Source organism: Holtiella tumoricola, assembly GCF_027857615.1.
Taxonomy (GTDB): domain Bacteria; phylum Bacillota; class Clostridia; order Lachnospirales; family Cellulosilyticaceae; genus Holtiella; species Holtiella tumoricola.
In genome coordinates, this window is record NZ_JAQIFT010000014.1 from 1 (window position 1) to 57,671 (window position 57,671).

56 protein-coding genes (1 of these 56 running past the window's edge) are annotated in these 57,671 nt (G+C 33.3%); 7 read left to right on the forward strand and 49 right to left on the reverse strand.

The genetic code is table 11. From position 1 onward, the window contains the following. Nucleotides 1-423 precede the first annotated feature (423 nt). The 7 genes from PBV87_RS02965 to PBV87_RS02995 all read right to left on the reverse strand — a co-directional run bounded on the left by PBV87_RS02965 (nt 424) and on the right by PBV87_RS02995 (nt 8,108). Nucleotides 424-1,437, reverse strand: coding sequence for an ABC transporter substrate-binding protein (locus tag PBV87_RS02965; RefSeq protein ID WP_271011096.1), 1,014 nt, complete (start codon nt 1,435-1,437; stop codon nt 424-426). A gap of 71 nt (nt 1,438-1,508) precedes the next feature. After that, nucleotides 1,509-2,324 carry an ABC transporter permease gene (locus tag PBV87_RS02970; protein ID WP_053982487.1) on the reverse strand — a complete coding sequence of 272 codons (816 nt, stop codon included), beginning with the start codon at nt 2,322-2,324 and terminating at the stop codon, nt 1,509-1,511. Continuing rightward, the gene (locus PBV87_RS02975) at nt 2,311-3,066 is read right to left on the reverse strand and encodes an ABC transporter ATP-binding protein (protein WP_271011097.1); all 756 of its coding nucleotides are present in this window, start codon (nt 3,064-3,066) and stop codon (nt 2,311-2,313) included. Before PBV87_RS02975 ends, PBV87_RS02970 begins: the two co-directional genes overlap by 14 nt. A 147-nt stretch (nt 3,067-3,213) precedes the next feature. Then, nucleotides 3,214-3,894, reverse strand: coding sequence for a CvpA family protein (locus tag PBV87_RS02980; protein WP_271011098.1), 681 nt, complete (start codon nt 3,892-3,894; stop codon nt 3,214-3,216). Then, nucleotides 3,894-5,066, reverse strand: a complete 1,173-nt coding sequence (locus PBV87_RS02985; RefSeq protein WP_271011099.1) for a DUF5711 family protein — start codon at nt 5,064-5,066, stop codon at nt 3,894-3,896. Before PBV87_RS02985 ends, PBV87_RS02980 begins: the two co-directional genes overlap by 1 nt. Before the next feature lie 122 nt (nt 5,067-5,188). Beyond that, a complete protein-coding gene (gene glgA, locus PBV87_RS02990) occupies nt 5,189-6,655 on the reverse strand; it encodes a glycogen synthase GlgA (RefSeq protein ID WP_271011100.1) in 1,467 nt (488 codons plus the stop codon). A gap of 64 nt (nt 6,656-6,719) precedes the next feature. After that, the gene (locus PBV87_RS02995) at nt 6,720-8,108 is read right to left on the reverse strand and encodes a LysM peptidoglycan-binding domain-containing protein (protein WP_053982483.1); all 1,389 of its coding nucleotides are present in this window, start codon (nt 8,106-8,108) and stop codon (nt 6,720-6,722) included. 227 nt (nt 8,109-8,335) lie between these two features. Here PBV87_RS02995 and yyaC point away from each other — a divergent pair, with 227 nt between their 5' ends. Continuing rightward, nucleotides 8,336-8,911, forward strand: coding sequence for a spore protease YyaC (gene yyaC / locus PBV87_RS03000; RefSeq protein WP_053982482.1), 576 nt, complete (start codon nt 8,336-8,338; stop codon nt 8,909-8,911). A gap of 46 nt (nt 8,912-8,957) precedes the next feature. Here the strand turns inward: yyaC and PBV87_RS03005 are convergent, their stop codons facing one another. From PBV87_RS03005 to PBV87_RS03100, 20 genes are all read right to left on the reverse strand, one after another. Next, nucleotides 8,958-9,596, reverse strand: a complete 639-nt coding sequence (locus PBV87_RS03005) for a hypothetical protein (protein ID WP_271011101.1) — start codon at nt 9,594-9,596, stop codon at nt 8,958-8,960. A 110-nt stretch (nt 9,597-9,706) separates the two neighbouring features. Beyond that, entirely contained in the window at nt 9,707-10,765 is a 1,059-nt protein-coding gene (locus tag PBV87_RS03010) for a PTS sugar transporter subunit IIC (protein WP_271011102.1), read from the reverse strand. A gap of 66 nt (nt 10,766-10,831) precedes the next feature. Then, nucleotides 10,832-11,341, reverse strand: a complete 510-nt coding sequence (locus PBV87_RS03015) for a transcription repressor NadR (RefSeq protein ID WP_271011103.1) — start codon at nt 11,339-11,341, stop codon at nt 10,832-10,834. A gap of 127 nt (nt 11,342-11,468) precedes the next feature. Then, nucleotides 11,469-12,815, reverse strand: coding sequence for a glucose-6-phosphate isomerase (locus PBV87_RS03020; RefSeq protein WP_271011104.1), 1,347 nt, complete (start codon nt 12,813-12,815; stop codon nt 11,469-11,471). A gap of 267 nt (nt 12,816-13,082) precedes the next feature. Next, nucleotides 13,083-13,766: a hypothetical protein gene (locus tag PBV87_RS03025; RefSeq protein ID WP_271011105.1), complete on the reverse strand. Its 684-nt coding sequence runs from the start codon at nt 13,764-13,766 to the stop codon at nt 13,083-13,085. Between the two features lie 77 nt (nt 13,767-13,843). Continuing rightward, complete coding sequence (locus PBV87_RS03030) at nt 13,844-14,545, reverse strand: 5'-methylthioadenosine/adenosylhomocysteine nucleosidase (protein ID WP_271011106.1); 702 nt, start codon at nt 14,543-14,545, stop codon at nt 13,844-13,846. 149 nt (nt 14,546-14,694) lie between these two features. Continuing rightward, complete coding sequence (locus tag PBV87_RS03035; RefSeq protein ID WP_271011107.1) at nt 14,695-15,066, reverse strand: hypothetical protein; 372 nt, start codon at nt 15,064-15,066, stop codon at nt 14,695-14,697. Between the two features lie 50 nt (nt 15,067-15,116). After that, on the reverse strand, nt 15,117-16,037 hold the full coding sequence (locus PBV87_RS22815) for a tocopherol cyclase family protein (protein ID WP_053982475.1): 921 nt from the start codon (nt 16,035-16,037) through the stop codon (nt 15,117-15,119). 152 nt (nt 16,038-16,189) lie between these two features. Continuing rightward, nucleotides 16,190-17,125, reverse strand: coding sequence for an acetyl-CoA carboxylase carboxyltransferase subunit alpha (locus tag PBV87_RS03045; protein WP_271011108.1), 936 nt, complete (start codon nt 17,123-17,125; stop codon nt 16,190-16,192). Then, nucleotides 17,112-17,978, reverse strand: a complete 867-nt coding sequence (gene accD / locus PBV87_RS03050) for an acetyl-CoA carboxylase, carboxyltransferase subunit beta (RefSeq protein ID WP_271011109.1) — start codon at nt 17,976-17,978, stop codon at nt 17,112-17,114. Before accD ends, PBV87_RS03045 begins: the two co-directional genes overlap by 14 nt. Nucleotides 17,979-17,982: 4 nt before the next feature. Next, nucleotides 17,983-19,341 (reverse strand): acetyl-CoA carboxylase biotin carboxylase subunit, encoded by a 1,359-nt coding sequence (locus PBV87_RS03055; RefSeq protein WP_271011110.1) that lies wholly within the window; start codon nt 19,339-19,341, stop codon nt 17,983-17,985. Between the two features lie 13 nt (nt 19,342-19,354). Then, the gene (fabZ, locus tag PBV87_RS03060) at nt 19,355-19,777 is read right to left on the reverse strand and encodes a 3-hydroxyacyl-ACP dehydratase FabZ (protein ID WP_271011111.1); all 423 of its coding nucleotides are present in this window, start codon (nt 19,775-19,777) and stop codon (nt 19,355-19,357) included. Between the two features lie 11 nt (nt 19,778-19,788). Continuing rightward, entirely contained in the window at nt 19,789-20,229 is a 441-nt protein-coding gene (gene accB, locus PBV87_RS03065; protein WP_271011112.1) for an acetyl-CoA carboxylase biotin carboxyl carrier protein, read from the reverse strand. After that, nucleotides 20,229-21,473, reverse strand: coding sequence for a beta-ketoacyl-ACP synthase II (gene fabF / locus PBV87_RS03070; RefSeq protein ID WP_271011113.1), 1,245 nt, complete (start codon nt 21,471-21,473; stop codon nt 20,229-20,231). Before fabF ends, accB begins: the two co-directional genes overlap by 1 nt. A gap of 21 nt (nt 21,474-21,494) precedes the next feature. Further along, nucleotides 21,495-22,238, reverse strand: a complete 744-nt coding sequence (fabG, locus tag PBV87_RS03075; protein WP_271011114.1) for a 3-oxoacyl-[acyl-carrier-protein] reductase — start codon at nt 22,236-22,238, stop codon at nt 21,495-21,497. Continuing rightward, the gene (gene fabD / locus PBV87_RS03080) at nt 22,238-23,176 is read right to left on the reverse strand and encodes an ACP S-malonyltransferase (protein ID WP_271011115.1); all 939 of its coding nucleotides are present in this window, start codon (nt 23,174-23,176) and stop codon (nt 22,238-22,240) included. Before fabD ends, fabG begins: the two co-directional genes overlap by 1 nt. 77 nt (nt 23,177-23,253) lie before the next feature. After that, the gene (gene fabK / locus PBV87_RS03085; RefSeq protein ID WP_053982466.1) at nt 23,254-24,183 is read right to left on the reverse strand and encodes an enoyl-[acyl-carrier-protein] reductase FabK; all 930 of its coding nucleotides are present in this window, start codon (nt 24,181-24,183) and stop codon (nt 23,254-23,256) included. Nucleotides 24,184-24,228: 45 nt separating this feature from the next. After that, a complete protein-coding gene (gene acpP / locus PBV87_RS03090; protein ID WP_053982495.1) occupies nt 24,229-24,453 on the reverse strand; it encodes an acyl carrier protein in 225 nt (74 codons plus the stop codon). A gap of 76 nt (nt 24,454-24,529) precedes the next feature. Continuing rightward, nucleotides 24,530-25,495, reverse strand: coding sequence for a beta-ketoacyl-ACP synthase III (locus PBV87_RS03095; protein WP_053982465.1), 966 nt, complete (start codon nt 25,493-25,495; stop codon nt 24,530-24,532). Between the two features lie 16 nt (nt 25,496-25,511). Further along, nucleotides 25,512-25,964, reverse strand: a complete 453-nt coding sequence (locus PBV87_RS03100) for a MarR family winged helix-turn-helix transcriptional regulator (protein WP_053982464.1) — start codon at nt 25,962-25,964, stop codon at nt 25,512-25,514. A gap of 156 nt (nt 25,965-26,120) precedes the next feature. Between PBV87_RS03100 and PBV87_RS03105 the strand changes: the two genes are divergently transcribed. Both PBV87_RS03105 and PBV87_RS03110 read left to right on the forward strand, forming a co-directional pair. Next, nucleotides 26,121-26,471, forward strand: a complete 351-nt coding sequence (locus PBV87_RS03105) for a DUF5658 family protein (protein WP_053982463.1) — start codon at nt 26,121-26,123, stop codon at nt 26,469-26,471. Nucleotides 26,472-26,551: 80 nt separating this feature from the next. Beyond that, a complete protein-coding gene (locus tag PBV87_RS03110) occupies nt 26,552-28,108 on the forward strand; it encodes an ABC-F family ATP-binding cassette domain-containing protein (protein WP_053982462.1) in 1,557 nt (518 codons plus the stop codon). 49 nt (nt 28,109-28,157) lie between these two features. Here the strand turns inward: PBV87_RS03110 and PBV87_RS03115 are convergent, their stop codons facing one another. The 5 genes from PBV87_RS03115 to PBV87_RS03135 form a co-directional block, all read right to left on the reverse strand. Then, the gene (locus tag PBV87_RS03115; protein WP_271011116.1) at nt 28,158-30,863 is read right to left on the reverse strand and encodes a bifunctional diguanylate cyclase/phosphodiesterase; all 2,706 of its coding nucleotides are present in this window, start codon (nt 30,861-30,863) and stop codon (nt 28,158-28,160) included. Between the two features lie 96 nt (nt 30,864-30,959). After that, nucleotides 30,960-32,567, reverse strand: a complete 1,608-nt coding sequence (locus PBV87_RS03120; RefSeq protein ID WP_271011117.1) for a CTP synthase — start codon at nt 32,565-32,567, stop codon at nt 30,960-30,962. Between the two features lie 122 nt (nt 32,568-32,689). Then, on the reverse strand, nt 32,690-33,754 hold the full coding sequence (locus PBV87_RS03125) for a methyl-accepting chemotaxis protein (RefSeq protein WP_271011118.1): 1,065 nt from the start codon (nt 33,752-33,754) through the stop codon (nt 32,690-32,692). 33 nt (nt 33,755-33,787) lie between these two features. Then, complete coding sequence (locus PBV87_RS03130; RefSeq protein ID WP_271011119.1) at nt 33,788-34,846, reverse strand: undecaprenyldiphospho-muramoylpentapeptide beta-N-acetylglucosaminyltransferase; 1,059 nt, start codon at nt 34,844-34,846, stop codon at nt 33,788-33,790. 4 nt (nt 34,847-34,850) lie between these two features. After that, nucleotides 34,851-36,014, reverse strand: coding sequence for an NAD(P)-dependent malic enzyme (locus PBV87_RS03135; protein WP_271011120.1), 1,164 nt, complete (start codon nt 36,012-36,014; stop codon nt 34,851-34,853). A gap of 242 nt (nt 36,015-36,256) precedes the next feature. Between PBV87_RS03135 and asnB the strand changes: the two genes are divergently transcribed. Then, the gene (gene asnB, locus PBV87_RS03140) at nt 36,257-38,092 is read left to right on the forward strand and encodes an asparagine synthase (glutamine-hydrolyzing) (RefSeq protein WP_053982457.1); all 1,836 of its coding nucleotides are present in this window, start codon (nt 36,257-36,259) and stop codon (nt 38,090-38,092) included. Between the two features lie 65 nt (nt 38,093-38,157). On the opposite strand, the gene PBV87_RS03145 is transcribed toward asnB, so the two are convergent. The 8 genes from PBV87_RS03145 to PBV87_RS03180 all read right to left on the reverse strand — a co-directional run bounded on the left by PBV87_RS03145 (nt 38,158) and on the right by PBV87_RS03180 (nt 44,396). After that, nucleotides 38,158-38,574 (reverse strand): HIT family protein, encoded by a 417-nt coding sequence (locus PBV87_RS03145; RefSeq protein WP_053982456.1) that lies wholly within the window; start codon nt 38,572-38,574, stop codon nt 38,158-38,160. A 31-nt stretch (nt 38,575-38,605) separates the two neighbouring features. After that, nucleotides 38,606-39,070, reverse strand: coding sequence for a hypothetical protein (locus tag PBV87_RS03150; protein ID WP_271011121.1), 465 nt, complete (start codon nt 39,068-39,070; stop codon nt 38,606-38,608). Nucleotides 39,071-39,099: 29 nt separating this feature from the next. Then, entirely contained in the window at nt 39,100-40,197 is a 1,098-nt protein-coding gene (locus tag PBV87_RS03155) for an SCP2 sterol-binding domain-containing protein (protein WP_271011122.1), read from the reverse strand. A 67-nt stretch (nt 40,198-40,264) separates the two neighbouring features. Continuing rightward, nucleotides 40,265-40,954, reverse strand: a complete 690-nt coding sequence (locus PBV87_RS03160) for a hypothetical protein (RefSeq protein ID WP_053982453.1) — start codon at nt 40,952-40,954, stop codon at nt 40,265-40,267. A gap of 414 nt (nt 40,955-41,368) precedes the next feature. Next, a complete protein-coding gene (locus tag PBV87_RS03165; protein ID WP_053982452.1) occupies nt 41,369-42,298 on the reverse strand; it encodes a thiamine pyrophosphate-dependent enzyme in 930 nt (309 codons plus the stop codon). 13 nt (nt 42,299-42,311) lie between these two features. Continuing rightward, entirely contained in the window at nt 42,312-43,502 is a 1,191-nt protein-coding gene (gene porA, locus PBV87_RS03170) for a pyruvate ferredoxin oxidoreductase (RefSeq protein ID WP_271011123.1), read from the reverse strand. Between the two features lie 16 nt (nt 43,503-43,518). Continuing rightward, nucleotides 43,519-43,821: a 4Fe-4S binding protein gene (locus PBV87_RS03175; protein ID WP_053982450.1), complete on the reverse strand. Its 303-nt coding sequence runs from the start codon at nt 43,819-43,821 to the stop codon at nt 43,519-43,521. Next, on the reverse strand, nt 43,821-44,396 hold the full coding sequence (locus PBV87_RS03180; protein WP_271011124.1) for a 2-oxoacid:acceptor oxidoreductase family protein: 576 nt from the start codon (nt 44,394-44,396) through the stop codon (nt 43,821-43,823). Before PBV87_RS03180 ends, PBV87_RS03175 begins: the two co-directional genes overlap by 1 nt. Nucleotides 44,397-44,762: 366 nt before the next feature. Here PBV87_RS03180 and PBV87_RS03185 point away from each other — a divergent pair, with 366 nt between their 5' ends. Further along, complete coding sequence (locus tag PBV87_RS03185) at nt 44,763-45,392, forward strand: hypothetical protein (RefSeq protein WP_271011125.1); 630 nt, start codon at nt 44,763-44,765, stop codon at nt 45,390-45,392. A gap of 18 nt (nt 45,393-45,410) precedes the next feature. On the opposite strand, the gene PBV87_RS03190 is transcribed toward PBV87_RS03185, so the two are convergent. From PBV87_RS03190 to PBV87_RS03215, 6 genes are all read right to left on the reverse strand, one after another. Continuing rightward, nucleotides 45,411-45,668 carry a pro-sigmaK processing inhibitor BofA family protein gene (locus PBV87_RS03190; RefSeq protein WP_271011126.1) on the reverse strand — a complete coding sequence of 86 codons (258 nt, stop codon included), beginning with the start codon at nt 45,666-45,668 and terminating at the stop codon, nt 45,411-45,413. 69 nt (nt 45,669-45,737) lie between these two features. After that, a complete protein-coding gene (locus PBV87_RS03195; protein WP_053982446.1) occupies nt 45,738-45,986 on the reverse strand; it encodes a DUF2508 family protein in 249 nt (82 codons plus the stop codon). 54 nt (nt 45,987-46,040) lie between these two features. Continuing rightward, nucleotides 46,041-47,351 carry a flagellin N-terminal helical domain-containing protein gene (locus tag PBV87_RS03200; RefSeq protein ID WP_271011127.1) on the reverse strand — a complete coding sequence of 437 codons (1,311 nt, stop codon included), beginning with the start codon at nt 47,349-47,351 and terminating at the stop codon, nt 46,041-46,043. Between the two features lie 127 nt (nt 47,352-47,478). Beyond that, nucleotides 47,479-47,919, reverse strand: a complete 441-nt coding sequence (locus tag PBV87_RS03205) for a flagellar export chaperone FliS (protein ID WP_271011128.1) — start codon at nt 47,917-47,919, stop codon at nt 47,479-47,481. Then, nucleotides 47,919-48,071, reverse strand: a complete 153-nt coding sequence (locus PBV87_RS03210) for a hypothetical protein (protein WP_271011129.1) — start codon at nt 48,069-48,071, stop codon at nt 47,919-47,921. Before PBV87_RS03210 ends, PBV87_RS03205 begins: the two co-directional genes overlap by 1 nt. Then, nucleotides 48,055-50,844 (reverse strand): DUF6240 domain-containing protein, encoded by a 2,790-nt coding sequence (locus PBV87_RS03215; RefSeq protein ID WP_271011130.1) that lies wholly within the window; start codon nt 50,842-50,844, stop codon nt 48,055-48,057. Before PBV87_RS03215 ends, PBV87_RS03210 begins: the two co-directional genes overlap by 17 nt. A gap of 269 nt (nt 50,845-51,113) precedes the next feature. Here PBV87_RS03215 and PBV87_RS03220 point away from each other — a divergent pair, with 269 nt between their 5' ends. Then, the gene (locus tag PBV87_RS03220; protein ID WP_271011131.1) at nt 51,114-52,403 is read left to right on the forward strand and encodes an HlyC/CorC family transporter; all 1,290 of its coding nucleotides are present in this window, start codon (nt 51,114-51,116) and stop codon (nt 52,401-52,403) included. 43 nt (nt 52,404-52,446) lie between these two features. Here PBV87_RS03220 and PBV87_RS03225 read toward each other — a convergent pair whose 3' ends face one another. From PBV87_RS03225 to PBV87_RS03235, 3 genes are all read right to left on the reverse strand, one after another. Next, nucleotides 52,447-52,839: a DUF3892 domain-containing protein gene (locus tag PBV87_RS03225; protein WP_242847629.1), complete on the reverse strand. Its 393-nt coding sequence runs from the start codon at nt 52,837-52,839 to the stop codon at nt 52,447-52,449. Nucleotides 52,840-52,884: 45 nt separating this feature from the next. Further along, complete coding sequence (locus PBV87_RS03230; protein ID WP_271011132.1) at nt 52,885-54,180, reverse strand: Na+/H+ antiporter NhaC family protein; 1,296 nt, start codon at nt 54,178-54,180, stop codon at nt 52,885-52,887. Between the two features lie 213 nt (nt 54,181-54,393). Continuing rightward, on the reverse strand, nt 54,394-56,493 hold the full coding sequence (locus tag PBV87_RS03235) for a sodium-translocating pyrophosphatase (RefSeq protein ID WP_271011133.1): 2,100 nt from the start codon (nt 56,491-56,493) through the stop codon (nt 54,394-54,396). Between the two features lie 161 nt (nt 56,494-56,654). On the opposite strand from PBV87_RS03235, the gene mprF reads away from it, so the two are divergent. After that, on the forward strand, nt 56,655-57,671 hold the 5' end (the start) of the coding sequence (mprF, locus tag PBV87_RS03240; RefSeq protein WP_053982439.1) for a bifunctional lysylphosphatidylglycerol flippase/synthetase MprF. It continues 1,350 nt past the right edge of the window; 1,017 of the gene's 2,367 nt are visible here — the first part of the coding sequence; the start codon lies at nt 56,655-56,657; the stop codon falls past the right edge of the window.

The following is a 57,671-nucleotide window of genomic DNA, read 5'->3' on the forward strand; positions in this document are numbered from 1 at the left end:
AAGTGACTTTTGAATCGACTGGTTTAATGGTTACTATTTTATTTTCAATGTTCAAATTCTTTTCGCTGTGGCGTTTGCCCCTCAGCGACATTGACTATGTTATCATACTGCTTAACCATTGTCAACAAGTTAAATACTTTTTTTCTTAGTTTTTTTTCTTTTTATTGTAAACCTACTCTTTTTCATCTTTTTTCCTCTGATAGTTTGGCTACCTATCTCCTTTTTTATACATATTTTTAATTGTCTATTCCTTCCTTTTTATCCATCTATCTTATTGTATAGCAATAGTAAAGACATTGCATGAATCTGCAATGTCTTTACTATATACTATAATTCATAATCTACTCTTTCAAATGAATACTTAAACTCACTTGAACTTTAGAAACTACTATTTGTACTTTATCTATACTTCTTTTATTACATTTATTTCATAACACTCTCTGCATATTTAGTTGTTACAATCTTGTCATAAGGTGCACGTTGATCTAGTTCTCCTGCAAGTTCCATAACATCCATCAATTTGCTTAAGCTTTCTTCTTTAAGAATAGGATTGTCACACCAAGCATCAATAGCTTGATATCTAGCAACTACTGTTGTCAAGTCTTCTAATGAGAGCTCTGTAAAATGTGGTGCTATAATTTGTGCTATTTCTTCAGCTGAATGTGTTTGTACAAATTGTTGTCCTTCATAAATGGCTTTAGTAAATCTTTCAATTACATCTGGGTTCTTTTCCATATAAGATGAAAGTGCACTATATGCTGTATAAGGGATTTCCCCTGTTTCTTCACCTACTGATGTCATAATATAACCTTGTTGTTCTTTTTCTAATGATGTTGCAAGTGGCTCAAATAGAGTTACATAATCACCTTCGCCACCTGTAAAAGAACCTGCCATTACTGCAAATTGAATATCTGTCCTTACATTAACTTCTCCATTTGCTGTATCTGTCCCAATAGTTAATCCACTATTCTTAATGGCATATTCTAATGTCATCTCTGGTACTCCACCTTTTCTTCCCCCGAGAATTTCTTTACCTGCTAAATCTTTAAGAGTAAAATTCTCATTTGGTTCTCTACCTACAATAAAACTTCCGTCTCTTTTTGTAAGTTGTGCAAAGCAAACTGAGTAGTCCTTACTTCCTTGATTATAGACATATATAGATGCTTCTGGCCCCATTAAACCAATTTGTACTTCTCCTGATAATAAGGCAGCCATCGTTTTATCTGCACCTTGTGCACCTAGCAATTCTATTTCAATTCCTTCATCTTTAAAGAAACCTTTTTCAATTGCTACATATTGAGGTGCATAAAAAACTGAATGTGTTACTTCTGCTAGTTTGATCTTATCAAGTCCACCTTGTTGTTTATTACATCCTACACCGATTACAGCTAATACAATAACAAGCATTATGCCAATTAAAGCTTTCATATGCTTCATTAGTTATTCACCTCACTAATTGGTAGTTTTTACCTTCCCTAATATAGCATAATCATAACCCTTGACCATTGTTACCTTTTTGCCCAGTATAATTTTTCTATTAAGTTGATTCCTTCATACATAATCCATGCGCATAAGGCAAGTACAACGACTCCCATCATAACCAAATCTAACCTAAATACTTGACCACCATAAACGATAAGATAACCAATACCATTTCTTGAAACTAAAAATTCTCCTACTATAACGCCTACCCATGATAGGCCAATATTAATCTTTACGATATTAATAATATTTCCTATATTGGCAGGGAGAATAAGTTTAGTTAATATTTGCCACTTATTTGCACCAAAGCTTTTCAACATAAGTATCTTTTCTTCTTCTACGTTAGTAAAGTAATTATATCCTGACAAAATAGTACTTACAATTGAAATAGTAATAGCTATTACAACGATACCTTTAATCCCTGCTCCTGCCCAAACTATAATAATAGGGGCTAATGCCGTTTTAGGAAGTGCATTTAATACAACTAAAAAAGGATCTGATATTTTAGATAAAGTTGGAGACCACCATAGCATAATTGCTACGATTAACCCTAGTACAGTACCTATGACAAATCCTAGTATAGTCTCCCATACAGATACTGCAATATGCGTGAAAATGCTTCCATCAGAAAGATATTTCATGAATAACTCTACAATTGCTGATGGACTACTTAATAAAAATGTATTAATAACACCAAGTCTGGCTAATACTTCCCATAGCATTATAAAAATAACTATGGTAAGTAGTTGAATTAATATAATGTTTCTTTTCTTCCTTTTTTTATCTTTAATATAGTTTTCATATCCTATGCTTAGTTGCTGTGTTTCTCTATTCGCCTTCATAAACATCTAACTCCTTCCATAGTGCATCAAAATAGTCTTTAAACTCTGGTGCCTTTCTACATACTAGTGGAGTTTTTTCTTTATCTTTTACACTTAAAGATATGTTATAAAGGCTCTTAACAGTTGCAGGTCTCTTAGATAAAACCGCAATTTGATCGCACATCGAAATAGCTTCTGATATATCATGTGTAACTAAAATAGCATCTTTATGTTCTTTTCGTATAATCTTATAAATATCATCACTTACCATTAATCTTGTTTGATAATCTAAAGCTGAAAATGGTTCATCTAATAGAAGTACATCTGGATCAGTGGCTAATGTTCTAATAAGAGCTACCCTTTGCCTCATTCCTCCAGATAATTCCTTAGGATATCTATTTCTAAACTCCCATATCCCATACATTTTAAGTAAATGTTCAATCCTTTTTAAAGCTTCATCATTTACCTTCTTCTGTATTTCTAATCCAATAGTAATATTGTCCATAATTGTTCGCCATTCTAAAAGATGATCTTTTTGAAACATATATCCTATTTTTCCTTCTATTTTTACCTCACCACTTGTAGGCGTAAGTAAATTGGTTAATATATTAAGAAGTGTTGATTTACCACTTCCTGAAGGCCCTAAAATTCCTAAGATCTTACCCCTTTCTAGCGCGACGTTAACATCTTGCAAAACCGTTATCTCGCCTTCATCTGTGTAGAAGTTCTTATAAATATTTTTCATCTCTATAATGTTATCCACTTTTGACCCTCCCCTAATGTAAATAGTAGTATAATTTATAATATTAGTTGTAAGAGTCTAAAGTGCTTGACTACCAAAAGATAAAAGCGTAGGAGATTCCTACGCTTTTATCTTTTCTATTATATTTTTACCGGATATGACACTTTCTTAAAGTTTCAAACTCATAATAATCTCTAAAATAATATTATTATTATAGAACAAATTCATCAAATAAGATTGTTCTACAAGTGCCTCTAAGCCTGAAAACTGTGGAAGCATTATAAGGAATGGAATAATTAAACATGCAATCCACACAATAAGCATTCCTTTTATAATTCCTACTATAAAACCACCCCAGGTATTTGCTGTTTTTAGGATTGGTAGCTTCGCTACTAAATCTAATACGCCCACTCCAATGGTTAAAGCAATCTTAATGACAACAAAACAAACAAGGAGTGCAATTGCCATTATACATATATTAGCTATAGAAGTTACAATATAGTCTATTAATGTTGAAACACCTAATAAATTATAAATTTCTGGGTTATTGTTTTCTATTAATTTATTAATTAAAAATTCTGGCATCCAATTGAAATTTTCTCGGATAAGCTGAGCTTGTCCTTGTAAACCTATATTCCCAACTTCAGGCAAGATACTTCTTACACCATCTTGGATGGATGTATAAAGTGGCGTGAGTTTTAAAATAGTTTCTATCACCGGATAAATAAAGAATGCTAATACAAGTGCTAGAATTGATGAAAAAAATTGATAAACTGTTCTTATTAAACCTACCTTTGCCGCTATTATTGCTGTTATAGCAATAATAGCAATAATAATTAAATCAAGCATTAATTATTCCCCCTTTGATTAATAGGATTTAATACTTTAACTTCATTTTTAGTAACTGCTACTACTTTATTACCTATGTATAATACTTTACTTACATCTTGATTTGCCTCAAAAATAAATTTAACCTCTCCTGTTTTACTATATCCTGTAAAACTTTGCCCTTGACCTATTACAATACCACGATCCGTAGCATTAAAATAAGTTACTGGCTTATCAAATTCCTGGCTAATGACCTCATCCCCTGAACCATTCAATATAGTTAAGCGATCATTTGCAGAAGCACTAGATCCTCTTCCAGTACTTACAATAGGTAAATATTGACTTGATTTCAGTTCTCCATCTACATACGGTGTATACTTCAAATAGAAGTTCGGAATATCTTTTATCTTTTCACCTTGTAAGTTATAGAATGTTATCTTGCTATCCCCTATAGCAGCCCATATATTTGATGTTATAAATTCTATCTCATAGACAATATTATCCTTATCATCTATTCCGTATTTTGTATTAAATACTTCTTCCGTCCCTGTCTTATTAATAATAACTGCATTTAATGCTGAACTTACAATTGGATTATATAAGTCTACATAGCTTACAAGTAACAATTGCCTATCTGGAGATACTTCTGCACTAATAGGAAATCCTGCATCTTTAATATAAGATACGCCTTTTACACCTAGCCCTTCACCACCAGCATTATATCCGGATGTAATATGTCCATCTTCTGTCTTTTCAATAACAGCAACATCACCATTAGAATTTATCGAAAAATAGATAATAGGATTAGTAGTCTGCACTTCTCCTCTTTTACCTTTTTCATTAAAAATTGATAGTGTTTTTCCATCCTTATTAGCAATAGCAAGATAGTTACCTTTATGTCGTACAATAGGTTTATCTAATGTTAATGCATTATTCCATACTTCATTACCCTTTAAATCATAGGCCGTTATACCATCTGATGTTAGACGAATAATTTGATTAGCATTTACATCTATGTACTCACTCTTTTGTTCTGAATGTGTGAATACGGTCTCACCTAATTCATAGTATACCAATCCTTCATTTACTTTCGCCCATTGTAAAATACCTATACCTACAATACATATAAATAATACGCCTAAAAGGATCCAGGTTGTTTGTTTACCTGTAATGAGCTTTTTGTCCTTCTTCACCCTCATTCCTCCTATGTTCTCGCTTTTTTTATTTTTATCATACACCATCCCCTCATAATTTCAAAGTGATTGTTACTAATATAAAAAAAGAGGTGTTATATAACACCTCTTTACTCTGTATTTTACTCCATAATGCGTCTATACATTTCTTCATACACTTCAGCTGAATGTTGCCAAGAAAAACATGTATTCATTGCATTAACTTGAATTTGTTTAAAATGACTTGGTTTTTCTTTGTAGTAGTAGTATGCTTCCTCTATTTTCTTAAAGAGCCAATAACCACAATAATCTACAAATTCAAAACCTGTTCCTTCTTTAGTTTCTTCATTATAATGAAGAACTGTATCTTTTAATCCTCCTGTTTGTCTTACAACAGGTACGCTACCATATCTCATAGCCATCATTTGACCTAATCCACAAGGTTCAAATGCAGATGGCATTAAAAATACATCTGAAGATGCATAGATTTTTTGAGCTAATTCTTCATCAAACTTGAGATTAATGCTTACTCTCTTATCATACTTTTCTTCAAAGTACTTAAACATCTGCTCATATTCATACTCACCTGTACCTAGTAAAACAAATTGGATATCCATGTCCATGATTTTATCCATAATCCATTTATTTTCTAGTGTTTGTTTCATAAGATCAAAACCTTTTTGATCTGTAATTCTTGAAATAATACCAATCATCATAGCATCTGACTGTTCAAGTCCATATTCTCTTTGGAATGCACGTTTATTAAGCTTACGCCTTTCAATATGTTCTGCATCGTATCTTTCATATATGTAAGGATCAGTTTGTGGATTATATCTTTCATAATCTATTCCATTTAAAATACCACATACTTTATGATAAAGTTTCTTTTCTAGAAGTTCATTAAGCCCACATCCATATTCCCAAGTTTTAATTTCTTCAGCATAAGTTGGACTTACTGTAGAAATCTGGTCGCAGTATAATAACCCTGCCTTCATAAAGCTCATACCACCATTAAACTCTATTGCCTCTGATGAAGTATATCCTTCATCTAATTCTAATACATCTAATACTTGCTCTTTACCAAAAATGCCTTGGAACTTCATATTATGGATGGTAAATACAGATTTTATCTTTTCATAGAACGGATCTAAACGATATTTCTGATTTAACAATAAACAAATAGGCCCTGTTTGCCAGTCATTACAATGAATAATATCTGGTTTAAAATCAATATGTTTTAACATTTCAAGAACACTTTTACAGAAAAAGGCAAATCTTTCATAGTCATCATATTCTCCGTAAAATCCATCACGATGGAAATAGTGCTCACTTCTTATAAAATATGTTGGAACAATTGTATCATCATAGTAGATCCCTACGCCTTCTTTTCTCCAGTTAAGCCACATATCAAAACTTGTTACAAAATGGGACTCATGTTCAAAGAATTTATTCTCTATTTGTTTGTAATATGGCATAGCGACTCTAACATCTATACCATTTTCCTTTAATTGTTTTGGTAATGCTCCGGCTACATCTGCCAGTCCTCCTGTTTTAGCATATGGCGCGACTTCTGATGCAACAAATAAACATTTTAATGGTTCTTTTTTCATATTTATTCCCCCCTAGTAAAATTAATATAATTATACAAAAAATTCAACAAAATTACCAACAGAATTATTCTGTTGGTAATTTTAAAGTTTGACCTACATAAATATTATCCCCATTTTCTAAATCATTAAGAGCAATAATTTCTTTAGTTCTAAGCTCTGTTTTGTAATGATCATAGCTAATTTTTCTTAGTGAATCTCCTTCTTGTACTACATATTCCATATAATCTTTATTAGAAGCCTCTTCTGATTCACTCTCTACCTTATCTTCCTTTTCTTCACTTACTACTTGTTTTTCTTCAGTTACAGCTACTTCTTCAGTCTTATCAACTTGTACAGTTTCAGTTTCTTCTACATTTACTTGCTCTACATTATCAACTACTTCATCTGTACTTACTTCTTCTTGAGCATTTTCATCTGTAGAAGATTCTGCATCTGAATTATCAACAATTGTTACATTAGAAGTTGCTGCATCTATTGTTTCTTCTGGGCTAATGATAAACTCTGCCTCTTCATCTGGTTTAGCTGTTGCATTCCCTATATTCCCCTGAGTATTTTGTGATACTTGTGTAAGCTCATTTTGTAAGTTTTGAATCTTAGCATTTTGATCATTCATCTTTAATACAACTGCTGATAGTGCAAGAAGAGCTATACTTGCAGCAATAACTGTAAGATTCATCTTTTTCTTTTGCTCGTACTCTTTCTTACGAATTTTACCTATTTCTCTAAATTGATTTACAACATTGTCTTCAACCTCTTCTTTTTCAGTACTTATAAAAGGTCTATCTAACATATATTGTTGCATACAAGGATTTTTATCGTAATATAAATAGTATCCACTTTGTTCTTTTAATGTATCATCTTCATATACATAGAATGTTTCGATTTTGTTAATAGGGTCAACTAGAAGTAATAAAGTACCTTCTTTTTCAAATACATCTCTATGTGCTTTTACTTCTTTCATTGTAAGCATTGTGCCATATCCTGGTTGCATATGTAACCACCCGATAAGACTTGCTCCTGGAAAATACTTTTCTTGTTCTTCTCTTAAGTTTGCTACTACATCTTCATTAATCCATTCTTCATCTTGTGAAAGTAATTCTTTATCAACTGGAATAATACCACATATAATAGTTTCTTTACTGTCTGGGTAGTACTCACCAACAATGACTGCAGAATGTTCACTTGCTAAGTCTGTATTCGCATACTGATAAATATATGTATAAACGTAGTCTTCTAAGTAAATTACATAGTCACAGTCTGTGTCACCCATAGGTCTTACAGAATCAATATTTTCAATTAAAGCATTATATCTTTCTTCAGCTTGTCCATTTGATTCTAATACCTCACTTGTTGCCGCTAATTCTTCTACAGAAATTACCTTTGCTTGTTGTTCTTGTTTGTTCTCTGGCTCTTTACCTTTTTTCTTTTTTGGATCATAAATAATTGTTCCCATAGTACACCTCTTCCATTTTTATCCATTTTGTACTTTCTTAGCATACTATATACATATCAAATAATTTAACCTTTCCTGTCGAGGATTTCTATTTTTTTATCCCTCTTTTTTTACACAACAAGACAGGTTATTTTTTACCATAAATTGTTATGGGTTTTTGTGTAAAAACATAAATAATTTCCCCATTAATTGGTAAACTATAATACTAATGAAAGTGGTGATATTTAGTGGATTCTACCTTACAAAAAAGAACTAAACCTCGTTATATTAGTATCGATGACCCAAATCATTTCGTTACTTTTTGTGATACATTATATAATCATTTAGTCAATCTCCTTCCTAGACATAATCATGAACTTGTTATTATATGTATTGGAACAGACAGAGCAACTGGAGATAGCCTCGGTCCTTTAATTGGTTACAAATTACTAGATTTGGATTTCGACAGCGTACATGTCTATGGAAACTTAGACACACCTGTTCATGCTAAAAACTTAGAAGAAATAACACAACAAGTTCAATTCTGTCATCCTAATGCTTTAGTCATTGCTATAGATGCTTGTCTTGGCACCATGCAAAATGTGGGTTCTATTGCTATCGGGGAAGGTGCCATTAGGCCTGGTGCTGGGGTACAAAAAGATTTACAACCTATTGGAAATTTACACATTACAGGAATTGTAAATTTCAGTAGCTTTATGAATATGGTTGTTCTTCAAAATACTCGCCTTTCCATTGTTATGCGAATGGCTGACATTATTTCTGGAGGCATTAGACATTGCATAGGCCAGTATTATGGCGAATAAAAAAATAGGCACAAGATATATTTTCAAAATATCTTGTGCCTATTTTTTATTTAGCTTCTATAAAAGCTTTTACACGGTTCATAATTTGATAGAATATGAGTAATGCTCCACCAAAGAAAATAATACTTAATATTGTTGATGAAATCATTTCTTGTTTTACAAGAGAAGTAATACCTACAAAAAGTAAAGGATATACAAAATAAAGTGCGCTAAAAATAGTTACAAACCATAGTACTCCTAAAAAGGTTAACGCCTTTGTTGAAGGAATACCTTTTTTAGCTAAACATACTATAAAGAGTGCTACCATTAATGCAAAAATTGGCAAACTCATATCAATTCCCATTCTTCCACCTGCTAATAACATAAGCATCGTAATAGGGAAAATATTGATCATAAATAGAGAAACAAAAAATAAAAATTTAATCAGTAAACATCTAATGATATTTCCTTCTACTACTTTCTGTTTCATAATAATATTAACAAATTCATGAACGTTATAAATAACTATTACTAATAGATTAATAAATATCCAAGCATACATAATGATATTACCTACCATCGTAGTTGCTAATATCGGAATTTGACTCCCCACTGTTAGCAGTAAAACAAATCCTATCATAGAAATCACTTCAAAAATATATATTTTTTTACCACCACTTAATTCACTCTTTATCTGTTCAAACATATACTTTCTCCTTCTATCAAATAAAATAGTACTACTATCTTAACATAACCAAACCTGTAATACTACCTCTACCAACAAAAAGAGGCTGTTTTCTACAGCCTCTTTCACTCCTATAATTCAAGTTGTAAATCACCCATTTTAATCCACTCTCTTTTTCTCATCATCTCAGAAACAAGCAGGCTAATACCTGCCGGCAAAATGAATTGAACAAGTAAAATTGCTATTGCTACTTCCATAGGTGGAGTTGTCTCAATCATAGTTTGCCATGTAAATATAGGTCCTACAAGTCCTGCCGTTCCCATTCCAGCACCTGCAGCTACATTTTCCATCTTAAATATCATTGTTGCAATAGGACCAGTGATTGCACTAGCAATAATAGGTGGTAGCCAAATACGAGGATTACGTACAATGTTAGGCACTTGAAGCATTGATGTTCCTAATCCTTGTGCTAAAAGTCCACCTACTTTATTTTCTCTATAGCTAATCACGGCAAAGCCTATCATTTGTGCCGTACAACCTGCAGTAGCTGCACCTGCGGCAAGTCCAGATAAGCCCAGCATCATGGCTATCGCTGCTGAACTAATAGGAAGTGTTAAGAACATACCCATTAGAACCGAAATAACTATTCCCATTAAAAATGGTTGAAGCTCTGTTGCATAACCTATTATACTACCAAGTCCTGTCATAAAACTAGAAATAGGAGGTCCCAGAAGAAGTGCAGTTGCACTACCTGCTAGTATTGTTACAGCTGGTGTTACTAAAATATCTAATTTAGTTTTTCCAGCCACAAGCCTTCCTATCTCCAAACCAATTACTGTTGCTAAAAATGCGCCTACCGGATCTCCAGGACCTGAAAGAATAACCTTACCTTCTACAATGAGGCTTCCATTCAAAAACCCTGTTGCATAAGCACCTATTAAACCATTAATAGCACTCGCATAAAGTACAAGTTTAGATGCCTCTAATTGGTGAGCTGTTCCAATACCAATCCCTACACCTGTAAGTACAGTTGCTAAACCTGCTATTCCTAATAAAGCATTACCTATTGCTGTATCTGGAAAGAATAGACCTACCTGCTTAATAATAAGACCTATAATCAGTGTACAGAATAGCCCTGATGCCATTCCACCTAGTCCTTTAATAAGATATCTATCTACAAAGCTACGCATCTAGAAATCCCCCCATTATTCTTATAATGAGGTCATCATATCATGTGACAAGACACTTGTCAATTATTATACTAGATATCCTTTTTCTTTTAGTTCTTCTTCAATTACATCAAGATCTTCTTCAGTTGTAGCCTCTATTGTATGCATATGCATACCTGCTGTTAAAATAGATAACAAAGCTGCTTCATTATGCTTTACTTTTTCTACAAACCCCTTTACATCTCTTCTTGTTTTTAGCATGAGGTCACCTGTTAAATCACCATATACACTATGACTTACAATGACATTTCTAACTCTTCCACCATTATCAACAATAGTATTTAATTCGTCTTCTATTTGATCTGCAGTATGTTGTACAAGTATCACTCTACTTACCATATTGCCAGCTTCTTGATTAAGAATATAGCCTCTTGCTGTTGCTAATAAGTCATATCCTTCTGCTCTAAGTAATGCAATATCTTGAACTACTACTTGTCTACTAATTCCAAATGCATTAGCTAAAGCTGTCCCACTTAATGGCTTAGTTGCCTCTAATAACATACGTATCATTTCTTTTCTTCTTGTTTGTCCATCCATTTTCTCACCTACTCGTATACTTTTTTCCTCAAGTATATCAAATCTTTACTTAAAGTGATACTCCCTAACTCCTACTCTATACTTCGTTGTATAACAAAGAGGTCGCTAAAAGCGACCTCTCTTTTAATTAATCATTAATTCTTTTTACAAGTACTTCTCTTAATTCTTCGTATCCTTTTTTACCAAGTAAAGCAAACATATTTTTCTTATATTCTTCTACACCTGGTTGGTCAAAAGGATTTACACCTAATAAATAACCACTAATACCACATGCCTTTTCGAAGAAGTAAATTAATTTACCTACTGTAAAAGCATCTAATTCTGGCACATTTACAACAATATTAGGTACGCCACCATCTACGTGAGCTAAAAGTGTACCTTCAAATGCTTTTTTATTAACAAAATCCATTGTTTGACCTGCTAAATAGTTAAGACCATCTAAGTCTACTGGTTCTTCTTCTAATGTTACATCTAATCTTGGACTTTCTACATTAAGAACTGTTTCAAATAAAAATCTTTGACCATCTTGAACATATTGACCTAATGAGTGTAAGTCTGTAGAGAAGTTTAATGAAGATGGGAAGATACCTTTTTGGTCTTTTCCTTCACTCTCAGCGTAAAGTTGTTTCCACCATTCTCCAAAGTATTGAAGACATGGTTCATAGTTTACAAGAATCTCAACGTTTTTGCCTTTTCTAAGAAGCGCATTTCTTACTGCTGCATATTGGTAGCAAACATTTTCTGCTACATTTTCATTTGAATATTCACTTCTACCTTCTGCTGCACCTTGCATTAAAGCTTCAATATCAATACCTGCAACAGCAATTGGTAAAAGACCTACAGCTGTAAGTACTGAGAATCTACCGCCTACATCATCTGGAATAACAAATGTTTCATAACCTTCTTCTTTTGCTAATGTAAGAAGAGCACCTCTAGCTGCGTCTGTTGTAGCATAGATACGTTCTTTAGCTGCTTCTTTACCGTATCTTTCTTCCATATATTTTTTAAATACTCTAAATGCAATAGCTGGCTCTGTTGTTGTACCTGATTTTGAAATAACATTAACACTAACTTCTTTACCTTCACAAACATCTAATAAGTTTTTAAGGTATGTACCAGAAATGTTATTTCCTACAAAATAAACTGCTGGTGTTTTTCTTTGTTCTTTAGATAAGCTATTGTAGAATGTATGAGATAAAGCTTCAATACAAGCTCTAGCACCTAAGTAAGAACCACCAATACCAATAACGATTAATACATCTGAATCATTTTTGATTTTTTCTGCTGCTTGTTGAATTCTTTCAAATTCTGCTTTGTCATAATCTGCAGGAAGGTCAATCCATCCTAAGAAATCGTTTCCAACTCCTGTTTTATTGTGTAGCATCTCATGTGCTAATTTTACTTGTGCCTCAAAAAACTCTACTTCATGCTTATTAATACCTGTTTTAGAATAATCTAAAGTGATTTTACTCATCTTCATCCTCCTTAATTAAGGCATCTACTTGTGAAGTCTCTATTTAGTCTGCCTTTTTTCCAAACCCTATTATAACCTATAATCTTTAATATTCCAATAAATGTAATAGAATTTTCATTTAAAAAAGACTTTTGCACGTTACTCCACATAATATTGCATAAATATTTATGCAATAACCTTTTTTGAATACCATCATTTAAACTCCTACTTATTTTATGGAGATAATATCTTTTCATACAAAAAAGCATTCTCTTTTTAGAGAATGCTTTATAAATCTATTTTGCTAAGTAATATCTTAATGTCTTCTTCATTTATCTGGGTCGCTTGAGGAAGCTTTTCATTTCCCATATGATATTGTTCTAACTCTGCCTCTAATTCCTCTATCCTTGCAAGTAGTGCCTTAACATCTTTTTGTTTATCTTTCCATTTCATTTCACTTGGATAAGTATTAATCATAAAATCTTGAATCTTAATAAAAAGTTGTTCTCTTTCTTCAACAATATTTTTAATAACCCCCATTAAGGAAATGATTAAGCATAAAATTGTACTTGCAATAATAAAGATAAAATTCTTAATAGAACTTCCAGGTGATTTACTCAAAATCTCTATAAATACTTGTATACTTAAGGCTCCCCACATAACAAGCTTACTTTTAAGTGCAATATTTTGTATCGTAATATATGAAAATCTACCTATTCTCTTCTCATAAAAGGCATTTTGAACCATTGTTTCTACTTCAATGTTCTCTCCATTTTGAGCTTCAAAAACACGTTGGTACTTATCAATTAAATTACGTATAAAATCTATTTCACTTTCTGTTTTATAGGCCTTAGGATTAAGATAGACCTGAATACTCTTATTAATTTTTTCAAAATGATTTTGAAGCATACGCGTTGTAAATGTAACAATTAAAGCTAGTAAAGCATTTATCCCAAACAATACCCCTATCATATATACCCCCACTTAATTATACTTAACTATATTATACCATTTTTTTACATTAGTACAAGTGCGTTGTATACACTATTCTATCCAATTTTTGTTACAATGCTTTCTATCATCTTACTTGCATTACGTGCAGCTAAATTAACAAATTCCTCAAAATTCATTTCTGCACCACTATCTGCTTTATCTGAAATCGCACGAATTACAACAAATGGAATTTTATTCAAATAACAAGTATGTGCAATTGCTGCACCTTCCATTTCTGCACAGTATGCTGTAAATGTTGTATAAATATCTTGTTTTACTTTAATACTTGCTACAAATTGGTCGCCACTAGCAATGCGTCCTACCCAAACTTTATGTTCTTTAAGTACTTCATTAGCTGCATCTTTTGCTAATTCTACTAATTGGTTATCTGCTTCAAAGAATGAATTATCCATTCTTGGAATAACACCTTTAGGATCTCCAAAAGCTGTTGTATCCATATCATGTTCTACTGTATCACTTGATATAACTACATCTCCAATATTTACTTCTGGATGAAGGCCACCTGCAACTCCTGTATTAATGATGTAAGTTGGATTAAATCTATCTATTAAAATTTGTGTACATACAGCAGCATTTACTTTGCCGATACCGCATCTTACTACAATAACTTGTACATCTTTCATCGTACCTTCATAGAATTCCATCCCTGCTATTTGATGAACCTCTTTAAGTTCCATTTTTCTACGAAGTGATATTACTTCCTCTTCCATTGCTCCAATAATACCTATTATTTTCATTGATTTTCTCCTTCTAATTATATTGATTTCATTATACTATAAAATGACTTTATTCTTAAAGCATTTATTATGACTTTCCTCATTAAAAAAGGTTATAACAAAGCTATCTATCTCTGTCATAACCTATTTTTTAATTTTTTATTCCTAAATCATTGAAACATCTTTCCTATTAATATCTTTTTAAGAGTATTAATTACTTCTGCTTGATTTATTTCCCAATTTGCAGCTATATAATCCATTTGATCAATTGCAACATCTATAACTGTATTAATCCATGTAATAATCTCTTGTGGCTGCATAAAAGAATCATAATAAATCGTTACAACTCCGGAAGTAAAATCTGGTTGTATCTCATTAATACCTTGTTTTAATTTTAGAAATTCATATATATAAGGTGCAAACTGTAAATAGTCTTCATTTAGTTTAGGTAAGTTATTTACCTTTATCTTTAATATCCCCGGGTCACTACTTACTAACTGCATCTTTAAATAATTTTTGATAAGTTGCTTTTTTAGGCTCATATAGGCACCCCCAATTACACGAAACATTCCTATTCACCTATTTATATGCTTTATAAACTGATTTTATGTCTAATATCTTCTACCTTACCTACTCTTTCGAACGCTGCCTGTTCACCCCTTAGCTCCGCTTTTAACTGTTCATTATAGTACATCTGAAGTTCCATTTTTCCATCTAATACTTCATACACAGTTCCTTTCATGGCACCTTTATTCGGTGCTTTTAGCATATGTCCCTTATCATAATAAGTTTTTATTCGTATAATTTCTTTACCCTGTCTAATACATACTTCTATACTATCTTCTTCCTTTGTTATCTGTTCAATTCTTGCTCCTGTATAGGTTGCAAAAATTCTTGTTTCATCCTCTATACTTATAACGCATAAAAATCCTCTGAAATTACATGCTAAAAATGGAATATCCGCTATGGCTAGCATAACTGATAAAGATGATTGAGTAAAATGATTACATTGCATCCAGAGATAGCTTTTAGGAAAACTATTTCCCCAATCCCTCTCAATATAACCTTTTCCATTTTCAAAGTTCATAAGGTTATCGTTAATTAATAGCTTCCCCCATAGGTTATGTCCCATAGAAAGTACATCATGATAGCACTCCATAAAAGGTATATATCCAAACGGTCCCATTAATCCCTTTTGTAATATTTTCTTAGGTAATCTAGTAAAGCTATCAAAATAGATAATTCCTTTAATATTAATAGAACCACTAATATTTAGATATATATAGTCTTCAGTAAAAATACTATTGCCTATCCGTAAACTAAAAGGACTTTCTTGATAGCTAAATGTCTTGATGTCATAAGGAATATAATAACTCTTAGAATCTCCATTTCTAATTACCTGGATAAACGCTTCTTCACCTTTCTCCCTAGCCTTACCTACAATGAATACAATTGTATTCTCCTGTGTATTGCACTTAAAATACCATCCTTCAAAATAACATCTATTATTCACTTTGACTACTCCTATTCCATTTTGATCTAACGTTTACAATGCATCTACTTATTTAGAGTCTTGTCGGAATGGATAAGTCTTATGCTTTCTTTCATAAAAAATAGAGATTACTACATCTCTAAAGTCTGTTAGCAATCCCTTATAATAATTTTCTATTCAAAAAATGTCCCATACTTTCTAAAACGTTCATAACGTTGATTTACTAAGTCCTCTTTACTTATTCGGCTAAGCTCATCAAGCTGACTTATTAAATAGGTTTCTAACATTTTAGCTGCTTCTTCTGGTGCTTTATGAGCTCCTCCTAATGGTTCATTCACAATATTATCTATGATTTGACTTTCTAGAAGGTCTACTGCTGTAATCTTCATCATCTCAGCAGCTTCCCTAGCTTTACTACTATCTTTCCATAAGATACTCGCAAAGCCTTCTGGTGAGAGAATGGAATAGGTTGTATTTTCTTGCATAAATACCCTATCTGCTACTCCAAGTGCAAGCGCACCACCACTTCCACCTTCTCCAATAACACCTGCAATTATAGGTGTTTTTAATCTTGCCATTTCCATTAAATTTCTAGCTATAGCTTCACCTTGACCACGTTCTTCTGCACCTAAGCCACAGTATGCTCCTGGAGTATCAATTAAACATACTACTGGTCTATGGAACTTCTCAGCTTGCTTCATTAATCTTAAAGCTTTACGATATCCTTCTGGATGAGGCATACCAAAATTTCTTTCGATATTTTCTTTAGCATTCTTTCCTTTGTTTTGAGCAATAATGGTTACAACATGCTCACCAATCTTACCAATACCACCAATAATCGCTTGATCATCTTTAAAACTTCTATCACCATGTAGCTCTACAAAATCTGTAACAAATTGATTGATATAATATATACTTCTTGGTCTATCCATCATTCTTGCGATCTGAACTTTATCCCATGCAGTATAATTATCAATAATTTCTCTTTCTAATTTTGTAGAAAGGGTTTCTAAACGCCTAATTTCTTCTGCTACATCTATATCGTTACCTACTGATTTAAGATCATCTATCATCTTCTTTAAGTGTTCTAACTTTTTAGTATCCTCCATTACTTACCTCCTTTATATGCAGTTTAAGGAGTGTATAGAGTTCTTCCCTCATGTTCTTTCTTTCTACAATGCAGTCAATCATCCCGTGTTCAAGCAAGAATTCTGCTCTTTGAAACCCTTGTGGGAGTTTCTGTTTAATCGTTTGCTCAATAACACGTGGACCTGCAAATCCAACTAGTGCATTCGGTTCTGAAATAATAATATCACCTAGCATAGCAAAACTTGCTGTAACGCCACCTGTTGTTGGATTAGTTAATACGCTAATAAAAAGAAGACCTGTATCATCGTGTCTAGAAAGTGCCGCACTGGTTTTTGCCATTTGCATTAAAGAAAAAATTCCTTCTTGCATTCTTGCTCCACCAGAAGCTGAAAAAATAATAATAGGTAATTTATGATCCGTTGCGTATTCAATAGCACGTGTAATCTTCTCACCTACTACAGACCCCATACTTCCCATAATAAATCTAGGATCCATAACTGCTATAACTGTTTCAATTCCCTTAATCATGCCTTTTCCTGTTATAACAGCTTCTTTTTGTTCTACTTTTTTCATAGTAGTTTTAATCTTATCTTCATAACCTTCAAAGTCCATTGGATTTGCACTGGTCATATCTTTATCAAATTCTTCAAAGGTTTCTAAATCTATTAATTTACTAATTCTTCCATTTGGTGAAATAGGTAAATGATTACTACAACTTGGACACACTCCAATATTTGATATAAGATCAATTACATAGATATTTTTCTTACATTGAGGACACTTAGTATACATTCCTTTAGGGACCTCTGGCTTAGCTTGAGTAGTCTTCGTCCTAGCATACTTTTTCTGCCTACCAATAAGTGCACTTAACATACTACTACTCCTCTCCTAAAATAACCTCTAAATTCTTTTCAATAAAAGATGTATCAAAATGCCCTTTATCAAATTCTTTTGTATGGATTAAATCATATTGAAACTCTATATTTGTATCTATACCTTCCACTACAATTTCAGCTAATGCACGTCTCATAATACTTAGTGCTTCTTCACGATTATCACCATATGCAATAATTTTTGCCAACATGGAATCATATGTTGGTGGCACATTGTATCCTGGATAAATAGCTGTATCTACACGTACACCTCTTCCACCAGGCAAATGAAGTTCGGTAATTTTACCTGCACAAGGTCTAAAGTTCATAGCTGGATTTTCTGCATTAATACGGCATTCAATTGCATGCCCTTTAATTTGAATATCCTCACTTGTAAAACTTAACTTTTTCCCTGATGCAATACGTAGTTGTTCTTTAATTAGGTCAATACCTGTAATCATTTCTGTTACAGGGTGTTCTACTTGTATTCTTGTATTCATTTCGATAAAATAGAAATTCTTATCTTTATCTAAGATAAACTCTATTGTTCCTGCATTTTCATACTCTGCAGCTTTAGCTGCCTTAATAGCTGCTTTTCCCATTTCTTCTCTAAGTTCTTCTGAAATACATGGTGAAGGTGCCTCTTCTATTACTTTTTGATGACGTCTTTGCATAGAACAGTCTCTCTCTCCTAGATGTACTACATTTCCATATGCATCACCTAGTATTTGAAACTCAATATGTCGTGGTTCTACAATATACTTTTCTAAGTACATGCTGCCATCACCAAAAGCAGATAAAGCCTCATTACTTGCTGTATTAAATGCCTTTTCTAATTCTTCTTCTTGCCATACAATACGCATACCTCGGCCACCACCGCCAGCCACTGCCTTCAGAATAACTGGATAGCCAACTTCTCTTGCTAAGCCTTTAGCCTCTGATACTTTTTCTATGATTCCATCTGACCCTGGTACTACTGGCACCTCGGCTTCTATCATCATCTGACGTGCCCTTGCCTTATCTCCCATAGCTTCAATCATTTCTGGTGAAGGTCCGATAAATTTAATATTGCACTCGCGGCATATACGTGCAAACTTTGCATTTTCTGATAAGAATCCAAATCCAGGGTGTATTGCATCTGCACCTGTTAAAACTGCCGCTGTTATGATACTTTCTATATTCAAATAACTATCTTTAGGCTGTGCTTTACCGATACATACAGCCTCATCTGCTAATTTGACATGGAGCGCATCTTTATCTGCTATTGAATAAACAGCAACTGTTTCAATACCCATTTCTCTACATGCGCGCATAATACGTACTGCAATTTCTCCTCTATTGGCAACCAATACTTTATTGATCATTCCCTCACCTCCTTTAGCCAATGGCAAATGTAAGTTCAGCTTTCGCTACTACCTTACCTTCTACTGTAGCAACAGCCTCTCCTATTCCAATCGGTCCTCTTTGTTTTACAAGTTTACACTCTAACTTCAAAGTATCTCCTGGTACAACCTTTTCTTTAAATCTTGCTTCCTTAATACCACCAAAGAAAGCTACCTTCCCTTTAAACTCCTCTTGTGAAAGAATAGCTATAGCTCCTACTTGTGCTAATGCTTCTATAATAAGTACACCTGGCATAACAGGAAGCCCTGGAAAATGTCCTTGGAAAAATGGTTCATTCATTGTAACATTTTTATACCCTACAGCACCTTTTCCATCTTCATCAATCTCAGCCTTATCTACTAATAAGAAAGGATAACGATGAGGAATAATCTCCATAATCTCTTGTGTTGTTAGCATGTTATCTCTCCTTATCTAATACGAAACATAGGTTGATCAAACTCTACCATATCTTCGTTTTCTACTAAAATTTCTATAATTTCACCATCTTGGTCAGCTTCTACTTCATTCATTAATTTCATAGCTTCGATGATACAAATAACATCACCTTTTTTAACCTTTGTTCCGATTTGAACAAACTCTGGCTGATCTGGTGCACTTGCTCTATAGAAAGTACCTACCATTGGTGATTTAATAAGGTGTCCTTCTACTTTGACCTCACCTTGTGGCTGTTCTGTAATATTAATTTGTGCGGTTGCTACTTGTGGTGCTTGGATCATCGGTGCTGAAGCTACTTGTATAGATGTAGAACGTTCAAGTTCTAATTCAAACTCTTGACTCTTTAGTTTAATACGAGTTAAATCACTATCTTTAAATTCGTTCATCAGTTCTTTTACAAGTTCAATATTCATTACGCTTCTCCCTTCCACTTTTTAAGTAAAACAGTACCATTGTGCCCACCAAATCCTAATGAATTGCTTAATGCATATTCAATATCTGCTTTTCTTCCTACATTTGGTACATAGTCCAAATTACACTCATCATCTGGTACTTGATATCCAATAGTTGCTGGAATAAATCCTTCTTCTAATGCTTTTGCAGTTGCAATAACTTCAATAGCTCCTGCTGCACCAAGTAAATGTCCTGTCATAGACTTAGTTGAGCTTACTGCTACCTTTGTATCTTCTCCAAACACTTTTTTAATAGCAAGTGTTTCAAATTTATCGTTATATTCTGTACTTGTTCCATGTGCATTAATGTACCCTACTTGACTTGGTACAATGCCAGCTTCATTAATAGCCTCTTCCATAGCTCTTGCTGCGCCTTCTCCTTGTGGATCTGGAGATGTAATGTGATATGCATCACCTGTTGCACCATATCCCACAATCTCAGCAAGAATTTTAGCACCTCTTTTTGTAGCATGTTCTAATGTTTCCATTACAACAATCCCTGCACCTTCTCCCATAACAAATCCATTTCTTTCTTTATCAAATGGAATAGATGCACGTTTTGGATCTTCTGACTTAGATAGTGCTGTGAGTGATTGGAATGATGCAATTCCCATAGGCGTAATAGATGCTTCTGCTCCTCCAGCAAGGATTACATCATTTGTTCCTCTTTGAAGTGCTCTAAATGCTTCACCAATAGAATGTGTACCTGATGCACACGCTGTTACCATACTTGTGCAAATTCCCTTTGCTCCTGTATAGATTGCAACATTTCCTGCACCCATATTTGAAATAACCATTGGAATAAAGAGAGGTGATACACGTTTTGGACCTCTTTCAAAAAGTGTTTTCATACCTGTTTCGATAGTTCCTAATCCACCAATACCTGATCCTACAATAACACCTACTTTAGTTGGGTCCTCTTGCGCCATATCAATAGCAGCATTTTCTAATGCTTCTTTAGCTGCATAAATGGCATATTGTGAGAAAAGATCTAGTCTTCTTACTTCTCTTTTATCAATATATTTACTTGCATCAAAGTCTTTTACCTCTGCTGCTAATGTAACGTCATACCCTTCAACTAAGTCAAATTTAGTGATACGATCAATACCACATACACCTTCTTTGAGGTTATTCCAAAATGCTTCTCCTGTATTTCCAAGTGGTGATACCACTCCAACTCCTGTAATAACAACTCTATTTTGCATAGTCTGCCTCCTTAATCAACATTACATTGCCATGCCGCCATCAACTTTGATGACTTCACCTGTTACATAACTAGATAAATCACTTGCTAAAAATAATGCTACATTTGCTATTTCTTGAACGTTTCCAAATCTATTAAGTGGAATACCTTTAAGGGTATTTTCCTTAATTGTCTCTGGCAATTTATCTGTCATATTAGATACAATAAATCCTGGGGCAATTGCATTAATACGCAAATTTTTAGATGCAAATTCTCTTGCTGCTGACTTTGTCATACCTATTACACCTGCTTTTGAAGCAGAATAATTACATTGTCCAATGTTTCCATGTAGACCAACTACAGAAGACATATTAATAATGCTTCCACCTTTTTTCATCATGAAACGTGTAGCATGCTTCATACAGTTAAATACACCTTTTAAGTTAATGTTAATAACACTATCAAATTCTTCTTCTGTCATTCTAAGAAGAAGCATATCTCTTGTAATACCAGCATTATTAACTAAAATATCTATTGTACCAAAAGTATCTACTGTCACCTTCATAAGTTGTTTAGCTTGTTCAAAATCAGATACATCTGCCATAACTGCTATAGCTTCACCACCCGCCTCGATGATTTCAGCTACTATTTTTTCTGCTTCTCCTTTTGATCTCTCAAATGGATAATTAATAACTACCTTAGCACCATTATGTGAGAACGTACGAGCAACTTCTTTTCCAATTCCGTTGCTACTGCCTGTAATTACTGCTACTTTATCTTTTAACATTATTGTTCTCCTCCTAAAATGTTCATTACATTTGTGAGTGATGCCATATCTTCTATATTAAGAACTTGAACATCTGATGAGATTTTTCCTACAAAATTACAAAGTGTCTTTTTAACACCTATTTCAATAAAAGTATCAAAACCATCATCTATAAGTTTTTCTATACTTTCTCTGAATCTAACTCCTCTTACAATTTGAAGTGGAATATTTTTCATAGCTTCATCTTTATTCATATAACCTGCTGTTACATTACTTACAATAGGTGTTGTTACTTCATTAAATATATGATTTGGAAGCTCTTCTTCTAAATGCCTTGCTGCATCGTCCATAAGTGGACTATGGAATGCACCACTAACATTTAGAGGCATAACGCGTCTTGCTCCCTTTTCTTTTAATAGAGGTGTTGCTTTTTCAATTGCTATTTTTTCGCCTGATATAACAACTTGCCCTGGACAGTTATCATTTGCGACTACGAGTTCCAATCCTTCTTCTCGAATTAGTTGACATATCTCTTCTATTAATTCAATCTGAAGTCCAATAACAGCAGCCATACCTCCATCTTTCTCTTGTGCACATTGATCCATATACTGTGCACGTTTATCTACAATCTTTAAAGCTTCTTCAAAACTTAAAATGCCACTTGCCACAAGTGCACTGTATTCACCTAAACTAAATCCTAGTACCGCTTCAGGTACAATTCCTTGTGACACAGCAGCATTAAAGGCAGCAATACTTGTAGTAAAAAGTGCAGCTTGCGTATAACGTGTTTGATTAATAAGTCCATTTTTATCTTCAAAACATACTTCTTGAACATCCCAATCTAATATGTTTGAAGCATCATTGAAAGCCCTTTTGCTTTCTGTATAATTATCATATAAGTTCTTACCCATTCCTGGATATTGGACACCTTGCCCAGAAAATAAAAATGCAATTTTCACCTTTACCACCCTGCCTCTAGTTTGATTTTCAAAGTTTGAAATACAAAGTTTGTTTTTCAAAGTATTTTACATAAGTCTTATTCATTAATGTGTGAAAGTCTTCTGTTCTCTTTTGTCATGATTTCTTCAATTATTTCTTTTGCTGTCTGCTCTTCTTTTACCATACCAGCAATTTGTCCTGACATCACTGTGCCATTTACAACATCACCGTCAACAACTGCAATTCTTAATCCACCTGCTCCTAGTGCCTCTAGTTCTTCTACACTTGCTCCTTCTTTTTCAAGACGTGTAAACTCTCTAGATAACTTATTTCTAAGTGCACGCACTGGATGCCCTGTACTTCTTCCTGTAACAACAGTGTCAATATCACTTGCTTTAAGTACACGTTGCTTATAATTTTCATGTACCGTACATTCTTTAGCTACTAAAAATCTTGTTCCAATTTGAACTGCTTCTGCACCTAACATCATAGTTGCTGCAAATCCTCTATGGTCCGCGATTCCACCTGCTGCAATGACAGGAATATTAACTGCATCTACAACTTGAGGTATAAGTACCATTGTTGTAAGTTCACCAATATGTCCTCCCGCTTCACACCCTTCCGCAATAACTGCATCAGCACCTTGTTTTTCCATTCTTCTTGCTAGTGCTACAGATGGGATAACAGGGATAACTTTAATGCCTGCTTCTTTCCACATATTCATGTATTTGCCTGGGTCGCCCGCACCTGTTGTAACAATGCTTGCACCTTCTTCAACTACAATCTTTGCAACTTCTTCTGCATATGGACTAAGCAGCATAATGTTAACACCGAATGGTTTATCTGTAATCTTTTTCAATGCTCTAATTTCATTTCTAAGCCATTCCCCTGGAGCATTACCAGCGGCAATAATTCCTAATCCCCCTGCCTCAGATACAGCGGCAGCAATAGCGTGGTCAGCGATCCACGCCATGGCCCCTTGGAAAATAGGATATTGAATATTTAACATTTCACATAGTCTGTTCATTGTTCAATCTCCTTATCTTGCCTAATTCTTGTAAAGCTCAATTAATTATTGTCTTTCTGTGATGTATTGAACTGCATCACCAACTGTTTTAATACCTTCAACATCTTCATTTGAAATAGAAACACCAAATTCATCTTCAAGAGCCATAACTACTTCAAATAAATCTAATGAATCCGCATCTAAATCTTCTTTGAAACGTGCTGTTTCAACAACTTCTGAAGCATCTACTCCTAATTTATCAGCTACGATTTCTTGTAATTTTTCTAAAATCATTTCTAATTCCTCCTAGAATTTAAATATAATTAATAAATTTATTTATCCTTAAAGGCCTAAAGCCTGTACGGAACTATTCCCATATAAGGAGCACACTGCCCCATGTTACGCCACCACCAAAACCACATAAAATAACAGGATCTCCTGAAGCTAATTGCTCTTGTAAATCATAAAGTGCCATTGGAACACTAGCTGATGATGTATTGCCATAATGCTGTAGATTCTTCACGAACTTCTCACTATCAACTTCTAGCTTCTTAGCTACACTATCCATTATTCTTGAGTTTGCTTGATGTAAAACAAAATACTTAATATCATCTATGTTATACTCTGTACCTTCTAATACCTTTTGAATACTCGTAGGTACTACTGTTGTTGCAAACTTATAGACAGCTCGACCATCCATAAACATATATGGACTAATACGCTCACTTTGTACACAACAGTTATTTAGAGGTATGCTTGGTAAAGTTAGACATTCACTAAGCTCACCATTACTCTGAGTATAGATGTTAATTATGTTATTTTTATGATGTTTTTTAAAAATTGCTGCACCCGCTCCATCACCAAAAAGTACACAAGTACTTCGATCTTCCCAATCTACTGTTTTACTCAGTACTTCGGCTCCTATAACAAGTGCATATTCACATGAACCTACTCTAATAGCATCTGTAGCAAGCTTAGTCCCATAGACAAACCCACTACATGCTGCTGCAACATCAAATGCCGTAGCATTGACTGCACCTATAGCAGCCTGTACCCTACATGCCGTACTTGGCATAATATAGTCTCCAGTTATAGTTGCTACTATAATCATACCTATTTGTCTAGGGTCAACGCCTCCATTTTTAATAGCTTCTTGTGCTGCAGCAATTGCTAAATCTGTAGTAGTCTCTCCCTCTGAAATATGTCTTTCTTCTATTCCTGTCCGAGATTTAATCCACTCATCTGAAGTATCTACAATTTTTGAAAGGTCATCATTAGTCATATTACGTGCTGGTACTGCCTTTCCCATTGATAAAAGTTTTACACCGTACACGTTGTATCACTCCTTTCTATTTTTTTACAAGGTGATACTTTTCCTTAAAGAAATCTGATAATCTAGTAAGTGACTTAATGAGTACTTCATTATCTTCATTAGATAGACCTTCTATCATATGGTTAACCATAATTTGATGGAAAGCTTCATGTACTCTATGGGCCAATTTACCTTTATGGCTTAACTCAATTTCTACATATCTCCTGTCTTCCTCAGAACGTCTTCTTGTTACATATTCCTTTTTAACAAGTCTATTAATAGATGTTGTAAGTGTTCCTACTGTGATACCTAACTGGTCTGCAACATCTGTCATTGTCCTAGAACCTAGACCAATAGCTTCTAGAACATGCATTTCTGTAATCGATAAATCTTTAAAAGGTGATTCTTGTAAAGCTGCTTTTTCAATCGTTAAGATTTCATTAAAGAGCTGTACTAATAATTCATTCACTAACTTTGCAGTATTCTGCAAATCTCTCGCCTCCACTCATTATGTTTTATATTATACTTTGTATTTCAAATTATTTTATATTCAAAGTATATAGTTTCCTTTTTTACTTGTCAAGTGTTCCTTCGTTTAAACATTCCCTATTCTTGGCAATACTTATCTTTATAGGAGGTTTACCATATGCTAAAATCTATTACCCGTAACCCCTTCTTAGATTTAAGAAGGAAATTAACTCTACTTTATATTCTTAATGCATCTGATATTGTATTTACTTTTGGTCTATTAAAAACAGGTATGTTTGAAGAAGTCAACTCACTTATGATTAATATTGTCGATAACCCTTGGTTAAGTATCATTACTAAGCTTATTGTGCCTGCTGCACTAATTATTTATATCTTATTAAAACTTGAAGAGTTGCCTGATAACAATCTTAAAATATGTAATTACTTCGTCAATACTGTTCTTATTGTTTATATCATCATAAATATCATGCATCTAAGTTATTTAGGTCTATTTCTGTTTACGCTCTAACTCCCATTTAATTCATTTTACTTTTTGTGACTTTTTTATTATCATATAGAAGTAAAACAACTAACCAAAGGAGACAATATATGAGCGTTTTAACCGTAAAAAATGTAACCCATGGTTTTGGTTCTCGTAGTATCTTAGAAAATGTATCTTTTAGACTTTTAAAAGGTGAACACGTTGCTCTTGTAGGAGCTAACGGTGAAGGTAAATCTACTTTCTTAAATATTATTACGAGTAAACTTATGCCTGATGAAGGAACAGTAGAATGGTCTAACCGTGTAACAGTTGGTTACTTAGATCAACATTCTGCCTTAACTCCAGGTACAACCATTCGCGATAACTTACGATTAGCTTTCGACAATTTATTTGCACTTGAACAAGAGATGCTTGGACATTATGAAAAAATGGGCGATTGCTCAGATGAAGAAATGACCAAGTTAATGGAAGATGCAGCTGAAATCCAAAACATCTTAGATACAAGTGGTTTCTATATTATTGATTCAAAAATAGAAGAAGTTGCATCAGGACTTGGACTTGGCGATATTGGATTAGACAAAAAAGTAGATGAATTAAGTGGTGGGCAACGTACAAAGGTTCTTCTTACTAAACTTCTTCTTCAAAATCCAACTATCCTTATCCTAGATGAGCCTACTAACTACTTAGATGTTAATCATATTGAATGGCTTAAACGTTACTTACAAAATTATGAGAATGCATTTATCCTTGTATCTCATGATATTCCTTTCCTTAATGATGTATGTAATCTTATCTATCATGTAGAGGACTGTGAATTAACACGCTATGTTGGTAACTATGATGAATTCCTTCGTCTTTATGAACTCAAAAAACGTCAGCAAGAAAAGGCTTATGAACGTCAACAAAAAGAAATTGATAAACTTGAAGACTTTATTGCTCGTAATAAAGCACGTGTTGCAACAACTGGTATGGCAAAAAGCCGTATGAAACAGCTTGATAAAATGGAAATGATTGAAAAACCAAAAGAAAAAATCAAGCCTACTTTTAACTTTAAATTTTCTAAGGCACCAAGCCGTTTCTTAATTGAAGCACGTGACTTAGTTATTGGTTATGATGAGCCACTAACTCGTCCACTTAATTTTAACATCGAACGTGGTAAGAAAATCGCTATCTGTGGTGTTAATGGTCTTGGTAAATCAACTCTTCTTAAGACCCTTTTAGGTATCTTAAAACCTATTAGCGGTGAAATCGAATTTGGTGAAAATGTAGATATCGGATATTTTGCTCAAGAGGATTCACGTGATAATAATAATACTGCTCTTGATGAGCTTTGGAATGAATACCCTTCACTTACAAATCATGAAGCTCGTTCTGAACTAGCTAAATGTGGTCTTACAACTGATCATATTACTAGTCCTATGAAAGTATTATCTGGTGGAGAGAATGCCAAAGTTCGTTTATGTAAAATCTTATTACAAGATTTAAATCTACTCGTTCTAGATGAGCCTACCAACCATTTAGATGTAGATGCTAAAGATGAATTAGAACGTGCCCTTAAAGATTTTAAAGGTACTGTAATTCTTGTATGCCATGAGCCATACTTCTATGAAAGCTTTATCACTGATGTATGGAATGTAGAAGACTGGACAACAAAAATCATCTAATAAAAAGTCCTTAGAAGAATGTCTATCTCTTCTAAGGACTTTTGCTATCTTATATAATATTTTCTATCGTTTTATTTAAATTATAATGTTCTATACATTTATCAAAGAGTTTTTCTTTTAATGGTTGGCTTATGTAGTATCCTTGTATCAAGTCACACGCTATACCTCTTAGAATTTCTACTTGAGGCTTTTCCTCTATACCTTCACATACTACTTCTAAATTTAAAGTATGTGCTAGATTAATTAATGTCTCTACGATAGCTAAAGATTTATTATCATCTTCTATCTTAACTAACAAAGATCTATCTATTTTTAAAGTATCAATAGGTAGCATCTTGATATGATTAAATGAAGAGTAGCCTACCCCAAAGTCATCTAATGCAATTTTCACACCTAATAATTTGAGTGCATTTAAGATTTTAGCGATATATTGCGGATAATCTAAAACCTCATCCTCTGTAATTTCTATTTTTAAAGCACTTGGATTCAAATTATATTTAAGTAAAGTACTTCTGATGATTTCAACACAATTAGGGTGTTTTAGTGAACGATATGACATATTGACTGATATAGTAAATTCTTCTATTCCTCTTAAACGCCACTGCTTACAAAACTCACATGCTTTATCTAAAATTTTATAATCAATTGCTATAATATCACCTGTTTTTTTAGCAATTGGAATGAATCGATCTGGTACAATAACTTCTCCACCCTTTTCCCATCTTACTAGAGCTTCTGCCCCAATAATTTTATCATTTCTAATATCATAAATAGGTTGATAATATGGTATAAATTCTTCATTTTTAACTGCATCTTTTAATGAAGCTTCAACTTCTAACTCTTCCATCATAGTATCTGTAAAAATATGGACGCTATTTCCACCACTATGCTTACTTTTGTACATAGCAATATCTCCATATTTAAGTAAAGTATTAACATCTAGTGCTTGTTGTGGATATATACTTACTCCAATACTTACTTTAATATCAAAATTATAAAGTGCATATTCAAAACGTTTATTAACTAATTGAATAATATCTTCTCCATATTTCATAGTATCAGTAGGGTCATATACCCCCTCTCTAACAACTATAAATTCATCTCCACCTAACCTCCCAATACACACATTACTACTTGCTAATTTCATTAATTCATTTGCTACATGATGTAATACCTTATCTCCTTCTCTATGACCTACTGTGTCATTTAAAGTTTTAAAATTATCTAAATCCATAAAATAAATAACAAATGGTTTATTAATACGTTTTAAAGAATGTAAATATTGATATAGACTAAACCTATTTTTCAACTGTGTAAGCGAATCATATTCTGCTAAATACTTCATTTCTTCTGAAAAACGTTTGAGTTCAGAAACATCATTTACAAGGATTGTAAAATAACCTTTTTCTATAATATTAAGTGTTAAGTCTACCCATTTATCCTCTCTTAATTTTATTTGATTAAAAACTATAGGTTTATGTGTATCATTAATTTGGCATAATACATCACTTAAATTAATCTCACCTATATATGTATTATTAATAAATTCACTAAACTTCTTACCTAACATTTCAGCTCGGTCTACATTCATTAATTGACTAAGAGCATCATTAAACTCTTCACATATGGCATCTAGAATACGTCCTTGTTCATCTCTCTCAATTCTATAATATGCAAACCCATTAGTCATAGTTGTTAATACACCACTATACTTTGCTTCTTTAGATCTAATATAATCATTTGCCATCTCAAGTGAATCAAACATTTCATTAATATCTTTTTCCAATGTACCAATCTCATCATCTATTTGATCAATTATAATTCTCTCTGAAAAATTTTTAGAAGTCTTAATGCTATTAATCCCTCTATTAATATTAACAATACGCCTTACAACAAACCTCTCAATAATCATTGCTAAAATAAAATTAATCACTATACATAATGCAATAAGAATAGTTGTAAACATATCTATATTTCTCTTGGTCTCTTGTTTCACTACAAGTGGCTCTGTAACTCGTATATAAAATTCTTCTTCTATATGGCTACCTAATAGTTGATAATAGGATGCTATATTATCATCATTGTAGATTAGCATGAGTTCTTGGTCACCCATCGGTTGTATTTTAGATATTCTATTTCTATCTAGTTCTTCAACAAGTTTAATATTTTTACCCATAGATTCTTCAATACTCGTTAATAATTGTTGATCTATTGCTTTTACACCTACAAAATAGCCTATTATTTCATTATTAACGTTATTTTTAAGCGTACTAATCCCTATCCAATAAACATGTTTTTCGGTACTTAAAATATCTTGTATAAAAGTTTTGTCATCATCTATTAAATCTAATACTAATTCTTGAATATATACTTTTTCTACTTCTGAAATTGCATGTTTATGTTCAAGTTCATATGTCTGCTTAATCTTTAAATTGGGTTCTATTAATATCTTATATTCTATGCCATCTGAAGCAAATTTTTTATAAAGCCCTAACTCTTCCATAAAATTTACATCATTTTTATCATCTAACTTTTCTATCATCTCAAGTATTGATGCATATTCTTTAACTTTTCCAACAAACTTTCCTTTTTCCCCTTCAATCCTGTTTATTACCCCACTACTGATACCTGTAATACGTGTTAACTCACCCTGATAAAGATAATCCACCATAATATTGGAGGATACTAGGTACAGAATAATTGTTAATACTGTCATTACCGTAAATATGGCTGCAATCTTCAAAGACAGTTTCATACCCTTTGCCCCTCCTAAAAAAACTCTAGTATAAATTAATATATTAATTATACTAGAGTTTTTTTGTTTACAAAATATTTTATTTAAAGATAATGTTTAAAAATCTGTTTTTTTAGTAGATGCTTCGACAAAATTCAAGAACAATGGATGTGGTCTATTAGGTCGAGATAAAAACTCTGGATGGAATTGACTTGCCACAAACCATGGATGATCCCTTAATTCTATAATTTCTACTAATTTATCATCCTGAGATGTCCCAGCAATAACTAGACCTTTACTCTCTAATAGTTCACGGTACTTATTATTAAACTCATAACGATGTCTATGTCTTTCTTCTACATTTTTTTGTTTATATGCATTATAAGCTAATGTTCCTTTTTTAAGTTTGCAAGGATACACCCCTAACCTCATCGTTCCACCTAAATCTTCAATTCCCTTTTGATCTAGCATTAAATCTATAACAGGATATGGAGTTTGTGGCATAATTTCTGAACTATGTGCATTTTCTAATCCTGCTACATGTCTAGCAAATTCAATAACTGCACATTGCATTCCAAGACATATACCTAAGAATGGCACCTTATGTGTCCTTGCATATTGAATAGCTATAATCTTTCCTTCTATTCCTCTATCACCAAAACCACCAGGTACTAATATACCATTGCTATCTTTAAGAAGATCTTGTGCAGTCTGTTCATTAACCTCTTCAGCATTTATCCATAATATATCTATATCTACACCGATTGCTATACCTGCATGTTTTAAAGATTCTACTACTGAAATATAAGCATCATGTAATTCTACATACTTCCCTACTAATGCTATTTTTACCTTTTTATCTATACCTGCTTCTTTATCAATAATTTCTTGCCACTCTACCAAGTTAGGCTTTTTATCTGTAAGACCTAATTTTTTGCATACAATTTTAGCTAAACCTTCTTCTTCTAACATAATAGGTATTTCGTACAATGTTTTAGCATCTAAATTTTGAATAACGCAGTCATAATCAATATTACAGAAAAGTGCAATCTTCTTCTTCATATCTTCTGGTATTTCATGTTGAGTACGGCACACCACAAGGTCCGGTTGAATCCCTATTGAAAGTAGCTCTTTAACAGAATGTTGAGTAGGTTTACTCTTCATTTCACCTGATTTTTCTAAGTAAGGAATAAGGGTAACATGAATATAAAGTACATTTTCATGACCAACCTCTGAAGCTACCTGTCTAATAGCTTCTAAAAAAGGTAAGCTCTCTATATCTCCAACGGTCCCCCCTATCTCTGTAATAACAACATCCCTCTCAGCTCCTATTTTACCCACTCTATAAACACATTCCTTAATCATATTGGTAATGTGAGGAATTACTTGTACTGTTGCTCCTAAGTAATCTCCTTTTCGTTCTTTATTCAATACTGACCAATAGATTTTACCTGTTGTTACATTACTATACTTATTTAAATTCTCATCTATAAACCTCTCATAATGCCCCAGGTCTAAATCTGTCTCCGCTCCATCTTCTGTAACAAAAACTTCCCCATGTTGATATGGACTAATTGTTCCTGGATCAATATTAATATAAGGGTCAAATTTCTGTATAGTTACTTTTAACCCTCTTGCCTTCAGTAACCTTCCTAAGCTCGCAGCTGTTATTCCCTTTCCTAAACCAGAAACAACACCACCTGTCACAAATATATATTTTGTCATACTCACAACCTCACTTACATATATTTTCCTCTTATTATGAGTAATTGACATTTTATTCATACCTCTTAAATACCATTTAATAATAAAAGAGGGCATTACACTTGTGTAATGTCCTCTTTTACCTATGCATTCATTATTTTTAATTGCTTTAATTGTTGGATCATAGCTTCTGTTTGATTCATTGTCTCATTAATGTGTCTGAAAGACTGTTGAATATCACTTCCACCTTCTATTAAATGCTTTACTTGATTAATCAATTGTGATACTACCTCTCCACTTTTCGAAATACTTACAACTTGGTATTCACAACCCTCAATGTATTTATCTAAATCATGTACTAAACCATTAACATTTTTCATTTGTTGCTGTACATCTAATATGGTATCTTTATCTTCTTTTATGTTATCTACCATTTCATTTAATTTTGATTCTACATTAGCAATACCATTTGTTGTTACTACTACTTCTTCGCTTGTTTTAATAGATGCTTCTTCAAATGAACGTAAAAATCTATTCATATCATCTAATAATTCTTTAGTTCCATCTGATAACTTTCTAATTTCTTCTGCTACAACAGCAAACCCACGTCCTGCTTCCCCGGCACGTGCTGCCTCAATTGAAGCATTAAGAGCTAGTAAATTAGTTTGTTCTGCAATTCCTGCTATGCCTGCCATATTAGTTGATACATTTTTTACTGTTTCAATAAAAGTATCCACTTGTTGTTTCATAAAGGAGGAGTTCTCTCTAATTGCTTGAATATCTGTAAGAATAGTATTAATGAGCTCTTCATTATGAACTGTTTTTTCTACAGATGTATTGATTTTTGAACTTGCACTTTCTAGTACTTCTTTGATATCTTTGTCATTTTCTTTAAAGGCTTCATAACCATCTTTAAATGTTCTAATTTCTTTTATTGTAGAGCCATTCTTTTGCTCTAAATCTATCATACATGAATTAATTTCTGTTAAATCACTTCCGATTTTTTGCTCTAATGCCTCTAATTCTAATTTTACTGATACTCTATTATCTACCGCTTCGTAGACAGCTTTTTTAAGGCTTAGTATCTCTTCTACCGTCTCACTTTTTAAAAGCATGCTCTTTTTTTCTTGAAGTTCTTGAATCAACTCTTCTAATTGACCTTCTGCAAGTTTTTTCATCATTTCAACATCTGTTTTTTTTCTAAACATATTTATCCCCCTGATTGTCTAATATTTAAATAGTTATTTGTACTTTCTAATTTCTGTCATTACTTTTTCAGTACCACTAATATTCATCGCTTTTTTCATAGCATCTTTATAAGTATTAATATTTTTATATAACTCTTGGATATTATTAATTAAGGAATCCTTAGTAAGTGCTTCTTCTTCTAGCACAAGAGAATAACCTTGTTTTTTCATAGAATCTGCATTTAAAATTTGATCGCCCCTACTTGCATTTTGTGAAAGTGGAACAAGTAAATTGGGAATCTTAAGCGCTACTATTTCTGCTAAAGCATTGGCTCCAGCTCTTGAAAGCATCATATCTGCCATAGCAAATAGATGTGGTAGTTCATCACTTACATATTCAAATTGATAATAGCCCTTTGTATCCTTTAAATCTTCATCTACATTATTTTTCCCACATATATGAACTACATTAAAATTGTTTGTAAGTTCACTTAAAGCTTCTCTTAAACATTGGTTAATTTTAACTGATCCTAAACTTCCACCCATCATAAGTAATACAGGTTTATGATCTGTAAAGCCACATAATTTTCTACCTTGCTCTGCACTACCTTTAAAAAGTTCTTCCCTAATTGGTGTTCCTGTCATGACACCTTTATCACCAACATATTTAAGTGTCTCTGGGAAGTTTACACAAATCACTTTAGCACCTTTTGATGCTATTTTATTTGCTAATCCTGGCGTAATATCCGATTCATGAATAATAACAGGTATGCCTAATAACTTAGCTGCTAATACTACTGGAACTGTAACAAATCCACCCTTTGAAAAAACTACGTTAGGTTTTATTTTTTTAAGTAAGCTATATGCATCAAATAACCCTTTAACTACTTTAAAAGGATCTTTTAAATTTTCAAGTGAAGCATATCTTCTTAACTTACCTGAAGAAATACCATAGTAAGGAATATTTTCTTTTTCTATAAGTTCTTTCTCTATTCCATTCTTACTTCCTATATATTGAATATTCCATCCTTCTTTTTGTAAGATTGGAATAAGTGCAATATTAGGTGTTACATGTCCTGCTGTTCCGCCACCAGTTAAAACTATCGTCTTCAATCTATTATGCCTCCTTATTTGCTACACACTTCACAGCTTCTGCTACGCAATCAGCTACACCTTCCGCAAAGGCCTGAGGTAAGATGCACTCTGGACCAAGTTCGTCTTCTCCTACCATACTAGCAATAGCATAAGCCGCTGCTAATTTCATATCTTCTGTAATTTGACTTACTTTTGCTAAAAGTGCTCCTTTAAATATACCAGGGAATACAAGTACATTATTCACCTGATTTGGAAAATCTGATCTACCCGTTCCTACAACTAGTGCACCTGCTGCTTTTGCTTCATCTGGCATAATCTCTGGAGTTGGGTTTGCCATTGCAAAAATAATAGCATCCTTATTCATTGATTTTACCATATCTCCAGATACAATATTTGGGGCAGACACGCCAATAAATACATCTGCACCTACTAATGCATCTTTTAAACTACCTTTAAGTCTCTCTGCATTTGTTTCTGCTGCTAACTCTTGTTGAGCCCAGTTCATCCATTCCTCGCCTTCACACAATACACCTAGTTTATCAACTACTATTATATTAGTAAAACCTGCTTTTAATAACAGTTTTGTAATAGCAATACCTGCTGAGCCTGCCCCATTAACAATTACTTTAACAGTTTCCTTTTGCTTATTCGCTACTTTAAGTGCATTAAGTACACCTGCTAAAACTACAATGGCAGTGCCATGTTGGTCATCATGGAAAACTGGAATGTTTAACTCTTCTTTAAGTCTTGCTTCAATTTCAAAGCAACGAGGTGCTGCAATATCTTCTAAATTAATACCACCAAAAGTTGGTGCGATCTGTTTAACAAACTTAATAATTTCTTCTGTATCTTTTGTATCAATACAGATTGGTACAGCATTAATACCTGCAAATTCTTTGAATAGAACTGCTTTTCCTTCCATAACTGGCATAGCAGCTTCTGGCCCTATATCACCTAATCCAAGTACAGCTGTTCCATCAGAAATTACTGCTACAGTATTGCCTTTCATTGTGTACTTATAAACATCTTCTTTGTTTTCTTTAATCTTTCTACAAGGTTCCGCTACTCCTGGTGTATACGCTACAGCTAAGTCTTCCTTACTATTTACTTTAGCTTTTGATACAATTTCTAATTTCCCTTGCCACATTTCATGCATTTGTAATGCTTTCTTATTAATATCTGTCATATGCTCTCCTTCGTATAATTCCCTAATACCTGATATTTTTAGCCATAATAATACTTTTATAATACTCTTTTTTTTTCTAATTCGCAACTTAACACTTTTTTCTTTTTTATACTTAATTTCTTTTTATAAAAACCTGGTTTATTATGCGAGATTACGGCAATACTTTACTCAGAGTTCATTGCTTTTACACGTAATGTATGGTAAAGTTTTTATGTATTATTTTAAGAAAGGAGCCCTTACATATGTGTGGTTTTTGTGGCTTTGTAGATACAGAACTTGAAGATAAAAAATCAGTCCTCACAGGTATGATGAATAAAATTATACACCGTGGACCTGACAGTGACGGGCAGTTTATTGATGAATCAGCTGCTTTAGGATTTAGACGTTTAAGTATCATCGATTTAGAAGAAGGTTCTCAACCTTTATACAATACAAATAAAACTTTAGTGCTTACTTTTAACGGTGAAATTTATAACTATCAATCAATTCGTGAAACACTTATTCAAAAAGGTTATGAGTTCAAAACTCATACTGACTCCGAAGTACTTGTTCATGGTTATGATGAATATGGTACAGACTTACTCTCTCATCTACGTGGTATGTTTGCCTTCGTTATTTGGGATCGTGAAAAACAAACACTTTTTGGTGCCAGAGACTTCTTCGGTATTAAACCTTTCTACTATTATAAAGAAGGTAACCGCTTTGTTTATGGTTCTGAAATTAAATCTCTTTTAGAACATCCAGCTGTAAATAAAGAACTTAATGAAGAAGCACTTGAAAACTATTTAACATTCCAATACTCACCTACAACTGATACATTCTTCAAAGGTATTTCAAAATTACCTCCTGCTCACTTCTTTACTTTTAAAGATGGCGTATTAGATATAAAAAGATATTGGGAACCTACATTCATCGAAACAGAAGGCTCTCTAGATGAATATGTTGATATGATCGACCAAACTATGAAAGAATCTATCCAAACTCATAAAATCAGTGACGTTGAAGTAGGTTGTTTCTTATCAAGTGGTGTTGATTCAAGTTATGTAGCAAGCTGTTTTAAAGGTGATAAAACCTTTACTGTAGGTTTCGATAATGAGCAATATAACGAAATTAGCTACGCCAAAGAACTTTCTAAAGAAATTGGTATTGAGAACTTCCACAAAGTCATTACACCAGAAGAGTACTGGGGTTCACTTACAAAAGTTCAATATCATATGGACGAACCTTTAGCTGACCCTGCTGCTGTTGCGCTTTACTTTGTAAGTGAACTTGCTAGCAAACATGTTAAAGTAGTTCTATCTGGAGAAGGTGCAGATGAACTTTTCGGTGGCTATAATATCTACAAAGAACCTGTAGATAATGCTAAATATCACACTTTACCACAAGGTCTTAGAACATTCCTTGCTAAATTAGCAAAAGCTCTTCCATTTAGCTTTAAAGGGAAAAACTATCTCATTCGTGGGGCTCAAACGATTGAAGAACGTTTTATCGGAAATGCATACATGTTCTCTGTAGATGAACGTAAAAAACTTCTTAAAGTTTCAACTCCTGCTAAGGATCCAACTACTCTTACAGCACCATTCTATGCAAAAGTTAAAGATAAATCTGATGTTACTAAGATGCAATATTTAGATATGCATATGTGGCTAGCTGGAGATATTCTTCTTAAAGCAGATAAAATGAGTATGGCACACTCTCTTGAACTTCGTGTACCATTCTTAGATAAAGAAGTATGTCGTCTTGCAACAAAGATTCCTCTTCGTTACCGCGTTAATAAAGAGAATACTAAGTATGCGATGCGTCTAGCTGCTAAACGTAACATGCCTGCAGCTACTGCTAATAAGAAAAAGCTTGGATTCCCTGTACCAATCCGTGTATGGCTTAAAGAAGATAAGTACTATAATATCGTTAAAGAAGCATTTACTAGCGCTCCTGCAAGAAAATACTTCAACGAAGATATGCTTATTCATATTTTAGATGAACATAAAAATGGTCATAAAGATAACAGCCGTAAAATTTGGACAATCTTTATGTTCCTTGTATGGTATAACCAATACTTTGGTGAGGCTACTGCCTAAATAAAAAGACGACTTTGATTAAAATCAAAGTCGTCTTTTTGTTATTATACTTTATTTAATTTATTCTATAGATAACTTTTAATAAGTTCAGCCGTTTCAGCTAACTCTTCAAGTGTTGTTTCCATATTTGAAGTTTTATTAAGTGTAACTTGATCATTACTAAATCTAGGCACTATATGCATATGGAAGTGAAATACAGATTGACCTGCTGCCTCTCCATTGTTCTGAATAATGTTAATACCATCAGCTTGTACTGCCTTTTTCACTGCAGTAGCAATATGTTTTGCAAGTGGATACACTTTTTGACTAATTTCTTCTGGTAGCTCAAATAAATCTTGATAGTGACCTTTAGGCAATATAAGTACATGTCCACGTGTAGCAGGAAAACGATCTAATATAACTTTAAAACTTTCATCTTCATATACTACAAATGATGGAATATCTCCATTTAAAATTTTACAAAAAATACAGTCTGTGTTCATTTGTCTATCCTTCTTTCTTTTGTATTATTACTTATCTCTCTGCTAGCATCTTTACTAACCTTGTTTGATAAATATATTCATCACTTAACATACTACTTATCATCTTATATAATCTAAAATCCTCTATAGGCTGACTAATATTTGACATAAGTTGAATATTACTAGCAACTGCCTCTAAACGATTATTAAGTTCCTGCTGCGCAGAAGAACTCATTACAACATTATGCCTAAACGGATCAATTTTAATTTCTTCATTCAAATACTCTTTGCATATGTCTTCTATCATTCTTTCATGCTTGTACTGATCTTGTACACGTTCATGCATCCATTTTCTCTGTGTAGGCTTAGCTAATGCTTGTAGTAACCTTTCTTCAATCATACGCTGTTTACGCTTTGTTATAACAAGCTCTTCAAACAGGTTATACATTTGCTTATCACTTAAACCATGTTGTAAATCCACATTCTCATCTCCTTCTAAACGCCTATCTATTGTCATTTATATGAGATGTCCTACTTATTTATACGTTACATAGCTTTAAAAACTTGGTCTAGCTTAGATAATACTGCAAAATTACCCCTTACTTTTAATTTACCTATCATAAATGCCTTTTGATAAGTAACTTGTTTTGATAAAATTTGGGATAAAATTTCTTGTGACATAGTAATTTCAATGGTTGGGGATTCTATTATACCCTCTTGATAAGTACAATCTCCATCCCTAATAATAATTACACCCTTATCTGCTGAATCTGTCATTAGGTATTGGATTACCATATTTATATCTCTGTTATGCTGCCCAATAAAATAGTGTGGAATATGATGTAATTTAACTTTACTACTTGTGTCAGCATTTTTCCTCGGATAATTATATGTTGCTTGAGACATGTGTACAAATTCTTCATCATTTCTTTGCATCTGTGTTTTTAATAACTGAGTTAACTCTTGGATATTTTGTTCCTTTGTAGATAAATCAAAATATGACTTATCCTCTTTATGTCCTTGTTCTGAAACTGGTTCTACCAATAATTTTGTATCAATCTGAGTATCAGGAGTAGGTATACCTTTTTTTGCTTCAGGCTGTACTTTAGAGCCTTTTAATGAAAGATAGCACTGTCTTTCACTACTCATAATGTAAGCTCTTCCTTGCCTCATTATACGATAAAAAGCCTCTATGCTTTTTTCTATACTTGGTTGTACATCCTCTATGACAGTACAACGATTCAGTGCTATATTACCGCCATCTATCCCCCCTAAAAGTTCCCAAGCTTCTATCATTTTATTCGCAGCCTGCTTCTCACCCATAAAGCCGCTATATGTAATTGCAAATAATGGCTTATCTGCAATCACTTCTTCCCATTCTACTAAATGCTCAAAAAAGTTTTGCATAGAACTATGCATCCCTGCAATATGTACATGAGAAATTGCAACAACCCCCTTACTTTCTTTAATGGATTTTGCAATATTCTCAAACTGCCAACTTTTTTCTCCTTGATAATACTGTAAACGCTCTAATTCTATTACTTCAATATTAACTTCTAATTCATCAAAGACATTTTTTGTTATCTGCCTAATTTGTTGCAGTATAAGACTTGTACAATTAGCTAGCAAAAGTACGATTTTCATATTTAAATTTCCTTTCATATTGCTGCACTCTATCTTTAACTACATTATAACGAAACTTCTCTTGAAATTAAAGATACTGAGCAGCCTTACTTGGATAATATGCCTTTAACTCTTCTATTTCCCAATATATAAAAAATATTTTTCTTTTTAAGGTAACATGTAAAATATCATCAACTTTAAAGTTATACATCCAATCTCTACGCATAAGTACCTTACAGTATTTTTGGCCATTGATTTTGCTAAGTGCAATATAACCTTCATCATTGATTTCTTCAACTCTAAATAGTCCCTGTTCATACATAGCCATGCTATCTCTGTGTTGCTGTTTATCTCTATATTCACGATAACTTTCTAGGTCTATAATCGTTGGTGTCATACTAATAATAGGGTCACCAACCATCTTTCTAACAATCTCATTTACTTTATACACCCTTAAATATTCTTCTCCATAGTAATCTAATACAATAGGTGTATTATCTTCACTATTGTATTTCTTATGAATAAATGTCAATAAATCCTGTACAGTATATGCAATATTAAAAGCTTCTTCTACTTTTAAATATTTTTTGTGTTTTGGTACCCATACTGCTAAAAAATAATCTAATGCATCCACATATCCCTTTGGAATAGTATGTGAATGTTTTAAGTCTTCATTGAAGCCAAGAAGCAATTCTAATCCTTGCTTTTGCAAACTAAATATATACGTATTTTTCTTGATATATTCTATATAATCTCTAACTTCATTGAGTAAATTCATGCCTTGCCTCCCAACTTAAAGAATTCCCTAAAAATGGTTTCTTCTAAGTTTATACAAGGAAAACAAAGTTTATACATATTTGTCCCAAAAAAAAATGACCACATCAGGGTGGCCAAAAGTCAGGATTGATTTAAGTGTGTTCGAATTATACACAGAGATGTGAACAATTAATCCACAACTCTATCCACAAAAAATTATATCATCTATTTATATACATGTCAACATTTTCTCTTAATTTACTTGTATTAAGGTCAATATATTTCTTTTGTACAATTAACAGTTAACAGATATTATTCACAGTTTGTTGATAAATATATCCACTTATACACATCCCCTTGTTACTATTGTTAATATCTCTTTTTTAAAATAAAAGGATGAGGTTTTGTTAAAACCTCATCCTTTTATTTTGTTATTTTATTTTTCTCCACATAATGCAAGAAGATGTTCCCATCTCTTATCAACTTCTGCTTGAAGTTCTGCCACTTTTTCTGGGTCTTTTGTAATGTGACGGAAGCGTCCTTGAGCTTCTAACCAATCAGAAATTGGACGTTTATTTTTAGGTTTATAAGTTAATTTATATACACCATTTTCTACTTCGAAAAGTGGCCAGAAGCATGTATCTACTGCTAATTGTGCCATTTCAATAAGTTTAGGTGTATCATAACGCCATCCACGAGGACATGGAGCAAGTACATTTAAAAATGCTGGCCCTTCTGTATAGATAGCTTTCTCTGATTTTTCATAAAGATCTTTGAAGTTTCCAATTGGAGCTGTTTGAGCTACATATGGAAGATTATGCGCTACCATTACTGCTGTAAGGTCTTTTCTGTATTGTTGTTTTCCTGGTACCACTTTACCTGCTGGTGAAGTGGTTGTATCTGCATATTTAGGTGTTGCAGAAGAACGTTGGATACCAGTATTCATATAAGCTCCATTATCATAACATACATAAACCATGTCATGACCTCTTTCCATTGCTCCTGAAAGGGATTGGATACCGATATCATATGTACCACCATCTCCACCAAATGCAATAAACTTATACGTATCATCTAATTGACCTGTTTTTTTCATGTTTACATAGGCTGCTTCCGCCCCTGCACAAGTTACTGCAGAGTTTTCAAAAGCTGAATGGATGAAAGAATCTTGCCAAGCTGTATAAGGGTAAATAAATGTAGAAACTTCTAAACATCCTGTTGCAGATGTAATAACTGCTTTATCCTCTGGTTTTAATGCACGAAGTACGGTACGTGCTACAACTGGTGCACCACAACCAGCACACATACGATGTCCACCAGTTAATCTTTCTGGTTTAAGGCTTGTTTCTTTTAAATTGTATGCCATCGGTTTCCCCTCCTTAACGTTCTGCATCTACTACGCCTAAGTAACGATATGGATCGTTAACTTTGCCGCAAGCTACAATTTCTGTAAGATCATTGTATACTTTTTCGATATCATCAACACGTACATCACGTCCACCTAAACCATAAATATAGTTTACAGCAAGTGGTCTTGTTTCATCAAAGTACATTGCTGTACATACTTCATTAAAGAGTGGTGCACCTTTACCTGTGAATCCATCACATTTATCAAGCACTGCAACTGCTTTACATTTAGCTAAAGAAGCTGCCATTTCTTCTGCTGGAAATGGACGGAATACTCTTACTTTGATTAAACCTACTTTTTCACCTTTTGCACGTAATTCATTTACTACTGCTTTTGCTGTACCGGCAGTTGAGCCAATGATAACAATTGCTTTTTCAGCATCATCCATCATATATTCTTCAAATAAGCCATATGAACGGCCTGTTAATTTTTCAAATTCTGCAGATACATCTAAAATAACTTGTTTTGCTTTTCTCATGCCTTCTGCTTGATTACGTTTATGTTCAAAATAATAGTTTGGAAGGTCAAGAGGTCCTACTGCAATAGCTTGTTTTGGATTAAGAAGGTAGTTTTCTGGTCTATAAGTACCAACAAAGTTTCTAACTACATCATCTTCAATAAGATCAATATTTTCAATAGCATGTGATGTAATAAAGCCATCATAACAGTTCATAACAGGAAGAAGAACGTCTGGATGCTCTCCAATTCTAACTGCCATAAGTTCATTATCATATGCTTCTTGATTATTTTCTCCATAGATTTGAATCCATCCAGAATCACGAGCTCCCATAGAATCTGCATGATCATTATGTATGTTAATTGGACCTGAAAGTGCACGGTTAACTGTTGCCATTACGATTGGCAGTCTACTTGATGCTGCAATATAAAGCATCTCCCACATAAGTGCTAAACCATTTGCAGAAGTCGCTGTCATCGCACGTACACCAGCAGCACTTGCACCGATACAAGCTGACATTGCTGAATGCTCTGATTCAACAGGCACAAACTCTGTATCTACCTGTCCATTATTTACAAAGCTTGAGAAGTATTGAGGTACTTCTGTCGAAGGTGTAATAGGGAATGCTGCTACAACTCCTGGATTGATTTGTCGCATTGCAACGGCAACGGCTTCGTTACCAGATAATTTCTCACGAATTGCCATAACTTTTTCCTCCCTCTTATGCTCTTACCATATCGATTGCTTTAAATGGGCAAACATTTGCACATACACCGCAACCTTTACAGTGGTCATAGTCAATACCAATCATTTTTTTGTCCTGGGTCATAATAGAACTATCTGGACAAACTGGGAAACACATTAAGCATTGTTTGCATTTTTCTGCATCCCACTCAGGTTTATCTGCTCTCCAACCACCAGTTTCATAGTAATGAGCATTTCCTGAACATGTTACAACACCACCTTTAGTCGTTTCTTGCCAAGGTGTAAATGGTTCAATAATACATTTATCTTTATCTGTCATTACCCTCTTACCTCCTCTAAAGCTCTTTTTACAGCAGCCATATTAGGTTCGATAACTTGTGGCTTACTAGCAAACTTATGTTTGAATGATTTCTCCATTGAACTAATAAAAGTATCTTCATCCATAATTTTAGCAATCTTTATAATTGCTCCAAGCATTGGTGTATTAGGGAAGTATTTCCCTAAAGTTTCCATTGAGATTTTGCGTGCATCAATCGTACATACGCGGCCTTCATATCCCTTTAATTTAGGTGCTAATTCTTCAGGAGTTTTTTCTGAGTTAACAAGAATAGCCCCTTCTTTTTTCAGTCCTGCTGTTACATCAACTACATCAAGTAAAGTTTCGTCTACAACAATAACATAATCTGGGTCATAAATATTTGAGTGAATTGTTACTCTTTCATCGCTGATACGGTTATATGCAGTAATAGGTGCACCCATACGTTCTGGGCCGTATTCTGGAAAACCTTGAATATACTTTCCTGTATCAAATGCAGCTTCAGCTAATAATAAAGAAGCAGTTTTTGCCCCTTGACCACCACGGCCGTGCCAACGAATTTCAACCACGTTGTTCATGCATCGATTCCTCCTTGCATTGCTATTATGAATTATAATTTATGAGATTAAATTATAAGACAATTTTATCATTTTTATAAATTTATATCAAATATAATGTGTATTGTATACAATATAATTTATATAGTTAATAATATATTGGTACATTTGAACTAATCTACACCACTACACATATAATTATCTCTATTTTTAAACTATTCTTTTCATTATCCTTTATATTTCTTTTTACTCTTACTTTATTCTTCTTTTCATCATTGTTTGATCCTTTATACATTATCAATAATTTACTTATCTCTCTTTCCAAATCGAAGAATTCGGTTATACTATATTTACATACTTTAAGACCCAATGATAAAGGAGACCGCTATGGCAAAATTCAAAAAAACATCAACTCACTTTACCACACTTGAAAATCTATTGAGTTATAAATACATTACAAATAGCTATAAGCTATTTTGGTACAAAAGTTTACTCTCAATGGCATCTTCCAAAACTTCAGAATCTACTTTAGAAAATTTAGGTTTTGAGATGGTTTTAAATGCTTGGGAACTTGTTGTAAAAAAAGAAATTACTTTTGGCCGTTTAGATAAATTACATCGTGTAATCGAACTTATTTCTACTCAATATAATGTTTCTGATGATGCTACACCTGAAAATTTAAGGGATTTCTTCCCTACTATTAAAGACAAAGAAATTCTAGAACTTCTTGATGAAGTATCCGAAGAGGCCTGTTTCGAATTTATTGCTCCCCTCTTTGAACAAAAATTAAAAAAAGTTTCTTATAACAAACGTTTTGTAACTATAGGTGACCTTAGTCAAGAAAATACTAGTACCCCATATGTTATCTTCCAAGATAAACGTAAAATTAAATTTAATAATGATTGGATGAACTATCTTGCCAAAAATTCAAAGGAAACAGAAAATCTATTTCATGATTCTTTGGCGTTCTTTTTAGATAGACATGCTATGAGCAAAAAAATAAACAGGAGTTGTTAGATCAACTCCTGTTTTTCTTTAAAAGTTTTTAATAATATTGATTAGATACATTATAATTACTCCTGGAATACCTAATAATGCAGTAACAATAATGCTAATCCATGTAATGCCTACTTGCCACATCACTGGCATAAATAAATCACATACATAAATGCAGCATACTCCTAGCAACCCATTTTTGATCCATTTTGCAACATATTGGTCAAAAATAATTCCCACTAATAATACTGCACATCCTACCAAACTCATCAAAATAATGGGATGTATTCCTTGCATGCCTTCCACCTCTATATACTCTGATCTGATGACTATCATCTGTCTATAATATATAGATATGGACATCCTTTACATTACATTCCTACTTTCTTCGATTTCATAATAAACCTTTTTTAATTTCCTAAGTAGATAACTATGCTTGATTTGGCTTGCCTTATAATAGTATGTGTAATATTCTAGTAAATCTGGCTCTATTGTATCTGAAAAATTATTAAGAGTAGCTGCCATTTCTTCATGGAGAGATGTAATCTCATCCGCTAAGGCTTGCCTTTCTTCTTCTCTTTCTTGTGCTATTCGTTTTTGCTCTTTTTTTGTCATTGTTTTCCCTCCTTTTTTGAGGAGTATGGCCTAAGCCTAAGAAAACTATTCAACCTATCTTTGAAGAAGTTGCATAACTTGTTGTGGTCTTTGATTTGCTTGAGCAAGCATTGCAGTAGCTGCTTGTGAAAGAACATTCTGTTGTGTATATTGTGCCATTTCATAAGCCATATCCGCATCTTGTATACGAGATAGTGAAGATGTCATATTCTCTTCGCTTACACCTAAATTGCTTGTTGTATGCTCTAATCTATTTTGTACAGCACCTAATGCTGCTCTTTGTGAAGATACCATTTCGATAGCTTGATCTATTTTTGTAATCGCTTTACCTGCATCTTCTGAATTTCCTACACTAATTGCAGCTTGTGTTGGTGCTTTATCTTTCCCATTAGTAACAGTTGCTGTATCTGCAAAACCATCTTGCCCAGGTTTCCCTACTAGGCCTAGCTTATCTGCACTCATACTCCCTATTGAAACAACCATAACTTGTTGTTTATTAGATCCAATTTGAAGGGTTATCTTTTGATCTACAATACCTTGATCTTCAGTTTTGATAAAGTTCCCTTGTGCACCTGGCTCATTAGCTATTATGACCAATTTATTTGTATCTGTAGTATCTACAGTCATTGTTACATTTTCTAATTTACCATCAAGAGATTTCTGGAGATTTTCTGTAAGTTTATTACTTCTATCTATATCATCTGCAATAGTTGTAGATAAAATCTCTTTTAAATCTACCCCTACACCAGAACCATTATAAGTCCCATTAGTAGAATCATAAAACTCTACAACCTGCCCATCAATTGTAAAACCTGAACCTAATAGTTTTTTTGCTTCTTCTTCTGTAAGAGGTGAAGGAATTGTAATAGACCCTGTTGCTTCAGTACCTGGAGTTCCATCTACTCCTCCTGTCATATCAACAAAAGTAAAGCCTGTTTCTTTTAACGTTTCCCCTTTTAAAAGGGATTTTGTGTTAAACTCAGTATCCTCAGAAATACGATTAATCTCAGAAAGTAATTGATCAATCTCTTGTTGAATTTGTGTTAGGTCACCTTCTGAATAACTTCCATTAGATGCCTGTACGCTTAGCTCTCTCATACGTTGTAACATTGAATGGACTTCATTTAATGTTCCTTCTGCTGTTTGTACAAGCGATACACCGTCCATTGTATTACGATTAGCTTGTTGTAACCCTTTAATCTGTGCATCCATTTTGTTTGCAATCGCTAAACCTGCTGCATCATCTGCTGATCTATTGATACGAAGTCCTGAAGAAAGTCTTTGCATAGTAGTAGCTGCTTTATCATTAGCTTTGCTTAGTGAGTTAAGTGTTCTAAGCGCTGGTATATTATAATTAATTTTCATCTATTCACGTCCCTTAACCTTATATATTTTGTTTTCTATAGATTATCTTTTATAAAGCTCTTACTTATATCCAATATATAAAGGTGCCTTACATTCCTATCCTATATGTAATATTCCTTTATACTTCTTATACCTGATAACCTCTATTAGGTGATTCTATGATCATTTCATTTAAATCGTCTTTTCCATAAGTCATTCCCGCATATACTGCTTGAGTATTTTGCATCGTCTGTACTTGATGTCGACCATTCTCCGCTATTTCTTTATACCCTTCATAAATAACTTCAATAAGTTTATAACTTTCTTCAAGCTTACTTTCATCTTTATAATGGTTAATTAGAATATCCTGTATGTAAATATAAAGACTCATTAGATTACGTGCTACATCTACTTCTAAATTTAAGTTTTCACTTAGTACAAGCAATACCTCTCTCGCTCTATTTATATGAGGTTTTCTTACTTGTCCTTCAACCTTTAAAGCTTCTCTTATTGCTTCTAAAAATAACTCATATGTTACACAAATCAACTGAGCATCCGTAGCTCCTGCAATATATGCCGTTGTAACCATTATGCTTCTCCTTCTTGTCCATGGACTTTCGTACCTTGAGCTTTATCTATTGCTTCAAAGTAATCCACAAAGCTCTTTACAATATTTAATAAATCCTTTTTATTATCTTCCTTTTGATTGGTTGATTGATTTTTATTAGATGATGACTTCAAATTCACTTTCTCCTTTAAGAACTTGAGTTGCTATTGGTTCTGCCTTAGCTGTATCTTCTTTGTACTGCTCATGTGTTACTTGATATCCTAATTGACCTAATAATTGCTGTAATTGTTGCCTTTCTTTCTCTAACGCCTTGGCTGCTTGCTGAGACTCTGTACGCATTTCATAACCAATATGCTCACCTTTAATTGTAAAGTAAGTTGTAATTGTACCTAATTCCTTCGTCTCATAGCGCATAATACCTGTTAGTCCTTCTTTATCCATCTGCTTAGCTTTACTTTCTTCTTTAACATAGAACTGAACTAACTTTGTTTCACCATTTATGCAATATGGAACTTGATAAAAGCCTTCTTTATCCATAAGCTGTTTTTGTACATCTAACATCTCTTCTAGTTGTTTATAGTTTTTGTAATTAAGGATATCCCCTTGCTCCATACTCATTTCTTTATGGTAATGGCTTTCCTCTCTTAATTCTTCAACGACTTTCTCAAGTTCTTCCATCTTCTCCGGGAAATCCTTGTCTTTTAGAACGTTATCCATCCCTGTTTCTTTTAACATTTTATTATAAAGTTCTGGGTCTTTGCTCATTTGATCTACCCAATAAATATTAGAAATTGTAAGAGGTATTTTATGTTCTTTCATCACTTCTAGTACCTCTTTAGAAGTTCCTTTAATCGCATCTACTTTTTCTAATAAACTAGATGGTAAAGTATTCACTCCATCAAACTTACCAAGTTCCTTTTTCACTGTAGCCTTAACAAAGGGCATTAACATACTCTTTAGTACTTCTAGCTCATCTACTCCTGAACGCTCTAACTGCATCGGCATAGACTCTGCTACTTTAACTGCCTCTAGAAGTTTCTTTAACTCTTCATTTGCTTCATTAATTAAGGTCTTAGCCGTTTTACTATCATATTGTAAAGATTCCAGTTCTCCGAAGTTATCATCTATATTCGCCTCAATATGAGACTTTTTGCCTGAATAACGAACAGCCTCTTGAAGTTGCTCTACTGTTAATGGAAGTTGATTCTTAAATAAATACCCAGCTACTTGCTCTTTATTTTCTACTACTCCATTTAATATCTTATAAAGACCTATTAAACTTTGTTTTTGCTCCTCATTAACCAGTCCTTTTTCCTCCAAAGATACAATGGCCCTTGCAACTGTTTCTTTAGTTTGCTTAAGCTCTGTTTGCTTACTCCACTCTAAAACATTAGGTACTGAACAATGGTAAGGATTTATGCCTTCTTTAATAAGCTTAGCTGCCATATACGGATTCATTACTTCTAAGAAATCATTAATCTGACTCAGTGCCTGCTTAGCTGCTTCTAAGTTTTCTACTGTCAAATCCATTTCATTTTGAATTAAGGCTTTTGCACTTTCTACTGTTAATGTATCTGTTGGTAGATTATGCACTTCTAAGAAGTTTTCAATCTGCATTTCTACAGATTTAATGCTTTCACCAAATCGTACTTCCGCCTCACTAAAATGTACCTCATAGGAATTAATTGCTCCATGAATTTGCTCTAATGTTTCCACTTCTGAACTTGGCATTTGAGTAGTTGTTGCAAATTCTTTATGTTGGTTTATTTTCTGAGTTACATCCATTACTTGTTGAAGTATTTGTTTATTCTCATCTGTAGGTTCTACATCAGCTTGAACTAAAGCTTCTTCTTGAATTTCTACATCTACTTGTCTTAGTCCCTCTGCTACTTTTGCAAGTTCACTACTTTCAAGAGGCATTTTACTACTTAATCTCTGTGCTGATTCTGTATTTAACCTTGCACGAATTTCATTGATTTGCTTTTTGATTTCGCCTATATCTTGAGCTGGTTCTTGGTCTGAATCTTGGTCTAAATCTGCTTGCTTCTTCTGGCTAGTAATCTGTTCTGTATTCTTAAAGAGCTTTTCTCTTAAATTCTGTATGTTTGGTAATTCACCATCTTTGATAACCTCTTGTATGGTTCTATCATCAACTTCTGCTAAATCCTTTTGAATGGCTTCTATAGAGTGCTTATCATAAAGAAGTTTTTCGCCTTGTATCAGCGCATCTTCTTCTCTTCTTTGTTGTAATTCCTCTAGTTCTTGTTGCCCCTCTTCAAAACTCTCTAAACCATCTACTGCCGCTTGGATATTTTGAATTTTAAGTACATCCCCCTTAGAAACCTCCATTCCTAAGTTCAATAACTTATCTGCCGCCCATTCATTACCTGTATTTAGTTCAATCCCATTTAGATTTAATACATTTTGTATATCTTGTTTTGTATATGTAATAGGATTAATAGCACTTGATCCTGTAAAACTTCCTTTATATAAATCATTAATTGTAAGTGTACCTTCAGATTGCATTGCATAAGTGTACATACTATCTGTATGTTCTTTAAGACGTTTAATTTTATTATTTACTGTTTCAGCCTCTTTTGAAGTAATACTTTGATTTGTATCTTCATTTTTTATATTTATTAATGCTTTGTAAATAGTCTCATAGTCTAACACTTCTACTTCATATCCTTTTTCTTGAAGTAATGCTAGCTCTTCTTCATTTAAATTTAAAAGCATTTCTTTTTCTTCTTCAGATAAAACAGCTTCATTTATAGTTTCCTGCTTATTACTATAAGATGGGTAAATCTCTTCCTGATTATCACTGTGTTCAAATAAAGTTTCTAAACTTTTATCTTTTGGCATGCGCATACATTTAGGCGCCTGATACTGAAATAGATCATCTCCTGTATAAGCTTGCGTTTGTCTTGCTTTTACTCCATCAATCATTTTTTCACCTCAACTTTGTCTACTATATATGTCGGTTAAATGTTTCTCTTGCTTTAACTGTTTAAATTAGCATAAGAACTTTCATTTTGGTGTATATTATTAGCAGATTAACAACGGGGCATCTTAGTTGCAAAATACCATAATTTATCTTATAATGTGTCTATTAAATTTTGCTAACTTTTATAAATAATTCATCTTTTTCAACTAGAATAGGTAGGTAAGCAAAATTTACACATTATTTTTTATTGATTTAGGAGAGTGATTTAAAATTGGATTCGGTACTGTTGGTACAACTTGTAGTTCTTGTCATTTTACTAGTAGGATCAGCCTTTTTCTCAGCATCTGAGACTGCCCTTATGGCTATTAGTAAAATCGATGCTCGTCATATGGTGGATCAAAACATTAAAAATTCAAAAATTGTAAGCAAACTCGTAGAAGACCCTAACAAATTATTAGGTGCTATCCTTGTAGGAAATAATATCGTCAACATTGGTGCTTCTTCTTTAGCAACTGTTATTGCAACAGATTTATTCCAAAGTGCTGGTGCTGGTATTGCTACTGGTGTTATGACTATCTTAGTCCTCATCTTCGGTGAGATTACGCCAAAGTCTTTATCAACGCAAAAGACACATGAAGTAGCATGCTTTGTAGCAAGACCTATTTCTATTCTTGTGACAATCTTTAATCCTATTGTTAAAGTCCTTATGTTTATCTCCAATCTTATCATTAGGATATTTGGTGGTAAAATCGATACGAGTAAGCCTTTCATTACAACAGATGAACTAAAAACCATTGTTACAGTAAGTCATGAGGAAGGCGTCCTTGAACAGGAAGAAAAAGAAATGATTTACAACGTATTTGGTTTTGGTGATTCTTATACAAAAGATGTTATGATTCCCAGAACTGATATGATAGCTGTTGACGCAAATGCTACATATGAGGAGATTATCGATTTATATAAACAAGAACAATTTTCACGTATGCCTGTTTATCAAGAATCTCACGATAACATTATTGGTGTTATTTATATGAAAGACCTCTTATTAAAACAATTTAGTCCTGATGAATTTGTTATGGCTGATTTTTTAAGAGACGTATATTTCGTTCATGAATTTAAACGTATTGATGAACTCTTTAAAGAAATGCGTTCTAAAAAAATTGGTATGGCAATTGTTGTAGATGAGTATGGCGGTACTTCTGGTATTGTAACGCTTGAAGACTTAATTGAAGAGATCGTTGGAGATATTGATGATGAGTACGACATGACTGAAGATAGTTTTGTAAAAGTTGATGATAAAGAATATCTTGTAGATGGTTCTTTTAGAATTAGTGATTTTAATGATGAACTTAACCTCAACATCTTATCTAATGAATTTGATTCTATTGGTGGTTTTATCATTGGACTTCTAGATCGTTTCCCTGATGAGGGAGAAGTTGTTACTTTTGAAGGTATTACTTTTAAAGTCGAAGAAACGATGAACAATCGTATTAATAAATTAAGAGTTATCTTATCTAATGAGATAGCTGAAGAAATATCAGATGAACAAAAAGAAGATTAAGCTTGGCTTAATCTTCTTTTTGTTTATACCTATAAAATTTTCCTTATACTGTTTCTGATGGAAGGTTACCTAGATTATTAGATTCATCTCCATCTGCTAATGAACGTAAATAAGGTGTACCAGCTTTAGAAGTAGATACCCCTACATGTTGAAGCTGATTGTTCATTGCCATTTGAATAGCTTGTTCACAAGAAACATGGCTACCATCTGAGAGTACATAACCTACTACATCTCCACCTTGTTTTAAAAGTTTAGTAATGCTTTGTGCACCAGCTCCACCTTCTGAAACAATACGATTTGTATTTTGTGCTAAGAACTCTGTATTACTCTCTGTAGCTGCTTCCATACTATGTGGATGCCCTTCTACAACTTGACCATTAATAATTTGATTATCATGTGGCTCGTTTACACTATTGTTTTGTGTATTATCGTTCATACCAATCACCTCAATATTAGTATGGATGACTACACAAGTTTTATTCTATTTTCTTTTAAAGTTAGGAAAACCAAATGCAATGGCTAATAGACCACAAATTCCCATAAGCATTGGATAATAAATATAAGGTAAAAGTTCCATTGGTGAAACAGCTGCAAGACCTGCCGCTGCTAAGATTTGTGCACCATATGGAATCATCCCTTGCCAACAAGATGAGAAAATATCTAAAAGACTTGCTGTACGTCTTGGATCAATATCATATTCCTCTGCAATGTCTTTCGCAAGTGGTCCCGCCATTACAATAGCAATGGTATTATTAGCTGTACAAAGATCTACTACGCTGACTAAAGCTGCAATACCAAACTCTGCACCTTTTTTACTTCTAATACACTTTTTAATGCTATTAAGCAAGAAGTCAATACCACCATTATGTTTAATAAGAGCTAATGTTCCTCCAATAACAATAGAAAGCATTGCTAAGTCTTCCATACCCATCATTCCATCTCCAGCCGCTTGCATAAAGCCAAAGAAATCAAATGAACCATTAAACATTCCTATAAGACCTGCAAAAACAGTCCCTCCCGCTAGTAATACAAATACGTTAACACCTACAAGTGCCCCTACAAGTACTGCAATATATGGTACTACCTGAATAAAGCTGTAAGTGTAAACACCTTTCATACTACCTTGGTATTTACTTGTTAAAATGGTCAATATAATAATCGTAATAATAGCTGCTGGTAATACAATTAAAAAGTTTGTTTTGAACTTATCTTTAAGCTCACATCCTTGTGTTCTAACAGCGGCAATTGTTGTATCCGAAATCATAGAAAGGTTGTCCCCAAACATACCTCCACCAATAATAGCCCCAATAACTAAGGCTATTGGCATACCTGTTTCTTGTGCAATCCCAAGACCTATCGGTGTAAGAGCTGTAATCGTTCCTACTGATGTTCCCATTGAAATAGAAATGAAACAAGCAATAATAAATAATCCTGCAACTAATAAATGTGTTGGTAAAATAGATAAGCTAAGTTGTACAGTAGATTCAACTGCCCCCATAGACTTGGCTACATTACTAAATGCACCTGCTAATAAGAAGATCATACACATTAAAATAATGTTGCTCTCTCCAGCACCTTTACAGAAAATCTCAAGTTTTGTTTGCATCTTCTCTTTTGGATTTAAAAGAAGTGCTACAGTTGCTGCAATTAAAAATGCCACAAGTACTGGCATTCTATAAAAATCTTGTGTTGCTATCCCAGTTCCAAGAAATAGTATTAAGAAAATTCCTATTGGCAAAAGGGCAAGGGCATTACCTTTTTTAGGCTCCTTTGTCATATCTAGTCTCCTTCTATTATGTAAATTTACTCACTGTTATACATTACTATACAAATACATTACTTTTCAACATGTAATTTTTATCTATTAAAAATTTTCTCTTTCCTCCACCATTAAATTTTTTAATATGTTTATGATTTGAATCCCTTCATTCTTTAAATATCCAAATCTATAAGAAGAGGCTACTACATAAATGTAGTAGCCCCTCTCTATTTAAAAAATATGCCACGTTAAAATAAACATTCCAAATACAATAGATACCATCGCCATAAGCTTAATAATAATATTAATAGCTGGCCCAGCTGTATCTTTAAACGGATCACCTACTGTATCTCCAACTACAGCTGCTTTATGGCTATCAGAACCTTTACCACCAAAGTTACCTTCTTCTATATACTTCTTCGCATTATCCCAAGCACCACCTGAATTAGCCATCATAACTGCTAAAATAAATCCTGTTGTTGTGGCGCCTGCCAAAAGGCCTGCTACCCCATTAGGACCTAGTAATAAACCTACTACTAAAGGTGTACCTATACCTATCAAAGCCACTTTAATAAGTTCTTTTTGTGCTGCCTTTGTACAAATATCTACACAAGATGCATAATCAGGCTCTGCTTTCCCTTCCATAAGCCCTGTAATCTCTTTAAATTGCCTTCTAACTTCTAATACAATTTTACTTGCTGCATTCCCTACTGCATTCATGGTAAAAGCAGCAAATACAAAAGTAGCCATTCCTCCTATAAACAACCCAATCAATACTTGTGGATTAAGAAGAGACAAATTAAAAGCAAAATCTATATTATTCTTCTGTACTAACAACTCAATAGAATCTTTATACGCTGCAATAAAAGCTAAAGCAGTTAATGCTGCTGAGCCAATTGCAAAACCTTTACCTGTAGCTGCTGTTGTATTGCCTAATGAATCTAGAGCATCTGTACGTTTACGTACTTCTGGGTCAAGTCCTGCCATCTCTGCTATACCACCTGCATTATCTGCTACCGGTCCATATGCATCTGTTGCTAATGTAATACCTAATGTTGAGAGCATACCTACTGCTGAAATTGCAATTCCATATAAACCAAGATTAAAGTTCTCCATACCACCTGATAATATAAAACTTACGATAACAGAAATACCTACTATAATAACTGGCACTGCTGTAGAAAGCATACCTACTGATAGACCTGTAATAATAACTGTGGCAGAACCTGTTGTTGAAGATTCTGCAATATGTTTAGTAGGTTTATAACTAGAATTTGTATAATACTCCGCAAAGAAACCAATTCCTATTCCTGCTACAAGACCACTAATAATTGAAAAATAGATACCTATATACTCATTTCCTAATACACCTGTCACAATAAAATAAGATACACCTACAATCAAAGCTGCTGCAATATATACCCCACGTCTTAATGCACTTAAAAGTTTCTTTTGAGATACTTCCTCTCCTGTCTTTACAAAGAAACTACCTATAATAGATGCAATAACACCTGTTGCTGCTACAACTAAAGGGATCATAACACCACTTAATGATAAACCTGCTGAAACAGCTAATACACAAGAAGATAATACTGCACCTACATAGGATTCATATAAATCTGCACCCATTCCAGCTACGTCCCCTACATTATCCCCTACATTATCTGCTATAACAGCTGGATTACGTGGATCATCTTCTGGTATACCTGCTTCTACTTTCCCAACCAAATCGGCACCTACATCCGCTGCTTTTGTAAATATGCCTCCACCCACTCTAGCAAACAACGCCATAGTAGAAGCACCCATTCCAAAAGTAAGCATTGTAGATGTAATATTTACAACTCTTTCTGCTACTGGCAGTGCCCTATAGTACCAATCCAATATATAATACCAAATGCTCAAATCTAAAAGCCCAAAGCCTACTACCACAAATCCCATTACTGCACCACTTGAAAAGGCCACCTTAAGCCCTTTATTTAGACTTTTTGTGCAAGCTGTTGTTGTTCTACTATTAGCTAGTGTAGCAATCTTCATTCCTATAAAGCCACTTAATCCTGAAAATACACCACCTGTAATAAAAGCAAATGGTACAAAAATTGAAACATACCCCATACACCCTAACACAAATAATAAAATAAACATTGCAATAAAAAATAAGCCAACACCTTTGTATTGCCTCCTTAGGTATGCATTAGCACCTATTCGTATTTTTTTTGCAATATCTTTGACTTCTTGCGTACCCTCTTCCATCTTAGAAATTTTTATTCCTTTGTAAAGTGCAAAAATGAGTGCTAATGCTGCACCAATAGGTGCTAATACCATTAAATCCATATTTATCCCTCCTAAGAATTTACACTAATATGGATGGTTCTACTCTATTTTTATGCTGAATTTTTCTAACTATGAATAATACTGCACTCTACAAACTTCTTTTAATAGTTTATAATAAGAACGGTTAAACTAGATTTATTAAATCCATTGGAGGAATAGCTGTGTTTAAAAACAAATTCAACCTAGTCAAATATGGTATATGGCTTATCTTATTTTGTATAGGTTTTTTATTCATTTATAAACCTTTAACTTCTGTACATTTATCTCTTGTCCTAGATACTTTAAGACATGCACCTTTCTTACATATGTGCCTCTTATTTATAGGAGGACTTATGGTGGTATCCCTTACTACCCTCTATGACCTTATTGTATGTCATGCTTTTAAACTTAACCTAAAAGACTTAGATATCTTTAAGATTTCCTGGATAGCTTCTGCAGCCATAAACTTTGCAGAATATGATGACCGCAGAAAAGGAAGTTTACGCTATCATCTCTATTGTAGTGAAGGAGTCGATTCTCAAAAAGCTCTCTTCTTAGATTCGCTTAAAAATATGTTGCTCTTTAACACAGATGGTGCACTTCCTATTACATTCCGCCTGAACTTCTTAACTCGTGCAAAGCTTATGTTCAGTGTGACACTAAGATGGACAATAACAGGGTTATTCTTTTGCCTAATCTTTAAATTGTTTGAGGTTCCTTTTGATCTCTTACAAGTATTACTTGTATTTGGTTTTTCTATTTTTATCTCTACTATTAGTTTAGTACCTTATGGATTAGGAATCTTTGAATTAGTAAGCTTCATTTTATTACATGCTCTAGGATATAGCCCTGATGATTTAGTACTCGTTCTTATTACCTTTAGAATTTTCTATTCTCTTATTCCTTGGATACTTACACTATTTATCCTTGCACTAGGCCCAAGTGAGAATCAAAAATCAAAGCTTAATAAAGGTCAAAAACAACTGGTCAATCTACTCAGTGTAAAATCTTTTGCATCCCTTATTTTCTTTTCTGGTATTTTGCTTATTATCTCTGCCTCATTACCAGAAGAAACCATGCGCCTTTCACTTATTCATCAGGTCTTTTCCTTTGAATCTGTAAATGCATTTCGAATAAGTACAATGGGTGCAGGTTTGATACTACTTATTCTTTCTAAAGGTATTTGGGATAAAGTAAGC

Bases quoted from the DNA above. Each gene is read 5' to 3' on its own strand.
- PBV87_RS02965 (WP_271011096.1), bottom strand. From the start codon at position 1,437: ATGAAGCATATGAAAGCTTTAATTGGCATAATGCTTGTTATTGTATTA.
- PBV87_RS02970 (WP_053982487.1), bottom strand. From the start codon at position 2,324: ATGAAGGCGAATAGAGAAACACAGCAACTAAGCATAGGATATGAAAAC.
- PBV87_RS02980 (WP_271011098.1), bottom strand. From the start codon at position 3,894: ATGCTTGATTTAATTATTATTGCTATTATTGCTATAACAGCAATAATA.
- glgA (WP_271011100.1), bottom strand. From the start codon at position 6,655: ATGAAAAAAGAACCATTAAAATGTTTATTTGTTGCATCAGAAGTCGCG.
- PBV87_RS02995 (WP_053982483.1), bottom strand. From the start codon at position 8,108: ATGGGAACAATTATTTATGATCCAAAAAAGAAAAAAGGTAAAGAGCCA.
- PBV87_RS03005 (WP_271011101.1), bottom strand. From the start codon at position 9,596: ATGTTTGAACAGATAAAGAGTGAATTAAGTGGTGGTAAAAAAATATAT.
- PBV87_RS03010 (WP_271011102.1), bottom strand. From the start codon at position 10,765: ATGCGTAGCTTTGTAGATAGATATCTTATTAAAGGACTAGGTGGAATG.
- PBV87_RS03015 (WP_271011103.1), bottom strand. From the start codon at position 11,341: ATGGATGGACAAACAAGAAGAAAAGAAATGATACGTATGTTATTAGAG.
- PBV87_RS03020 (WP_271011104.1), bottom strand. From the start codon at position 12,815: ATGAGTAAAATCACTTTAGATTATTCTAAAACAGGTATTAATAAGCAT.
- PBV87_RS03025 (WP_271011105.1), bottom strand. From the start codon at position 13,766: ATGATAGGGGTATTGTTTGGGATAAATGCTTTACTAGCTTTAATTGTT.
- PBV87_RS03030 (WP_271011106.1), bottom strand. From the start codon at position 14,545: ATGAAAATAATAGGTATTATTGGAGCAATGGAAGAGGAAGTAATATCA.
- PBV87_RS03035 (WP_271011107.1), bottom strand. From the start codon at position 15,066: ATGAGCCTAAAAAAGCAACTTATCAAAAATTATTTAAAGATGCAGTTA.
- PBV87_RS03045 (WP_271011108.1), bottom strand. From the start codon at position 17,125: ATGGAGGATACTAAAAAGTTAGAACACTTAAAGAAGATGATAGATGAT.
- accD (WP_271011109.1), bottom strand. From the start codon at position 17,978: ATGTTAAGTGCACTTATTGGTAGGCAGAAAAAGTATGCTAGGACGAAG.
- PBV87_RS03055 (WP_271011110.1), bottom strand. From the start codon at position 19,341: ATGATCAATAAAGTATTGGTTGCCAATAGAGGAGAAATTGCAGTACGT.
- fabZ (WP_271011111.1), bottom strand. From the start codon at position 19,777: ATGCTAACAACACAAGAGATTATGGAGATTATTCCTCATCGTTATCCT.
- accB (WP_271011112.1), bottom strand. From the start codon at position 20,229: ATGAATATTGAACTTGTAAAAGAACTGATGAACGAATTTAAAGATAGT.
- fabF (WP_271011113.1), bottom strand. From the start codon at position 21,473: ATGCAAAATAGAGTTGTTATTACAGGAGTTGGAGTGGTATCACCACTT.
- fabG (WP_271011114.1), bottom strand. From the start codon at position 22,238: ATGTTAAAAGATAAAGTAGCAGTAATTACAGGCAGTAGCAACGGAATT.
- fabK (WP_053982466.1), bottom strand. From the start codon at position 24,183: ATGAACAGACTATGTGAAATGTTAAATATTCAATATCCTATTTTCCAA.
- PBV87_RS03105 (WP_053982463.1), top strand. From the start codon at position 26,121: ATGCTAAAATCTATTACCCGTAACCCCTTCTTAGATTTAAGAAGGAAA.
- PBV87_RS03110 (WP_053982462.1), top strand. From the start codon at position 26,552: ATGAGCGTTTTAACCGTAAAAAATGTAACCCATGGTTTTGGTTCTCGT.
- PBV87_RS03115 (WP_271011116.1), bottom strand. From the start codon at position 30,863: ATGAAACTGTCTTTGAAGATTGCAGCCATATTTACGGTAATGACAGTA.
- PBV87_RS03120 (WP_271011117.1), bottom strand. From the start codon at position 32,567: ATGACAAAATATATATTTGTGACAGGTGGTGTTGTTTCTGGTTTAGGA.
- PBV87_RS03125 (WP_271011118.1), bottom strand. From the start codon at position 33,754: ATGTTTAGAAAAAAAACAGATGTTGAAATGATGAAAAAACTTGCAGAA.
- PBV87_RS03135 (WP_271011120.1), bottom strand. From the start codon at position 36,014: ATGACAGATATTAATAAGAAAGCATTACAAATGCATGAAATGTGGCAA.
- asnB (WP_053982457.1), top strand. From the start codon at position 36,257: ATGTGTGGTTTTTGTGGCTTTGTAGATACAGAACTTGAAGATAAAAAA.
- PBV87_RS03145 (WP_053982456.1), bottom strand. From the start codon at position 38,574: ATGAACACAGACTGTATTTTTTGTAAAATTTTAAATGGAGATATTCCA.
- PBV87_RS03150 (WP_271011121.1), bottom strand. From the start codon at position 39,070: ATGACAATAGATAGGCGTTTAGAAGGAGATGAGAATGTGGATTTACAA.
- PBV87_RS03155 (WP_271011122.1), bottom strand. From the start codon at position 40,197: ATGAAAATCGTACTTTTGCTAGCTAATTGTACAAGTCTTATACTGCAA.
- PBV87_RS03160 (WP_053982453.1), bottom strand. From the start codon at position 40,954: ATGAATTTACTCAATGAAGTTAGAGATTATATAGAATATATCAAGAAA.
- PBV87_RS03165 (WP_053982452.1), bottom strand. From the start codon at position 42,298: ATGGCATACAATTTAAAAGAAACAAGCCTTAAACCAGAAAGATTAACT.
- porA (WP_271011123.1), bottom strand. From the start codon at position 43,502: ATGGCAATTCGTGAGAAATTATCTGGTAACGAAGCCGTTGCCGTTGCA.
- PBV87_RS03175 (WP_053982450.1), bottom strand. From the start codon at position 43,821: ATGACAGATAAAGATAAATGTATTATTGAACCATTTACACCTTGGCAA.
- PBV87_RS03180 (WP_271011124.1), bottom strand. From the start codon at position 44,396: ATGAACAACGTGGTTGAAATTCGTTGGCACGGCCGTGGTGGTCAAGGG.
- PBV87_RS03185 (WP_271011125.1), top strand. From the start codon at position 44,763: ATGGCAAAATTCAAAAAAACATCAACTCACTTTACCACACTTGAAAAT.
- PBV87_RS03190 (WP_271011126.1), bottom strand. From the start codon at position 45,668: ATGCAAGGAATACATCCCATTATTTTGATGAGTTTGGTAGGATGTGCA.
- PBV87_RS03195 (WP_053982446.1), bottom strand. From the start codon at position 45,986: ATGACAAAAAAAGAGCAAAAACGAATAGCACAAGAAAGAGAAGAAGAA.
- PBV87_RS03200 (WP_271011127.1), bottom strand. From the start codon at position 47,351: ATGAAAATTAATTATAATATACCAGCGCTTAGAACACTTAACTCACTA.
- PBV87_RS03205 (WP_271011128.1), bottom strand. From the start codon at position 47,919: ATGGTTACAACGGCATATATTGCAGGAGCTACGGATGCTCAGTTGATT.
- PBV87_RS03215 (WP_271011130.1), bottom strand. From the start codon at position 50,844: ATGATTGATGGAGTAAAAGCAAGACAAACGCAAGCTTATACAGGAGAT.
- PBV87_RS03225 (WP_242847629.1), bottom strand. From the start codon at position 52,839: ATGAACGATAATACACAAAACAATAGTGTAAACGAGCCACATGATAAT.
- PBV87_RS03230 (WP_271011132.1), bottom strand. From the start codon at position 54,180: ATGACAAAGGAGCCTAAAAAAGGTAATGCCCTTGCCCTTTTGCCAATA.
- PBV87_RS03235 (WP_271011133.1), bottom strand. From the start codon at position 56,493: ATGGATTTAATGGTATTAGCACCTATTGGTGCAGCATTAGCACTCATT.